The organism is Sphingobium fuliginis (assembly GCF_004152845.1).
Lineage (GTDB): Bacteria > Pseudomonadota > Alphaproteobacteria > Sphingomonadales > Sphingomonadaceae > Sphingobium > Sphingobium fuliginis.
Genome location: NZ_SEON01000005.1, coordinates 1 through 56,290, shown reverse-complemented (window position 1 = coordinate 56,290; position 56,290 = coordinate 1). Strand labels below are relative to the sequence as shown.

General features: G+C 64.5%; 54 protein-coding genes and 1 pseudogene (1 of these 55 cut by a window edge). 22 read left to right on the top strand and 33 right to left on the bottom strand.

Annotated features, from left to right (window positions below; all coding sequences use genetic code 11):
• Positions 1–585, top strand: the 3' portion of a protein-coding gene (locus EWH10_RS13300; RefSeq protein ID WP_044662002.1) for a putative bifunctional diguanylate cyclase/phosphodiesterase. It extends 1,452 nt beyond the left edge of the window; only the last 585 of its 2,037 coding nucleotides appear in the window; its start codon lies beyond the left edge, outside the window; the stop codon is at positions 583–585.
• On the opposite strand, the gene EWH10_RS13295 is transcribed toward EWH10_RS13300, so the two are convergent.
• The 4 genes from EWH10_RS13295 to EWH10_RS13280 all read right to left on the bottom strand — a co-directional run bounded on the left by EWH10_RS13295 (position 574) and on the right by EWH10_RS13280 (position 5,669).
• Positions 574–1,320: a TorF family putative porin gene (locus tag EWH10_RS13295; RefSeq protein ID WP_044662003.1), complete on the bottom strand. Its 747-nt coding sequence runs from the start codon at positions 1,318–1,320 to the stop codon at positions 574–576. The two genes, EWH10_RS13300 and EWH10_RS13295, sit on opposite strands and share 12 nt — an antisense overlap.
• Positions 1,307–1,717 carry a hypothetical protein gene (locus EWH10_RS13290; RefSeq protein WP_044662004.1) on the bottom strand — a complete coding sequence of 137 codons (411 nt, stop codon included), beginning with the start codon at positions 1,715–1,717 and terminating at the stop codon, positions 1,307–1,309. The genes EWH10_RS13295 and EWH10_RS13290 overlap by 14 nt, the downstream gene beginning before the upstream one ends.
• Positions 1,718–1,825: 108 nt before the next feature.
• A complete protein-coding gene (mfd, locus tag EWH10_RS13285) occupies positions 1,826–5,290 on the bottom strand; it encodes a transcription-repair coupling factor (protein WP_044662005.1) in 3,465 nt (1,154 codons plus the stop codon).
• A gap of 109 nt (positions 5,291–5,399) precedes the next feature.
• Positions 5,400–5,669 (bottom strand): FAD assembly factor SdhE, encoded by a 270-nt coding sequence (locus EWH10_RS13280; RefSeq protein ID WP_044662006.1) that lies wholly within the window; start codon positions 5,667–5,669, stop codon positions 5,400–5,402.
• A gap of 85 nt (positions 5,670–5,754) precedes the next feature.
• On the opposite strand from EWH10_RS13280, the gene recG reads away from it, so the two are divergent.
• Positions 5,755–7,818 (top strand): ATP-dependent DNA helicase RecG, encoded by a 2,064-nt coding sequence (gene recG / locus EWH10_RS13275; protein WP_048577009.1) that lies wholly within the window; start codon positions 5,755–5,757, stop codon positions 7,816–7,818.
• 147 nt (positions 7,819–7,965) lie between these two features.
• Entirely contained in the window at positions 7,966–9,057 is a 1,092-nt protein-coding gene (locus tag EWH10_RS13270; protein ID WP_025549036.1) for a mechanosensitive ion channel family protein, read from the top strand.
• Here the strand turns inward: EWH10_RS13270 and EWH10_RS13265 are convergent.
• Entirely contained in the window at positions 9,029–9,382 is a 354-nt protein-coding gene (locus tag EWH10_RS13265) for a PilZ domain-containing protein (protein WP_044662008.1), read from the bottom strand. The genes EWH10_RS13270 and EWH10_RS13265 overlap by 29 nt on opposite strands.
• A gap of 76 nt (positions 9,383–9,458) precedes the next feature.
• Positions 9,459–10,676: a tyrosine--tRNA ligase gene (gene tyrS, locus EWH10_RS13260; protein WP_025549038.1), complete on the bottom strand. Its 1,218-nt coding sequence runs from the start codon at positions 10,674–10,676 to the stop codon at positions 9,459–9,461.
• A 53-nt stretch (positions 10,677–10,729) separates the two neighbouring features.
• Between tyrS and EWH10_RS13255 the strand changes: the two genes are divergently transcribed.
• Entirely contained in the window at positions 10,730–11,818 is a 1,089-nt protein-coding gene (locus EWH10_RS13255; RefSeq protein WP_044662009.1) for an anhydro-N-acetylmuramic acid kinase, read from the top strand.
• 58 nt (positions 11,819–11,876) lie between these two features.
• Here EWH10_RS13255 and EWH10_RS13250 read toward each other — a convergent pair whose 3' ends face one another.
• On the bottom strand, positions 11,877–13,052 hold the full coding sequence (locus tag EWH10_RS13250) for a vWA domain-containing protein (protein WP_044662010.1): 1,176 nt from the start codon (positions 13,050–13,052) through the stop codon (positions 11,877–11,879).
• Positions 13,053–13,190: 138 nt separating this feature from the next.
• Here EWH10_RS13250 and EWH10_RS13245 point away from each other — a divergent pair, with 138 nt between their 5' ends.
• Complete coding sequence (locus EWH10_RS13245; RefSeq protein ID WP_172668327.1) at positions 13,191–14,555, top strand: methyl-accepting chemotaxis protein; 1,365 nt, start codon at positions 13,191–13,193, stop codon at positions 14,553–14,555.
• Between the two features lie 9 nt (positions 14,556–14,564).
• Here the strand turns inward: EWH10_RS13245 and EWH10_RS13240 are convergent, their stop codons facing one another.
• The 8 genes from EWH10_RS13240 to EWH10_RS13205 all read right to left on the bottom strand — a co-directional run bounded on the left by EWH10_RS13240 (position 14,565) and on the right by EWH10_RS13205 (position 22,771).
• Complete coding sequence (locus EWH10_RS13240) at positions 14,565–15,587, bottom strand: hypothetical protein (protein ID WP_044662012.1); 1,023 nt, start codon at positions 15,585–15,587, stop codon at positions 14,565–14,567.
• A gap of 94 nt (positions 15,588–15,681) precedes the next feature.
• Positions 15,682–16,095, bottom strand: a complete 414-nt coding sequence (locus tag EWH10_RS13235; protein ID WP_025549045.1) for a GFA family protein — start codon at positions 16,093–16,095, stop codon at positions 15,682–15,684.
• Positions 16,096–16,133: 38 nt separating this feature from the next.
• Entirely contained in the window at positions 16,134–16,979 is an 846-nt protein-coding gene (locus EWH10_RS13230; RefSeq protein ID WP_044662013.1) for an AAA family ATPase, read from the bottom strand.
• Between the two features lie 66 nt (positions 16,980–17,045).
• Entirely contained in the window at positions 17,046–17,744 is a 699-nt protein-coding gene (locus EWH10_RS13225; protein WP_044662014.1) for a DUF6975 family protein, read from the bottom strand.
• A 156-nt stretch (positions 17,745–17,900) separates the two neighbouring features.
• Entirely contained in the window at positions 17,901–19,946 is a 2,046-nt protein-coding gene (gene rpoD / locus EWH10_RS13220; RefSeq protein ID WP_025549049.1) for an RNA polymerase sigma factor RpoD, read from the bottom strand.
• Positions 19,947–19,991: 45 nt separating this feature from the next.
• Complete coding sequence (dnaG, locus tag EWH10_RS13215; RefSeq protein WP_044662015.1) at positions 19,992–21,893, bottom strand: DNA primase; 1,902 nt, start codon at positions 21,891–21,893, stop codon at positions 19,992–19,994.
• Positions 21,890–22,228: a GIY-YIG nuclease family protein gene (locus EWH10_RS13210; RefSeq protein WP_229742638.1), complete on the bottom strand. Its 339-nt coding sequence runs from the start codon at positions 22,226–22,228 to the stop codon at positions 21,890–21,892. The genes dnaG and EWH10_RS13210 overlap by 4 nt, the downstream gene beginning before the upstream one ends.
• A 90-nt stretch (positions 22,229–22,318) precedes the next feature.
• Positions 22,319–22,771: a GatB/YqeY domain-containing protein gene (locus EWH10_RS13205; protein ID WP_044662016.1), complete on the bottom strand. Its 453-nt coding sequence runs from the start codon at positions 22,769–22,771 to the stop codon at positions 22,319–22,321.
• Positions 22,772–22,924: 153 nt separating this feature from the next.
• Between EWH10_RS13205 and carA the strand changes: the two genes are divergently transcribed.
• The 6 genes from carA (at position 22,925) to EWH10_RS13175 (ending at position 29,399) form a co-directional block, all read left to right on the top strand.
• A complete protein-coding gene (gene carA, locus EWH10_RS13200) occupies positions 22,925–24,088 on the top strand; it encodes a glutamine-hydrolyzing carbamoyl-phosphate synthase small subunit (RefSeq protein ID WP_044662017.1) in 1,164 nt (387 codons plus the stop codon).
• Positions 24,085–24,453, top strand: a complete 369-nt coding sequence (locus tag EWH10_RS13195) for a ribonuclease E inhibitor RraB (protein WP_044662018.1) — start codon at positions 24,085–24,087, stop codon at positions 24,451–24,453. Before carA ends, EWH10_RS13195 begins: the two co-directional genes overlap by 4 nt.
• A complete protein-coding gene (locus tag EWH10_RS22245) occupies positions 24,423–24,839 on the top strand; it encodes a GIY-YIG nuclease family protein (RefSeq protein ID WP_380834173.1) in 417 nt (138 codons plus the stop codon). The genes EWH10_RS13195 and EWH10_RS22245 overlap by 31 nt, the downstream gene beginning before the upstream one ends.
• Positions 24,839–28,174, top strand: a complete 3,336-nt coding sequence (gene carB / locus EWH10_RS13185; RefSeq protein WP_044662019.1) for a carbamoyl-phosphate synthase large subunit — start codon at positions 24,839–24,841, stop codon at positions 28,172–28,174. The genes EWH10_RS22245 and carB overlap by 1 nt, the downstream gene beginning before the upstream one ends.
• A gap of 81 nt (positions 28,175–28,255) precedes the next feature.
• Complete coding sequence (gene greA, locus EWH10_RS13180; protein WP_025549056.1) at positions 28,256–28,732, top strand: transcription elongation factor GreA; 477 nt, start codon at positions 28,256–28,258, stop codon at positions 28,730–28,732.
• A gap of 28 nt (positions 28,733–28,760) precedes the next feature.
• Positions 28,761–29,399, top strand: coding sequence for a rhomboid family intramembrane serine protease (locus EWH10_RS13175; protein ID WP_037482410.1), 639 nt, complete (start codon positions 28,761–28,763; stop codon positions 29,397–29,399).
• A 19-nt stretch (positions 29,400–29,418) separates the two neighbouring features.
• Here EWH10_RS13175 and EWH10_RS13170 read toward each other — a convergent pair whose 3' ends face one another.
• The 5 genes from EWH10_RS13170 to EWH10_RS13150 all read right to left on the bottom strand — a co-directional run bounded on the left by EWH10_RS13170 (position 29,419) and on the right by EWH10_RS13150 (position 31,679).
• Complete coding sequence (locus EWH10_RS13170) at positions 29,419–29,640, bottom strand: DUF4170 domain-containing protein (RefSeq protein WP_025549059.1); 222 nt, start codon at positions 29,638–29,640, stop codon at positions 29,419–29,421.
• 105 nt (positions 29,641–29,745) lie between these two features.
• Positions 29,746–30,333 carry a DUF883 family protein gene (locus tag EWH10_RS13165; RefSeq protein ID WP_065846218.1) on the bottom strand — a complete coding sequence of 196 codons (588 nt, stop codon included), beginning with the start codon at positions 30,331–30,333 and terminating at the stop codon, positions 29,746–29,748.
• On the bottom strand, positions 30,326–30,649 hold the full coding sequence (locus EWH10_RS13160) for a hypothetical protein (protein WP_025549060.1): 324 nt from the start codon (positions 30,647–30,649) through the stop codon (positions 30,326–30,328). The genes EWH10_RS13165 and EWH10_RS13160 overlap by 8 nt, the downstream gene beginning before the upstream one ends.
• Positions 30,646–30,960 carry a phage holin family protein gene (locus EWH10_RS13155; protein WP_083198974.1) on the bottom strand — a complete coding sequence of 105 codons (315 nt, stop codon included), beginning with the start codon at positions 30,958–30,960 and terminating at the stop codon, positions 30,646–30,648. Before EWH10_RS13155 ends, EWH10_RS13160 begins: the two co-directional genes overlap by 4 nt.
• A gap of 98 nt (positions 30,961–31,058) precedes the next feature.
• The gene (locus EWH10_RS13150) at positions 31,059–31,679 is read right to left on the bottom strand and encodes a hypothetical protein (protein ID WP_044662022.1); all 621 of its coding nucleotides are present in this window, start codon (positions 31,677–31,679) and stop codon (positions 31,059–31,061) included.
• Between the two features lie 223 nt (positions 31,680–31,902).
• Between EWH10_RS13150 and eno the strand changes: the two genes are divergently transcribed.
• From eno to EWH10_RS13130, 4 genes are all read left to right on the top strand, one after another.
• The gene (eno, locus tag EWH10_RS13145) at positions 31,903–33,177 is read left to right on the top strand and encodes a phosphopyruvate hydratase (protein ID WP_044662023.1); all 1,275 of its coding nucleotides are present in this window, start codon (positions 31,903–31,905) and stop codon (positions 33,175–33,177) included.
• A 77-nt stretch (positions 33,178–33,254) separates the two neighbouring features.
• Positions 33,255–33,566 carry an FtsB family cell division protein gene (locus tag EWH10_RS13140; RefSeq protein WP_025549066.1) on the top strand — a complete coding sequence of 104 codons (312 nt, stop codon included), beginning with the start codon at positions 33,255–33,257 and terminating at the stop codon, positions 33,564–33,566.
• 126 nt (positions 33,567–33,692) lie between these two features.
• Positions 33,693–34,769 (top strand): pyruvate dehydrogenase (acetyl-transferring) E1 component subunit alpha, encoded by a 1,077-nt coding sequence (pdhA, locus tag EWH10_RS13135; protein ID WP_044662024.1) that lies wholly within the window; start codon positions 33,693–33,695, stop codon positions 34,767–34,769.
• A complete protein-coding gene (locus EWH10_RS13130; RefSeq protein WP_044662025.1) occupies positions 34,769–36,160 on the top strand; it encodes a pyruvate dehydrogenase complex E1 component subunit beta in 1,392 nt (463 codons plus the stop codon). Before pdhA ends, EWH10_RS13130 begins: the two co-directional genes overlap by 1 nt.
• Positions 36,161–36,194: 34 nt before the next feature.
• Here the strand turns inward: EWH10_RS13130 and EWH10_RS13125 are convergent, their stop codons facing one another.
• The 3 genes from EWH10_RS13125 to EWH10_RS13115 are packed head-to-tail and all read right to left on the bottom strand — an operon-like array spanning position 36,195 to position 39,525.
• Positions 36,195–36,878 (bottom strand): TadE/TadG family type IV pilus assembly protein, encoded by a 684-nt coding sequence (locus EWH10_RS13125; RefSeq protein ID WP_025549070.1) that lies wholly within the window; start codon positions 36,876–36,878, stop codon positions 36,195–36,197.
• On the bottom strand, positions 36,875–37,486 hold the full coding sequence (locus EWH10_RS13120; protein ID WP_044662026.1) for a TadE/TadG family type IV pilus assembly protein: 612 nt from the start codon (positions 37,484–37,486) through the stop codon (positions 36,875–36,877). The genes EWH10_RS13125 and EWH10_RS13120 overlap by 4 nt, the downstream gene beginning before the upstream one ends.
• Positions 37,486–39,525 carry a Tad domain-containing protein gene (locus EWH10_RS13115; RefSeq protein WP_044662027.1) on the bottom strand — a complete coding sequence of 680 codons (2,040 nt, stop codon included), beginning with the start codon at positions 39,523–39,525 and terminating at the stop codon, positions 37,486–37,488. Before EWH10_RS13115 ends, EWH10_RS13120 begins: the two co-directional genes overlap by 1 nt.
• 147 nt (positions 39,526–39,672) lie before the next feature.
• Between EWH10_RS13115 and EWH10_RS13110 the strand changes: the two genes are divergently transcribed.
• Entirely contained in the window at positions 39,673–40,314 is a 642-nt protein-coding gene (locus EWH10_RS13110; RefSeq protein ID WP_044662028.1) for a hypothetical protein, read from the top strand.
• 10 nt (positions 40,315–40,324) lie between these two features.
• Positions 40,325–40,789: an EF-hand domain-containing protein gene (locus EWH10_RS13105; RefSeq protein WP_025549075.1), complete on the top strand. Its 465-nt coding sequence runs from the start codon at positions 40,325–40,327 to the stop codon at positions 40,787–40,789.
• A gap of 4 nt (positions 40,790–40,793) precedes the next feature.
• Here EWH10_RS13105 and trmFO read toward each other — a convergent pair whose 3' ends face one another.
• Positions 40,794–42,146, bottom strand: coding sequence for a methylenetetrahydrofolate--tRNA-(uracil(54)-C(5))-methyltransferase (FADH(2)-oxidizing) TrmFO (trmFO, locus tag EWH10_RS13100; protein ID WP_170825589.1), 1,353 nt, complete (start codon positions 42,144–42,146; stop codon positions 40,794–40,796).
• Between the two features lie 62 nt (positions 42,147–42,208).
• Between trmFO and EWH10_RS13095 the strand changes: the two genes are divergently transcribed.
• Complete coding sequence (locus EWH10_RS13095) at positions 42,209–42,631, top strand: VOC family protein (RefSeq protein ID WP_044662029.1); 423 nt, start codon at positions 42,209–42,211, stop codon at positions 42,629–42,631.
• Here the strand turns inward: EWH10_RS13095 and EWH10_RS13090 are convergent.
• Positions 42,583–43,902 (bottom strand): dicarboxylate/amino acid:cation symporter, encoded by a 1,320-nt coding sequence (locus EWH10_RS13090; RefSeq protein WP_044662030.1) that lies wholly within the window; start codon positions 43,900–43,902, stop codon positions 42,583–42,585. The two genes, EWH10_RS13095 and EWH10_RS13090, sit on opposite strands and share 49 nt — an antisense overlap.
• Positions 43,903–44,088: 186 nt before the next feature.
• Between EWH10_RS13090 and EWH10_RS13085 the strand changes: the two genes are divergently transcribed.
• Positions 44,089–45,465: a M20/M25/M40 family metallo-hydrolase gene (locus tag EWH10_RS13085; protein WP_380834162.1), complete on the top strand. Its 1,377-nt coding sequence runs from the start codon at positions 44,089–44,091 to the stop codon at positions 45,463–45,465.
• 55 nt (positions 45,466–45,520) lie between these two features.
• Here the strand turns inward: EWH10_RS13085 and leuA are convergent, their stop codons facing one another.
• From leuA to miaA, 7 genes are all read right to left on the bottom strand, one after another.
• Complete coding sequence (gene leuA / locus EWH10_RS13080) at positions 45,521–47,194, bottom strand: 2-isopropylmalate synthase (RefSeq protein WP_044662031.1); 1,674 nt, start codon at positions 47,192–47,194, stop codon at positions 45,521–45,523.
• A gap of 382 nt (positions 47,195–47,576) precedes the next feature.
• On the bottom strand, positions 47,577–48,200 hold the full coding sequence (locus EWH10_RS13075) for a YceI family protein (protein ID WP_044662032.1): 624 nt from the start codon (positions 48,198–48,200) through the stop codon (positions 47,577–47,579).
• Positions 48,201–48,338: 138 nt separating this feature from the next.
• Positions 48,339–49,424, bottom strand: a complete 1,086-nt coding sequence (gene ilvC / locus EWH10_RS13070; RefSeq protein WP_268236517.1) for a ketol-acid reductoisomerase — start codon at positions 49,422–49,424, stop codon at positions 48,339–48,341.
• 107 nt (positions 49,425–49,531) lie between these two features.
• Positions 49,532–50,047 (bottom strand): acetolactate synthase small subunit, encoded by a 516-nt coding sequence (ilvN, locus tag EWH10_RS13065; protein ID WP_044662034.1) that lies wholly within the window; start codon positions 50,045–50,047, stop codon positions 49,532–49,534.
• Positions 50,047–50,391, bottom strand: coding sequence for a hypothetical protein (locus EWH10_RS13060; RefSeq protein WP_025552122.1), 345 nt, complete (start codon positions 50,389–50,391; stop codon positions 50,047–50,049). The genes ilvN and EWH10_RS13060 overlap by 1 nt, the downstream gene beginning before the upstream one ends.
• 10 nt (positions 50,392–50,401) lie before the next feature.
• On the bottom strand, positions 50,402–52,150 hold the full coding sequence (locus tag EWH10_RS13055; protein ID WP_025552120.1) for an acetolactate synthase 3 large subunit: 1,749 nt from the start codon (positions 52,148–52,150) through the stop codon (positions 50,402–50,404).
• Positions 52,151–52,250: 100 nt separating this feature from the next.
• Positions 52,251–53,195 carry a tRNA (adenosine(37)-N6)-dimethylallyltransferase MiaA gene (gene miaA / locus EWH10_RS13050; RefSeq protein WP_044662035.1) on the bottom strand — a complete coding sequence of 315 codons (945 nt, stop codon included), beginning with the start codon at positions 53,193–53,195 and terminating at the stop codon, positions 52,251–52,253.
• Between miaA and serB the strand changes: the two genes are divergently transcribed.
• The 3 genes from serB (at position 53,194) to EWH10_RS13035 (ending at position 56,167) form a co-directional block, all read left to right on the top strand.
• Entirely contained in the window at positions 53,194–54,072 is an 879-nt protein-coding gene (serB, locus tag EWH10_RS13045) for a phosphoserine phosphatase SerB (protein ID WP_044662036.1), read from the top strand. The two genes, miaA and serB, sit on opposite strands and share 2 nt — an antisense overlap.
• 281 nt (positions 54,073–54,353) lie before the next feature.
• Positions 54,354–54,614 (top strand): hypothetical protein, encoded by a 261-nt coding sequence (locus EWH10_RS13040; protein WP_025552117.1) that lies wholly within the window; start codon positions 54,354–54,356, stop codon positions 54,612–54,614.
• Between the two features lie 101 nt (positions 54,615–54,715).
• The gene (locus tag EWH10_RS13035) at positions 54,716–56,167 is read left to right on the top strand and encodes a L,D-transpeptidase family protein (protein WP_229742629.1); all 1,452 of its coding nucleotides are present in this window, start codon (positions 54,716–54,718) and stop codon (positions 56,165–56,167) included.
• Between the two features lie 18 nt (positions 56,168–56,185).
• On the opposite strand, the pseudogene EWH10_RS13030 reads toward EWH10_RS13035, so the two are convergent.
• A pseudogene (locus EWH10_RS13030) lies at positions 56,186–56,290 on the bottom strand (IS5/IS1182 family transposase); the annotation flags it as partial.

Below are 56,290 nucleotides of genomic sequence, written 5' to 3'. Positions count from 1 at the left end.
CGTTCCGACTACATGCTGCCGCTTTCGGCGCATATTCAGGCCGAAGCGCTGCGGCAGGCCGCCGCCTGGCCGCGCGCGCTGTCGCACCTGCGCCTGTCGATCAACGTCACGGCGGAGGACATCGCCCAGCCCGGCTTCATGCCGCAGTTCCTGAACCTGGTGGACATGAGCGGCTTTCCCCGGTCGCGCCTGACGGTGGAGATCACCGAGAGCGGCCTGATCGAGGATGTGGACAATGCCACCGCCTTGCTGACGGCGCTGCGGGCCGAAGGGCTGGCGGTGGCGGTGGACGATTTCGGCACCGGCTATTCCAGCCTTGCCTATCTCAAGAGCCTGCCGCTCGATTATCTGAAGATCGACAGCGGGCTGGCGCAGGACATTGCGGGGACCGCCCGCGACAGGATCATCGTGCGGGGCGTCATCCACATGGCGAAGTCGCTGGGCCTGCGCGTCATTGCCGAAGGGGTGGAGACCGAGCAGCAGCTCGATCTCCTCACCCGTGAAGGTTGCGACTATTATCAGGGTTTCCTGCGTTCGGCGGGCGTTTCCTCCGCCGATCTGGTGGCGCTGGCGCTAAAGGCCTAACCCCACCCGTCCGATCAGGCTTGCCCCCGCATGGCGGCCTCCGGGGCCTGCGATGCCGCTGTCGGCATAGCGCAGGCCGGCGAACCAGCGGCCCTTCATATAATCGACGCCGATCCCATGGTCCCAATAGGCGCCGTCCGGGCGCAGTCGCGCGGCGCGGGCCGTGTTGCGCGCATCGCCCGAAGACCGGCCGATCCGCGCGGAGACGGTGAGGGGCGTGCCCGGCAACCCCATCGCCGCCGACGCGGACAGATAGAGATTGTCCCCGCCGATGGACGGCTGCCTGGGGGCATAGCTGCCGTTGACGTCGATGCTGGCCGGCCCGATCAGGAAAGCCGCGCCAGCGCCGATTTCGCCATAGCCCTGTCCGGAACTTCCGGGGAAAAGGTGATAGCGGCCTTCGGCGGAAAGCCGCCATCCGCCGATCTGCCGTGCATAGGCCGCCCCCAGGTCGACGACGGCATCGGCTCCGCCATGCCGGGCGCTGCCCCATAGCGAGGCGGCGGCGCCGTCGAGGCTCAGCCCGTCAGCCACGGGCACGGACAGCGTACCACGCAGCACCGGGTCGCCCTCGCTCCAGCTCAGGCCCCGGCGCCGCTCGTCGCTTGCGACCTCGACCGTGGCCGACACGCCGTCGGCATATTGCGCGAAGGCGGGGCCAGCGCCGACGCCAGCCAGGAAGGCGCTGGCCAGAATGGCGCAGGCCAGCGCCGCCCCGTTTTCAGTTGGAGGCAAGATTGCGGACGGCATCAAGCTCGGCCAGTAGCGGCGCGTGGTCCACCTGTGCAACCGCGATCAGATGTTCGCGGATTGCGCCTTCATAACGGGCCAGATTGCGTTCGCCCGACTGGCGGCCGGGCGTGCAGGCGCCATGCTCGCTGCCGGAAAACTGTCTGTCGCTGGAAACCGTGCGGCTGAGCGCCGGTCCATGGCTGAGCGCCCGGTCGACCAATATGGTGGCGGTCCACTGGCACCGTTGCATGTCGGCTCGGTTCGGGGTCCGGGCGCCGATGGTTCTGGTGCGGAACTCGGCGCGGGCGCTGTAGGTCGCCTCGACAGGCTTTCCGCCATGGTCGATCTGCACGCTGTGCGTGGCCGCTGCCGCGGCCAGGGCAATAAGAGTCAAACTCATGTCATTCTCCTGCTTGGCGCCGGACTTTGCTGTCCGGTCGCCAGAGCGGGATTTAGGTTGCGACTGTTGCTGGCTGTTGTCCGAGGGATGACAAAGGGGTGCTGGCGTTCAGGCCGCCGCCTTCGCCAGCCCCTTGGAAAGCTGCAGCGCGCCGTTGAGCCGCGCCGCCGGATCGGCCCAGGCCCGGTTCACCACCACCTTGCTGTCGGGCCGCAGCCGCGCCACGCCGTTCAGCCGCTGGATATAGGCGACCAGCCCCTCGGGCCGGGGGAAGCGGTCCTCGAAGAAGCTGACCAGCGCGCCCTTCGGTCCGACATCGATTTTCGCGATATTGGCGGCGACGCAATTCTGCTTGATCTCGATGATCTTGAACAGGTTCTGCGTCGGCGCGGGCAGCTTGCCGAACCGGTCGATGAGTTCGGCGGCGAACGCCTCCAGCCCCTGCCGGTCCTCGACTTCGTTGAGGCGTCGATAGAGCCCCATGCGCAGGTCGAGGTCGGGCACATAATCCTCCGGAATGAGGATCGGCGCGTCCACGGTGATCTGCGGCGAGAAGCTCTCGCGCGCCTTCTCCAGCCCCGCGCCGCCGGCCTTCGCCTCCAGTATCGCGTCCTCCAGCATCGACTGGTAGAGTTCGAACCCGACCTCCTTGATATGGCCGGACTGCTCGTCGCCCACCAGATTGCCCGCGCCGCGTATGTCGAGGTCGTGGCTGGCAAGCTGGAACCCCGCGCCCAGCGTATCCAGGTCGGACAGCACCTTCAGCCGCTTTTCCGCCGTTTCGGTGATCACCCGGTTGGCGGGCGTGGTGAAATAGGCATAGGCGCGCGCCTTCGCCCGCCCGACCCGCCCGCGAAGCTGGTAGAGCTGCGCCAGGCCGAAGCGGTCCGCCCGATGGATGATGAGCGTGTTGGCGGACGGAATGTCGAGCCCGCTTTCGACGATGGTGGTCGAGAGCAGCACGTCGTAGCGCTTGTCGTAGAAGGCCGACATGCGTTCCTCCACCTCCGTCGCGCTCATCTGGCCATGGGCGACCACCGGCCGCACTTCGGGCACTTCGGTGCGGAGAAATTCCTCGATCTCCGTCAGGTCGGAAATGCGCGGCACGACGAAGAAGCTCTGGCCGCCCCGATAATGTTCGCGCAGCAGCGCCTCGCGGATCACGACCCCGTCCCACGGCATGATGTAGGTCCGCACCGCCAGGCGATCCACCGGCGGCGTCTGGATGACCGACAGTTCGCGCAGGCCCGACATCGCCATCTGCAAGGTGCGCGGGATGGGCGTCGCCGTCAGCGTCAGCACGTGGACGTCGGTCTTGAGCGACTTCAGCCGTTCCTTGTGGGTCACGCCGAACCGCTGTTCCTCGTCCACGATGACAAGGCCCAGCCGCTTGAACTCCAGCCCCTTGGCCAGCAGCGCATGGGTGCCCACCACGATGTCGACGGTCCCGTCGGCAAGGCCGGCCTTCACCGCCTTCGCCTCCTTGTCCGGCACCAGCCGGGACAGGCGGCCGATCTTCACCGGGAAACCCCGGAAACGCTCCTCGAAATTCATGTGATGCTGCCGGGCGAGCAGGGTGGTCGGGCAGATCACCACCACCTGCATCCCCGCCATCGCCGCGACGAAGGCGGCGCGCAGCGCGACCTCCGTCTTGCCGAAGCCGACATCGCCGCAGACCAGCCGGTCCATCGGCCTGCCAGCGCCCAGATCCTCGATCACGTCGCCGATCGCCCGGTCCTGATCGTCGGTTTCCTGATAGGGGAAGCGGTCGACGAAGGCGGGATAGCCCGCGCTGTCGGGTTCCGCCACGGTCGCGGGCCGCAGGGCACGCTCCGCCGCGGTCTTGAGCAGTTCGCCCGCAATCTCCCGGATGCGTTCCTTCATCCGCGCCTTGCGCCGCTGCCAGGCCTCCCCGCCCAGCCTGTCCAGGCTGACGCCCTCGCTTTCGGAGCCGTAGCGGGAGAGAACCTCCAGATTCTCGACCGGCACATAGAGCTTGTCGCCGCCCGCATATTCCAGCGCGACGCAATCATGCGCCGCCTTGGCGACGGGAATCTGGGTCAGCCCTTCATAGCGGCCGATGCCATGGTCCATGTGCACGACCAGATCGCCCGGCGAGAGCGTCGCCAGTTCGGCCAGGAAAGCGTCCGCGCTCTTCTTGCGCTTGGCCCGCCGCACGAGCCGGTCGCCCAGCATGTCCTGTTCGGTCAGCACCGCCACGTCGGGCGCGGTGAAGCCATGGTCGAGCGGCAGGACGGTCAGCACCGTGCTGCCCCCGGCCGCGATGCCCAGCGCCTCCTGCCAGCTGTCCGCCGCCGCGATCCGCTTCAGCCCATGGTCGGCCAGCAATCCGGACAGCCGTTCCCGCGCGCCGCCCGAATAGCTGGCGATGACCACCTTCTTCTTCGCCCGCTGGAGCGCAGCGATATGTTTGCTCACCGCCTCATAGACATTGGCGTTCTGCGCCCGCTCCGGCGCGAAGTCGCGTGGGCCATCCACGGCGAAGTCGAGGACGGAGGCGGTTTCCGGTTCATGGAAGGGGGTGGTGGCGTGCATCGGCCAGTCCCGCGCCAAAGCGGCCCATTCCTCCGCCTCCAGATAGAGGGCCCTGGGCTCCAGCGGCCGATAGGCGCCGGGATCGGAGGATTTCGCCGCGGCGCGGTTCGCATGATAGTCCCTGATCGCCTCGAACCGCGCCTCCGCCGCGCCCGCGACGCCATGGTCCAGCAGGATCAGGCTGTCGTCGCCCAGATGGTCGGTCAGGGGCACCAGCCGTTCCTCGAACAGCGGCAGCCAATGTTCCATGCCCTGCAGGCGGCGCCCGTCGCTCACCGCCTGATAGAGCGGGTCGCCGGTGGCCGTGGCGCCGAAAATTTCGCGATAGCGGCCGCGGAAGCGCTTGATCGTCTCCTCGTCCAGCAAGGCCTCCGACGCGGGGAGCAGGGTGAAGCCCTCGACGCTCCCGCTCGTCCGCTGGTCGGCGGGATCGAAGCGACGCACCGTCTCTATCTCGTCCCCGAAGAAATCGAGCCTGAGCGGCTGTTCCTCGCCGCCGGGGAACAGGTCGACAATGCCGCCGCGTATGGCGAACTCGCCCCGGTCATGCACGGTGTCGGTGCGCACATAGCCATTGGCCTGCAGCATGTCGGCCAGCCGCGAGATGGCGATCCGTTCCTTGGGCGCGAGTTTCGCCACCAGTTGCCGCACGCGGAACGGCGTCAGCGTGCGCTGGGTGAGGGCGTTGAGCGTGGTGAGGACGAGTTGCGGTCCCTGCGGCCTCCCTTGCAGGGCGTAGAGGCCCGCCAGCCGCGCCGCGGCGGTGCGCAGCGAAGGGCTGGCCCGATCATAGGGCAGGCAGTCCCAGGCCGGGATTTCGACGATCTCGATCTCCGGCGCGAAATAATGCGCCGTATCCGCCACGGCGCGCATCAGCTGCTCGTCGGGGGCGACGAACAGGGTGCGGGACGGGGCGGCGCGCGCGATGTCCGCCAGCAGCCAGGGCTGGAAACCGGCCGGCACGCCGGAAAGGGTCATCGGGGCGGAGGCTTTGAGGATTTTCTGGAGATCGGTCATTTCTTGCTTTGTCATTCCCGCGAAGGCGGGATGCGTTTCCCGGCCCGGCGTGTGGATGCTCCGTCAGGAGATGAATCCCCGCCTTCGCGGGGATGACGGCGTAGGGCGTCTATTTCTTCCCGATCTCCACGAAATCCATCTTCACGAACCTGTCCCACATCGGCCCGCGCCATTGTTCCGGCAGCGGCAGCGTGCCGAGGGCCCAGGCCATGATGTCGGCATCCTGTTCCTCGATAAAGCGTTCGAACCAATCCAGTTCCTCTTCGCCCCATTCGGCATGGTAGCGATCGAAAAATCCCCCCACCGCCAGGTCCGCTTCCTTGATGCCGCGATGCCAGGCCCGGAATTGCAGGCGGCGGATGCGGGGGTCTTCGTTCACAATTTGTTCCTTGCGCGAGCATGGCGAAATTACCGATCGGATGTTTGCGCATCGTCCCGGCTGGGCTAGACGCATGCAGATAGCCATGCGACCCGATATCCTCAACCCACTCTTCACCGAAATCGAAGCGCTGAAAGGCGTCGGCCCAACATTGGCAAAACCGCTGGAGCGGCTGGGCCTGGCGCGCGCCGTCGACGTTGCCTTCCATCTTCCGGTCAGCTTCATCGACCGCCGCATGGTGGACGAGCTGATCCTGGGCGATTCAGGCCGGGTCATCGGCATCACGCTGACGCCCACCGATTATCGCGCGTCCGGCAGCGCCCGCGCGCCGTTCCGCGTGATCGCGCAGGACCGGCACGGGAACAGCGTCGCGCTGGTCTATTTCGGCCGCAACAGCGCCTGGCCGCGCAAGCTGCTGCCGCTGGGCGAAGCGAAGTTCGTCTCCGGCAAGCTGGAGGCCTATGGCGACAATCTGCAGATCGTGCATCCCGACCATGTCCTTCCGCCGGAGGAAGCCGTCACCATTCCCGCGCGCGAGCCGGTCTATGGCCTGTCCGAAGGGTTGACCAACAATCGCCTGCGCGACCTGGTGGCGCAGGCGCTGGCCCGCGCCCCCGAACTGCCCGAATGGATCGAACCCAGCCTGCTCGCCCGCAAGGGCTGGCCCGGATGGCGGGAGGCCCTGCATCGCATCCATGCCGATCCCACGGACGCGCTGGCCCGCGAGCGGCTCGCCTATGACGAGATATTCGCCGGGCAGCTTGCGCTGATGCTGGTGCGCCAGTCGTCCCGCAGGCGCCGGGGCGTGCCCGTTGCCGGAGACGGCCGGTTGCGCGCCATGCTCAAGCTGCCCTTTGCGCCGACCGGCGCGCAGAGCCGCGCCTTCATGGAAATAGAGGGCGACATGGCCCAGCCCGTGCCCATGCTGCGCCTGTTGCAGGGCGATGTGGGGTCGGGCAAGACGCTGGTCGCGCTGATGGCGCTGCTCAACACGGTCGAGGCGGGGGCGCAGGGCGCGCTGCTGGCGCCGACCGAAATCCTTGCCCGCCAGCATTATGAAACGCTGCGCCGGATGGCGTCGGGCCTGCCGGTGAATATCGCCATCCTGACCGGGCGCGAAAAGGGCAAGGCGCGCGAATCCACCCTCATGGGACTGGCGGACGGGAGCATCGACATATTGGTCGGCACCCACGCCATCTTCCAGGATGCGGTGCGATACAAGAACCTCGCCCTGGCGGTGATCGACGAGCAGCATCGCTTCGGCGTCGCGCAGCGCATGATGCTGGCGGCCAAGGCGGAGCGTGCGCCGCACCTGCTGGTGATGACCGCCACGCCGATCCCGCGCACGCTGACGCTCACTTATTATGGCGAGATGGACGTGTCCCGCCTGGACGAGATGCCGCCGGGTCGGCAGCCGATCCAGACCGTCGTCATGTCCTCCGGGCGTCTGGACGAAGTGGTGGAGGCGCTGGCCCGCCATGTGGAGGGCGGGGGGCAGGCCTATTGGGTCTGCCCGCTGGTCGAGGAAAGCGAGAATAGCGACCTTGCCGCCGCCGAGGCGCGGGCGGAGACGCTGCGGATGCGCTTCGGCGAGCGCGTCGCCATCGTGCACGGCAGGATGAAGGGGCCGGAGAAGGACGCCGCGATGGAAGCCTTCGCCTCCGCCCGGGCGAAGATATTGGTGGCGACCACCGTGATCGAGGTCGGCGTCGACGTTCCCAACAGCAACCTCATCATCATCGAAGGGGCCGACCGCTTCGGCCTGGCGCAGCTTCACCAGTTGCGTGGCCGGGTGGGGCGGGGGCAGAACCAGTCGGTCTGCATCCTGCTGCGCGGCAATGCGCTGAGCGAGACCGCCAGGGCGCGGCTGGCCCTGATGCGGGAAACCAATGACGGTTTCCGCATAGCCGAGGAAGACCTGCGCCTGCGGGGCGCGGGTGAGATATTGGGCACGCGCCAGTCGGGCGAGCAGCAGTTGAAGCTGGCCACGCCGGAGCATCTCTCCGCCCTGCTCGATCCCGCGCGCGACGACGCGCATCTGCTGATCGACCGCGATGGGGGACTGAGCGAGGCGCGAGGGCAGGCGGCCAGAACCTGCCTCTATCTTTTCGAGCGCGACGCGGCGGTGGGTCTGCTGCGCAGCGGGTAGGATCGCTGCCTGTTCTGGCGAGGCGGGAACCCGGTGCCGGCGGTCGTGCGACCGGGCGGCGTTTCCCTCGCAGGGTCGGCACGCATCGTGGAAGCAACGGCCTGCCGCACCTGCGAAACCATCCCGCGGCCCTGTCGTTGCAGGACCATGCAATCCGACATCAGCCTGCACCATGTCACGTCGATGGCAGCGATCTCGATCGGCCTGTCGGTCGCCGTCGCCTTCCTGCTCCATTGGCTGGTCTATTGGCTGGCGACCCGCATCGTGCGGCGGATGCGGATAGAGCCGGTGATCCTTCCCGCCCTCTATCACCCCAGCCGCTGGCTGATCGTTCTCATGACGCTGGCCGCGGGCATCCAGCCGCTGACCTTCAGCCCGAATGTGGAGGCGATCTGGTCCATCGGGTCGAAAATGCTGTTCATCCTGCTGATGGGCTGGCTGATCTTTTCCCTGATGCGGGCGGGGCGCATCATCCTGGAGCGCCGCAGCGACATCAGCGTGGAGGATAATCTGAAGGCGCGGCGGCAGCATACCCGCATCCGCATCCTCTACCGCGTGACGCAGTTCATCGTCGGCTTCCTGATCGTCTCGCTGATGCTGATCGCCATTCCCGGCGTGCGGAGCGTCGGGGTTACGCTGATGGCGTCGGCGGGGCTGGCCGGGCTGGCGGTCGGCGCGGCGGCGCAGCCCGCGCTCAAGAACCTGATCGCCGGCATCCAGATGGCCTTTTCAGAACCGATCCGGCTGGACGATGTCGTGATCGTCGAGGGCGAGTGGGGCCGGATCGAGGACATCAAGCTGACCTATGTCGTCATCCGCATCTGGGACGACCGGCGGATGATCGTGCCGGTGTCCTATTTCCTGGAAAAGCCGTTCCAGAACTGGACGACGAAAACCTCCGACCTGCTCGGCACCGTATTCCTTTACGTCGATCCTGCCGCCGACATAGAGGCGATCCGGGCGAAATTCATCGAGGCGGTCAAGGCCAACAGCCGCTGGGATGGGCGGGTCGCGATATTGCAGGTCACCGACCAGCGCGCCGATGCGCTGGAGCTGCGCGGCCTGCTGAGCGCCCGCAACGCCGGCATAGCCTTCGACCTGCGCTGCGAGGTGCGGGAGGCGATGATGAATTTCCTGCGCACGCAAATGCCGCAGGCGCTGGTCCGTTCGCGCCAGCGGCTGGAGGCGGGGGATGATCTTGGGAAGGCGTTTACCAGGCCGTCTGCCGTGGCGGAATGAGGGACAGCATCGCGTCATAGACATGCGGTTCGATCCGCTTCAGGAACTCGACGCCGATCCGCCCATCTTCCGACCAGCGCACGTCCCCGGCATGGTCCTTCACCACCGGCAGCCATATCGTCACCCGTTCGCCCATGGCCAACGGCGCATCCGTCCGGCACATCAATCCCAGGGCGGAGATGTTGATGATCCGCGCGCCATGGGTTCGCCCCTGCGCGGTGATATGGCTGACCATATCGACCAGATCCCGCTGCACGCGTCGCTGGTTGGCGGCGGGGTCCCGCGACTGGTTCAGATGGGACAGGCTTGCGAACACCGAAGGCATGCCCGCAGGATAAGATAAGGAAGGTGGCCTATTCCTTACCTTCCATGGTTAAGGCGCGCTGCACGCTCTTTCGATTTCAGGCGGTTACCAGCCCGTGCTTCTTCGCGCCGAAGCTGACCTTGTCCCCCGCCTTCAGGGGCAGGGCGGGGTCGTTCACCACCTCTCCATTGACGCGGATGGCGCCTTCCGCCAGCTTCCGCCGCACTTCCTTGTTGGAGGCGGCAAAGCCCAGCGCGGCGGTGCCCTGCACGATGTTCAGCCCGTCCGCGCCAAGGCTGACGGTCGGCAGATTGGCATCGGAGGCGCCCTCCTCGAAAGTCCGGCGGGCCGTCTCCGCGGCGGCGGCGGCGGCATCGGCGCCGCGGCAGAGCGCCGTCGCCTCGTTCGCCAGGACCTTCTTCGCCTCGTTGATCTCCGCGCCCTGCAGGGCGGCCAGCCGCTCCACCTCGTCCATCGGCAGGTCGGTGAACAGCCGCAGCCGGCTGGCGACGTCGGCATCGGCCGTGTTGCGCCAGAACTGCCAGTAATCATAGCTGGAAAGCTGGTCCTCGTTGAGCCACACCGCGCCGCCCACGGTCTTGCCCATCTTGGTGCCGTCGGCATTGGTGAGCAGCGGTGTCGTCAGCCCGAACACCTGCGTGCCGTCCACCCGTCGCGCCAGTTCGACGCCGTTGACGATATTGCCCCACTGGTCCGATCCGCCCATCTGCAACCGGCAGGCCGAACGGCGCGACAGTTCCAGAAAGTCATAGGCCTGGAGGATCATATAGTTGAATTCCAGGAAGCTCAGCGACTGTTCCCGGTCCAGCCGCAGCTTCACCGAATCGAAGCTCAGCATCCGGTTGACCGAGAAATGCTGGCCGATGTCGCGCAGGAAAGGGATATATTCCAGTCGGTCCAGCCAATCCGCATTGTCGACCATGATCGCGTCGGTCGGTCCGTCGCCGAATGTCAGGAACCGTTCGAACACGCGCTTGATGCTGCCGACATTCTGCGCGATGGCGTCGGTGGTCAGCAGCTTGCGCGCTTCGTCCTTGAAGCTGGGATCGCCGATCTTGCCGGTGCCGCCGCCCATCAGGACGATGGGCTTGTGCCCGGCCTTCTGCAACTGCCGCAGCATCATGATCGACACCAGATGGCCCACATGCAGCGAGGGCGCCGTGGGATCGAAGCCGATATAGCCCGGCACGACCTGCCTGGCGGCCAGGGCGTCCAGACCCTCCGCATCGGTCAACTGGTGGATATAGCCGCGCGCTTCGAGCAGGCGGAGCAGATCGGACTGGTAGTTGCTCATGGCGCGGCCCTGTAGCATTGAGAGGAATAACGTAAAAGAGGCAGGATCATTCGATGCTCGCAATAGGCCTGATGTCGGGCACATCCCGCGACGGCATAGACGCCGCGCTGATTGAGACCGATGGCGAGGGCGCCAGCAAGGGCATCGCTTTTCATGCCATGCCCTATGGCGAGGGCTTCCGCCTTCGCCTGGCCGAAGCCTGCGGGCGCGCCATGGCGATGGACAGGCCGGGGTTCGAACCGCTCATCCACGCGGTCGAGGAAGAACTGACCGAGCTTCATGTCGAGGCGGTGTCGGACCTGCTGGCCCGCAGCGGCCATGTCACGCAGGACGTCGCCGTCATCGGCTTCCACGGCCATACCGTGGCGCATCGCCCCGAATGGCGCTGGACCTGGCAGATCGGGGACGGCGCCGCCCTGGCGGGGGCCTTCGGCATTCCCGTCGTCGCGGACCTGCGCAGCGCCGATGTCGCGGCGGGCGGACAGGGCGCTCCGCTGCTCCCCGTCTATCACCGCGCCCTGGCCCATGATCTGGCGAAACCCGTTGCGGTGCTGAACCTGGGCGGGGTCGCCAACATCACCGCCATCGCCGCCGACGGGGAAATCGTCGCCTTCGATACCGGCATGGCGAGCGGCCTCATCGATAATTGGATGCAGAGCCATGGCGACCGGAGCTTTGATGAAAACGGCGCGACGGCGGCCGGCGGCCGGGTGGATGAAGATCGGCTGGCGCACATGCTGGCCGATCCCTGGTTCGCCGTCCCTCCGCCCAAGAGCATAGACCGCGAGGCCTTCACCATCGATGCCGTGCGCGGGCTGCCGTTGGCGGATGGCGCCGCGACGCTGACGGCCTTTTCCGCCGCGGCGGTCTCGCGCGGGCTAGGGCATCTCGCGGAGCGGCCCAAGCGCATCTATGTCGCGGGTGGCGGGCGCCACAATGCAACGCTGATGCGCATGCTGGGCGATTATACCGGCGCGGAGGTCCGGCCGGTGGACGACCTCGGATGGGACGGGGACGCCCTGGAGGCGCAGGGTTTCGCCTATATGGCTGTCCGCCATATGAAGGGCCTGCCGATCAGTTTCCCCGGCACGACCGGCGCGCCGCGGCCGATGACGGGGGGCGTGCTCTTCGAACCGGCATGATATTTCCCTGACCCCCTCCCGCCTGCGGAGGGAGGAATATCGCTGAATCGGCCCGGGTTCACCGCTTGCGCGTCAGTTCCCGCATGGCGTCGTCAATCCCCTCGATCGTCAGGGGATACATGCGGCCATTCATGATTTCGCGGATCATCCTGGTCGACTGGCTATAGCCCCAATGCGCTTCCTGCGCGGGGTTCAGCCACACGGCGGCCGGATAGGTGTGCAGCACGCGGCTCAGCCAGGTTGCGCCCGGTTCCTCGTTCATATGTTCGACCGAACCGCCGGGATGGCTGATCTCATAGGGGCTCATCGCCGCGTCCCCGACGAAGATCACCTTATAGTCATGCCCATATTTGTGGAGGATGTCCCAGGTCGGCGTCCGCTCCGAAAAGCGGCGGCGGTTGTCCTTCCACACCCCTTCGTAGAGGCAGTTGTGGAAGTAGAAGAATTCCATATTCTTGAATTCGCTCGTCGCTGCCGAGAACAGCTCCTCGCAAAGCGTGATGAACGGGTCCATCGATCCGCCCACGTCCAGGAACAGGAGCAGCTTCACCGCATTGTGCCGCTCCGGCCGCATGCGGATGTCGAGCCAGCCCTGCCGCGCGGTTCCCCGGATCGTTTCGTCCAGGTCGAGCTCGTCCGCCGCCCCCTCCCGCGCGAAGCGCCGCAGCCGCCGCAGCGCGACCTTGATGTTGCGGGTGCCCAGTTCCTTCTGATTGTCCAGATTGGCGAATTCGCGCTTTTCCCACACCTTGATGGCGCGCTTGTGCCGGCTCTCGCCGCCGATCCGCACCCCCTCCGGATTATAGCCGCCATGGCCGAAGGGCGAGGTGCCGCCGGTGCCGATCCATTTATTGCCGCCCTGATGACGCCCCTTCTGCTCGTCCAGCCGCTTCTTCAGCGTCTCCATGATCTCGTCCCAGCTTCCCAGCGACCTGATCTTCTCCATCTCCTGCGGACTGAGGAATTTCTCCGCCACCAGCCGCAGCCATTCCTCGGGAATGTCCGCTTCGACCCCTTCGCTGCCCAGCACGCCCTTGAAGACGCGGGCGAACACCTGGTCGAAACGGTCGATCAGCCCCTCATCCTTCACATAGGTGGCGCGGGCGAGATAATAGAAATCCTCCGGCCGCTGCCCGATGACGTCCCGGTCCAGCGCCTCCAGCAGCAGCAGATGTTCCTTTATGCCGGCGGGAATGCCGGCAGCGCGCAGCGCGTCGAGAAAGTTGAGCATCATGACGGCCCCCTTGTCCGCCAGCTTGCCCGATCATGCAAGCGCGGGGCGTTGTCGGAATGTTAAGTGTTGCAATGCATCGTTAACAAGGCAGTATCCATATCGGGCGGAATAGGGCGGCGATCATTGGAAAACGGGGATTTGTTGACCGACCTGGGGGAAAGATCGGGCGACATCGCATTGCAATGCAGCGAAACGGCGGGTTTCCTGGGGGAACTGACCCGCCGCATCCAGGCGGATTCGGCGCATCTGGGGGAATTGCAGTCGACGATGGAGGCGCTGGCGGTCAGCCAGAATGAAAGCGTGCTCGCGGCGCAGGAACTCAGCCTTACGGCGCGTCGGGCGGGGCAGATCATCGCGCAGGGGCATGAGGCGATCGGACGTTCCCTGGGCCAGATCACGGAACTGATCGAGAATGTGACCGGACTGGAAGGGCATCTGCGTCAGTTCCTGGACGTCATCGAGACGGTCGGCGATATTTCGGGGCAACTGGGCGCGATCGCCCGCCAGACCCGCCTTCTGGGCGTGAACGCCGCGATCGAGGCGGCCCGCGGCGGCGAGGCGACGCAGGGCTTTGCCGTGGTGGCGGACGAGATCCGGCGGCTGGCCGGGCAGGCCGGCGAGTCCGCCGCGTCCGTGGGCGACAAGCTGGGCCAGCTGGACCGCGATGCCCGGCAACTGATTGGCGGGGTGGAGGCCAATATCCTGCGCGGCCGCGAAGTCGGTTCGCATATCGATACGCTGCGGGTCAGCATGGCCGAGATCGCTTCGCTGGTGACGCAGTTCGGGGACCGGTCTGAAACGATCGTCACCTGCACGGACGAGGCCGATGGCGACGTCGCGGCCCTGCGTCAGGGACTTGCCCGCTTCAGCCAGTCGGCGACGGAAAGCGCGACCCGCGTCGAAACCGCGCGCGGCCACCTGGAAGGGCTGGAGGGGATGGCGAACGCCATGCTCAACCGGGCGGCGCATAGCGGCCATGTCACGCGCAACAGCCGCTATATCGCCCTGGCCGAAGAAGGCGCGGAGGAGATTCAGGCGCTGATCGAGCGGGCGCTGGCGGAGGGGGAACTGGACATGGGCAGCCTGTTCGATACCGCCTACCGGCCGCTGCCCGGTTCCGACCCGATGCAATATGAAAATGGCTTCACCGCCTTTGCCGACCGCTGCGTGCAGCCCTTGCTCGACCGGCGGACCGCGCAGGACAGCGCCATCGTCGGCTGCTGCCTGATCGACATGAACGGCTATCTGCCGACGCATATCAGCGCGCGCAGCCAGCCGCAGCGGCCCGGCCAGACGCGCTGGAACATGGAACATGCCCGCAACCGGCAGATATTCATGGACAGCCAGACCCGCCGCGCGCTGGACGGCGATGGGGATTTCTTCCTGTTCACCTACCGCCAGGATCTGGGCGAGGGGCGTTATCGGGCGTTGCGCAGCGTGTTCGTGCCGCTGATGTTCAGCGGACGGCGCTGGGGGCTTTATGAGGTCGGCTATCTGATCTGATCGCCCCTCTCAGCGCAGCTTCACGCCAGCCGTCCGTACCGTCACCTCGCCATTGGCGGCATAGTCGGCGGTCGCGCCGGCCTGGGCCGTCTGAGGGTCCTTTCCGTCCAGGATCTGGGCGATCTGGCGGGCGCTCGGCACCTTGTCATAGACGCCGTAGAGGTCAGTCTGACCCACGGAATGGATGGAGAGCCGATAGCCGTCCTTCGCGGGATCGAACGCGACCATGGTGCCTGCGTCGTCCACCGGCACGATGATCGCGCCATCTGCGGCGCCGGCCTGCTGGAGAATGTCGTAGCTGCCCTCGGCGGTGTCGACCTTGCCCCTTATGCAGAGCGGTTCCTGCCCTTCGCGCGGCAGGGAAATATCGGCGGGCGCGGACGTAGTTTGCGCAGTGAGGCGGGCGTCGCCGCCTTCATTGGCGGGGCAGGCGGCCAGTCGAGCGGGCCTGGTCGCATGGATCGAGGATGCATCATCGAACTGAAGACCCGCCAGCATGCCGTCCAGCCCGGCCAGCACTTCCTTCCGTCGTTCCGTCGGCCCGGTGACGCGGAGCTTCACCAGCCATCGCCCGGCGTGCAGGAAAGCCGCAGCCGTGGTGAGCGCGCCGTCGGCGGCATCGTCATAGACGGCGCGGATGGCGCCATTGGCATGTCCGCCCACCGCGACGCTGGAATAAGCGGTGCGGCGCGTCCTTGCTCCGAAACGCTCCGTCACGGCCTTGTCCGTCATATAGGCGGCGAGCGAGGCGTCGGCATAGCTGGGCAGATAGACATAGAGCGTCGCCTGGACCGCGCCGTCTTCGGACAGATATTGCGCGTAATTGTCGATGCCCTTGCCGCCGTTGGAAACCTCCCCGCTCTTGGCGAGCGACAGGCCGGCCACGCTTTGCGGCATGCCGATCCCCGCGGCGTCGGCGCGCAGGGCGGTGGCGGTCGGTGTCCAGGCTTCCCGTTCCTCGGCCGCGCGCGCGAACGCAGGCGCTGACAAGGCCAGCACCGCCGATAAAAGGGACAACGCACGCTTGGGCATTGGCATCCTTCCCTAAATTCATGGCCGTCTTTTCGCGGCTTTGAATGTCAGGAGGAAAGTTGAGCCGAAATGCACCGGCTGCGCAAGCGGCCTTTTAGCTTACAGGGGGCATTTGTGCCGGATAATGGGGCAGATCAGGGTCCAGATGCGCCCAGGCGGGCGCCGCGTCGGTCCAGATGACGGCCTGAGGGGCCAGAAGATCGGGATCGTCAAGCGCTCCGGCGCGGACGAATGTCAGGTGCGGACGCGATTCGGCCAGGCTGAACAGCGGCGTGCCGCATTCGGGGCAGAAGCCGCGCCGCATCGCATTGCCGCTGTCGGCTACGCTGTGGTGCCAGCGCAGGTCGCCGGTGACCGTCAGCTTGTCGGAAGGGAAGCAGACATTCACCGTGCCCGATCCGCCGCCCAGATATTGGCAGAGCCGGCACCAGCACATGCGCGCCGCCAGGGGTTCCGCATCGATGCTGATCCGCACCTGTCCGCACAGGCATCCGGCTTGATGAGTCATGGTTCGCGGCCTTTCGTTGAGCGGGGGTGGAGTGGTCCCTATCGCCCCTGCCGCCGGGCCATGAAGGCGAGCCGTTCGAACATCATGATGTCCTGCTCATTCTTGAGCAGCGCGCCGTGCAGCGGCGGGATCGCCTTGGTGGGATCGCGGTCCTGCAATATGTCGAGCGGCATGTCCTCCGCCAGGATCAGCTTCAGCCAGTCGAGCAGTTCGCTGGTGGACGGCTTCTTCTTGAGGCCGGGCACCTCCCGGATTTCGTAGAATATTTCGAGAGCGCGGTTGACCAATATCTTCTGGATGCCGGGGAAATGCACGTCGATGATGGCCTGCATCGTCTCCCGGTCGGGAAATTTGATATAGTGGAAGAAGCAGCGGCGCAGGAAGGCGTCGGGCAGTTCCTTCTCGTTATTGGAGGTGATGACGACCACGGGCCGTTCCTTCGCCGCCACGGTCTCCCCCGTTTCATAGACATGGAAGGCCATGCGATCGAGTTCCTGCAACAGGTCGTTGGGGAATTCTATGTCGGCCTTGTCGATCTCATCGATCAGCAGGACCGGCAGGGTGGGGGAGGTGAATGCCTCCCACAGCTTGCCCTTGCGGATGTAATTGCCGATGTCGTGAACGCGCGGATCGCCCAGCTGGCCGTCGCGCAGGCGGGCGACGGCGTCATATTCATAAAGTCCCTGATGCGCCTTGGTCGTCGACTTGACGTTCCATTCGATCAGCGGAGCGTCCAGCGCCTTGGCGATTTCCTGCGCCAGCACGGTCTTGCCGGTGCCCGGCTCCCCCTTCACCAGCAGCGGACGGCGAAGCAGCACCGCGGCGTTGACGGCGACCTTCAGATCATCGGTGGCGACATAATCCCGCGTGCCTTCAAACCGCATGTTCCTGCTTCTCATCCTGCCTGTGTCGGGCCAACTATGGCAAAGCAGGGGAGGAGCGCAAAGCCTTTATGCGCGGTTTGCGGCCTGGTCCTTGCCGGCGCGGATCTTCGCGCGGGCCTGAAGGACGTCCCACAGCCCGCGATGCTGGTTCAGCAACTGGCGCGTTCCGAACAGGATGGCGCGGTCGATGGCATCGTCGCCGCCGATTTCCCTGGCGACCTCCAGCGTCGCCGCGCGGTCCGGAAGGTCGCAGACATGGGGTTCCAGCCCGACGCGAATCGCGGCGATGTCCAGCACATGCCGCACGGCACGCCAGTCGAGCACCAGCGCGATGGCCGCCCCCATGGCGCAGCCGCGCCGGTCCGACTGGGCCAGCATGTCGAGGGCGTGGCGCTGCTGGCTGACGACGGTTTCGCAATCGCTCTGCCCCGCCGTGCTGGGGGCGGGGCCGACCGCGACCGTCACCTGGGTCAGATAGGCCCGTTCCCGCGCGAAGGCGTCGGCCGCCTGGATCAGCCAGGCGCGCGCCGCATTGTCCGCCGACCGCGTGGCGGCATGGTCGATCACGCCGGGGTGGCGGCCATGCAGAAGGCAAAGATAATAGGCGGCATCGGCCAGATCGGGCAGCGACAGCGTGGCATTGGGGCCGAAGCTGGCCCGCGCGCCACTGGCATAGCCATGCCCGGCCGTGCCGTCGGCGGCGACCACGGCGTCCAGGATCTGCGATATATCGCCAAATTGATAGCGCGGTGCTGCTTCGCTCATCGTCTTCCCCTAAAGCCCTGCTGCTGGCGCGGCCTCGTGCAGGCGACCCTAGAGAGTCGAGGTAAAAGAGGAGTTTACGCCAGTAAAAAAGGGCGGCCCGAAGCCGCCCTTTTGGATCATTCCGCCGCGTTGCCGCCTCGGTCTGCCGAGGCGCCGCTATTGGTCGAGGAAGCTGCGCATCTTGCGGCTGCGGCTGGGGTGCTTGAGCTTGCGCAGCGCCTTCGCCTCGATCTGGCGGATTCGTTCGCGGGTCACACTGAACTGCTGGCCGACCTCCTCCAGCGTATGGTCGGTGTTCATGCCGATGCCGAAGCGCATGCGCAGCACGCGCTCCTCGCGCGGGGTCAGCGAGGCAAGCACGCGGGTGACGGTTTCCTTGAGGTTCGCCTGGATCGCGGCGTCCACCGGGATGATCGCATTCTTGTCCTCGATGAAATCGCCCAGATGCGAATCCTCCTCGTCGCCGATCGGCGTTTCGAGGGAGATCGGCTCCTTGGCGATCTTCATCACCTTGCGCACCTTCTCCAGCGGCATGGACAGCCGCTCGGCCATCTCCTCCGGAGTCGGTTCGCGGCCCTGTTCGTGCAGGAACTGGCGGCTGGTGCGGACCAGCTTGTTGATCGTCTCGATCATGTGGACCGGGATGCGGATGGTCCGCGCCTGATCCGCGATCGAACGGGTGATCGCCTGCCTGATCCACCAGGTCGCGTAGGTGCTGAACTTGTAGCCGCGCCGATATTCGAACTTGTCGACCGCCTTCATCAGGCCGATATTGCCTTCCTGAATAAGATCAAGGAATTGCAGGCCGCGGTTCGTATATTTTTTAGCGATGGAGATGACGAGGCGCAGGTTCGCCTCGACCATTTCCTTCTTCGCGATGCGCGCCTCGCGCTCGCCCTTCTGCACCATGTTGACGATGCGGCGGAATTCGGACAGCGACATGCCGGTCGCCTGCGCGATCTCGCTCACCTCAAGGCGGATGCGCTCGACCGCGCGCCCCTCGGCTGCGGCGAAGGCGGCCCATTTCTTGTCCAGACCGGACACCTTGTCGAGCCAGCCATCGTCCAGCTCATGATTGACATAGCGGTCGAGGAAATCCTTGCGGCTCACCTTGTGCCGTTCGGCCAGTCGCAGCATCTGCCCGCCCAGCGCGGTCAGGCGCCGGTTATAGGCATAAAGCTGGTCGACCAGATATTCGATCTTCTGCTGGTGGAACTGGACGCTTTCGACCTCGGCGGTGAGCTGCTCGCGCAGTTCCTGATAGTCGTCCTCCGCCTTCTGGCTCAGCGTCTCGCCATTGGCCATGGCGGCCATGCGCGATTCCTGCGCCTTGGAGAAGGTGCGGAAAATCTCCGTGATGGTCGCGAATTTCTCCAGCGCCATCGGCTTCAGCGTCTCTTCCATCTGGGCGAGGGAGAGAGTGTTGTCCTCCTCTTCCTCCTCCTCCATCCGGCGGGCGCGCCGCTCCGTCAGGCCGTCCTCATCCTCGTCGGAATCGGCTGATTCCTCTTCCGGTTCCTCCTCTTCCTTGAAGCTGGGTCCGGCGGTCTTCTCGCTGATCTCGCCATCGTCGTCCTCGGCGCCTTCCTCCAGATTTTCCGGAGCGGGATCCTTGGACAGCATCGCGTCGAGATCCAGGATCTCGCGCAGCTGCATCTCGCCATTGTTGAGCGCGGTCGACCATTCGATGATCGCGTTGAAGGTGGTCGGGCTTTCGCACAGCCCCAGGATCATCGTGTCGCGGCCCGCCTCGATCCGCTTGGCGATGGCGATCTCGCCCTCGCGGCTGAGCAGTTCCACGGCCCCCATCTCGCGCAGGTACATGCGCACGGGGTCGTCGGTGCGGTCGACCGTTTCCTTCTTCTTCTCGGTAACGGGACGCGGCGAGCCGTCGTCGTCGGCGCTGTCGTCGGCGCTGTCATCGTCGCCGTCGTCGCGCTGATCCTCGCCGTCCTCGCTGGCTTCCTCATTCTCGACGATGTTCACGCCCATTTCGTTGAGCGCGGACATGATGTCCTCGATCTGCTCGGAGGACATCTGGTCCTGCGGCAGCGCGTCGTTCAGCTCGTCATAGGTGATGTAGCCGCGCTTCTTGGCGCGGGCGATCAGCTTCTTGACCGACGCCTCGTTCAGATCCAGCAGCGGTGCATCGCCGGTATCCGTATCCTCGCCCGCACCCTTGCTGTTCGCCTTGCTCGCCATTTATTCGCCTTAATTCCGCCGCCCCCGTGAAAGGGACGATCCATATCATATAATATCTTCGGACTGCGCCAGTTCCGCCAGGCGGCGATCATGATCCAGCTTCAACTTGCGGACCCTTTGCTGTTCGGCAAAGCTGTCCTCGTTGAGGTCGTCTCTCGCCCGCCGGGTGGCTTCAGCCAACGCCGCCTCCAGCTCCGGTCCCTGCGCCATCACCCGAATGGCCTCGTCCAGATCGCGCCGCACGCGATCCGAGTCGGCCTTGCTTCCATGGGGGGTGAATGTGAACGTGTCGGCCCGAAGCATTCCCTTCGCCATATTATACACTTCACCTTGCCCCAATATGGTAAGGAGGCCACCGGTTTCAACTGTTTCTTTGCTGAACGAGGCCGCGATCATCGCGTTCAGCAGTTCCGCCAGCACGGTGTCGGCGATGCGAAGCCCGATAAGCATCTCGCGATGCAGCGCAATCTGATCGGGATGCCGAAGCAGGCTGGCGAGGACGGCGCGCAAAAGCCGCTGCTCCATGCCGCTTGCGCCGATCGCCCTTGCCTCGCTTCCCGCGGGGGGCAGTGGGGGCTTCCAATTGCCGCGCCGGTCGCGCTGCCAGCCGGAGCGGGCGCTGCCCCCGCCGCGCTGATGACGGGGCTGGAAGGCCGCCCGCGCGAAGAACAGCGCGTCATAGCGTTCCCGAAAGGCGTGGACATAATGCGCCCGCACGTCGGGATGGGCGATGGCGTCGGTGATCGCGGACAGGCGCTGCTTGAGCGCGGCGCGCTGCTCCGGCGTATCCAGCGGCGCGGCAGCCTGTTCATATTTCCAAAGGCGCTCGACCAGCGGTTCGGCGGCGCCCAGCACCGCTTCCATCGCCGCAGGCCCCTCCGCGCGGATGAGGTCGTCCGGGTCCTGCCCGGCCGGCAGAGTCGCAAAGGCCAGGCTCATACCCGGTCGGAGCAGGGGCAGGGCCCGGGTCGCTGCCCGGATCGCGGCCTTCTGCCCCGCCGAATCGCCGTCGAAACAGAGGATCGGCACATCGGCCATCTTCCACAGGCGCTCGATCTGATGTTCCGTAAGCGCCGTGCCCAGTGGCGCCACCGATTCTTCAAAGCCGGCCTGGGCGAGGGCGATCACGTCCATATAGCCCTCCACGACGATGATCCGGCCCGTCTGCCGGCTGGCGGGGGAGGCCCGGTCGATATTGTAGAGCGTCCGCCCCTTGTCGAAGAGCGGCGTGTCGGGGGAGTTCAGATATTTGGGCTCGCCCGCGCCCAATATGCGCCCGCCAAAAGCGATCACCCGGCCTCTTATGTCCCGGATCGGCAACATCAGCCGGCCCCGGAAGCGATCATAGCTGTCGCGCTTTCTGGCATTTCCGCCATCCGGCTCGGCGCCATCCGGGTCGATGAGCAATCCCGCCTCGATCAGCAGCGGTTCGCCAAATTCCTTGAGCGCCGTCTTGAGCCGCCCCCGCCCGTCAGGCGAGAAGCCGAAGCCGAAGGTCCTGGCCGTTCCCGCGGCGATGCCGCGCTGCTGGAGATAGGCTCTCGCCTCCGCGCCCTCAATTCCGCCAAGCTGCTCCTCGAAAAAGCCCTGCGCGGCGGCCATGACGTCATGCAGGCCCCTGGCCTGTTCCGCCCGTTTCGCCGCGCGCGGATCGGGCGCGGGGACGTCCATGCCCGCCGCCTGCGCCAGTTCCTTCACCGCTTCCATGAAGGGAAGGCCACGATGATCGGTCATCCACCGGATTGCGTCGCCATGCGCGCCGCAGCCGAAGCAGTGATAGAAGCCCTTTTCGTCGTTTATCGTGAAGCTGGGCGTCTTCTCATTATGGAAGGGGCAGCAGGCCTTATATTCGCGGCCTGCCTTCTGCACCTTCACCGTCCGCCCGATCAGGGTGGAAAGGGAGGTGCGCGCGCGCAATTCGTCGAGGAAGGCGGGGGACAGGCTCATGCCCAGCTCAAATCCGCACGCTTGAACGCATCGGCCAGAACTCCGTTCGTTTCGAGCGAAGTCGGGAAACGCTCACGCGGCGGCCGGGCGAGCAGGGAAACCAAGGACCAATTGCCCGCGATCATTGCCTCCTTCTTGGCACGCGACCAGCCGCCGACGATCCGTTCCGCTTCCAAGGCTTCAATTCGGGAAGAAAAGGCTTCGCTCCAGACCAGCGTGAGCGGCAAGCGCCTGCGTGGGAATTGGCTGCCCTGTCCCGCCCGCTGCCGTCCAATCCTATGGTGGAGGTCATCGGTGCGACCCGTATGATAGCGCCCATCCGAGCATCGCAGCATATAGGTCCAGAACGCCATCATGCGATTATGCCGGAACGTCCATCAATGTCGAGGGCGCGCCGGATGCAGGAAGATTGCGAAGATATTGCCTCAGGAAAGCGCCACCTTCACCAGCCCGCTGGCCTTGCTCATGTCGATCACCGATCCGTGCCGTTCCTTCAGCACGGCCATGACCTTGCCCATGTCCTTGACGCTCGCCGCGCCCACTTCCGCCTTGATCGCCTCTATGGCGGCCTTCGTCTCGTCCTCGCTAAGCTGTTGCGGCAGGAAGCTGTCGATCACGTCCAGTTCGGCCTGTTCCTTCGCGGCCAGTTCGTCGCGGCCGCCGCTCCTGAACATGTCGATGGATTCGCGGCGCTGCTTCGCCATCTTCTGGAGCACCTCGACCACGACCGTGTCGTCATCCGGCACGCTGGACGCGGTGCGCAGTTCTATGTCGCGATCCTTCAGCTTCGCCAGGATCAGGCGCACGGCGGCCAGCCGATCCTTCTCTCCCGCCTTCATGGCGGCGATTTGGGCGCTTTTGATCTCGTCGCGAATCATGCGAATGAATCCTGTCTCTTCCGGAAAGGTCCAGATATAACGCCAAAAGAGATTTTTAACAGGAGTTGACCCCGCGGCCTCTCGCGCATAGGTGACCGGCCGTTTAACCCGCTTCAGACGGGTTCCCGCAAAAGCATAAAGGACGATACGACCATGGCTGACGCCAAAACCCTCATTGTGCCCAAAGGAGCGACAGGGGTGTTGGTTTTCGCCGATGGCTCCGCCGTCTTCGGGCGCGGCTTCGGCGCTGTCGGCGATGCGGTGGGCGAACTCTGCTTCAACACGGCGATGACCGGCTATCAGGAAGTGATGACCGACCCCAGCTATGCGGGCCAGATCGTCACCTTCACCTTCCCGCATATCGGCAATGTCGGCACGAACCTGGACGATGTGGAGGCGGACCTGCCCCACGCGCTGGGCTGCGTCGTGCGGCAGGACGTGACGGAACCCAGCAACTTCCGCAATGTCGAGCCCTTCGACCAGTGGATGAAGGAAAATGGCCGCATTGGCCTTGCCGGCGTCGACACCCGCGCGCTGACCAGGCTGATCCGGGTCAAGGGCGCGCCCAATGTCGTGATCGCGCACGATCCGGAGGGGCGGTTCGACATCGAGGCGCTGGCCGCCAGGGCTGCGGCCTGGCCGGGCCTGGAGGGCATGGACCTTGCCATCGAAGTCTCCGCCAAGGAAAGCCGCCTCTGGAAGGACGGCGTGTGGAAGCTGGGTTTCGGCTACGGCCTGGATGAAGCGGGTGAAGAGCGGCCCCATGTCGTCGCGATCGATTATGGTGCGAAGAACAATATCTTCCGCAATCTGGTGAAGGCCGGCGCCCGCGTCACCGTGCTGCCCGCCACCGCCAGCTATGAGCAGGTGATGGAGCATAATCCCGACGGCGTGTTCCTTTCCAACGGCCCGGGCGACCCCGCCGCGACCGGCGAATATGCCGTGCCGGTGATCCGGAAGCTGCTGGACGCGGACAAGCCGGTCTTCGGCATCTGCCTTGGCCACCAGATGCTGGCGCTGGCGGCGGGCGCGAAGACCGTCAAGATGCATCAGGGCCATCGCGGCGCCAACCATCCGGTCAAGCGTCTGTCCGACGGTCTGGTCGAGATCACCTCGATGAACCACGGCTTCGCGGTCGACGCCGATACGCTGCCCGCCAATGTGAAGCCGACCCATGTGTCGCTCTTCGACGGCAGCAATTGCGGCATCGAACTAACGGATAAGAAGGCCTTTTCGGTCCAGTACCACCCAGAAGCTTCGCCCGGCCCGCAGGACAGCTTCTATCTGTTCCAGCGGTTCGTTGAGGAGCTTAAGTGAGCCTCAACTTGCCCCCGGTTGACGAAGCCCGCCTCGCAGCAGAGTGGGAGGCGGACAAGGCCGTCCTCGCCAATCTCGCGCGGAATGGCGACGTGGCGCGCATCGCGCGGCCCGTGGACGTCAGCTTCAAGGGCGGCGAGAAGGATTTCGAACGCGTCCTGACCATTGCGAGCCAATTCGGCTTCGTGGAACTGGACCGCGAAGAGGATGAGGATGGCGACCTGTTCCTCTTCCTCGAATGCGAGCAGCCCGTCGATGAACAGTCGATCCGCGCCCTGACGAAGAAGTGCCTTCAGATCGAAATCCTCTGCGGCGTCGAATATGATGGCTGGGGTTGCGAAGCCCGGACAGGGGGCGTGCATTGAACTGCGATCGCCACACGAATTGCGCTGGATATGTTTATGTCATCTGGCATCCGCAGGCGCGCGACAGAGGTTTCTATACTAAAGTAGGATTCTCTAGATCGCATCCCGCTCCCGAAGTTTCGCATAGGAAACTCGGTAGTTACGTCAAACGCGATTCTAGGCACTATCCCTTCATTTTTACTTGCGACGCCCTTGGCTTGGATCGCCCCCAGATCGAAGTGGGTGATTTTTTGGAACGAGGGAAGTGCATTGAATCAAGTTTGCATAAGCTTCTGGCCGACAAAAAACGGCTGGACTGTGGGGTATCCAAAGAAGTGTTCGATGTAAGCCCAGATGCCGCGCTTTCATTGCGTGCTCAGCTAATAAAAGAATGGTCTGATAGCTAATGCCCAAACGCACCGACATCTCCTCCATCCTCATCATCGGCGCTGGTCCGATCATCATCGGCCAGGCTTGCGAGTTCGACTATTCGGGCACGCAGGCGGTGAAGGCGCTCAAGGAAGAGGGCTATCGCATCATCCTGGTGAATTCCAACCCGGCTACCATCATGACCGATCCGGAATTCGCCGACGCGACCTATGTCGAGCCGATCACGCCCGAAATCGTGGCGAAGATTATCGAGAAGGAACGCCCCGACGCGGTGTTGCCGACCATGGGCGGGCAGACGGCGCTCAACACGGCGCTCGCTCTCTTCAACGACGGCACGCTAGAGAAGTTCGGCGTCAAGATGATCGGCGCGGATGCGGCAGCCATCGACAAGGCGGAGGACCGCCTGAAATTCCGCGACGCGATGGACAAGATCGGGCTGGAATCCGCCCGCTCGCGCATCGCACATACTATGGAAGAAGCGCTGGAAGCCCTTGAATTCACCGGGCTTCCTTCGATTATCCGTCCCAGCTTCACGCTCGGCGGCACTGGCGGCGGCGTTGCCTATAACAAGGACGAGTTCAAGCAGATCGTGGCCGCAGGCCTCGACGCTTCGCCCACCACCGAGGTGCTGATCGAGGAATCGCTGCTCGGCTGGAAGGAATATGAGATGGAGGTCGTCCGGGACCGGAACGACAATGCCATCATCATCTGCTCGATCGAGAATGTCGATCCGATGGGGGTCCATACCGGCGATTCCATCACCGTCGCGCCCGCGCTGACGCTGACCGACAAGGAATATCAGATCATGCGCAACGCGAGCATCGCGGTGCTGCGTGAAATCGGCGTGGAAACAGGCGGTTCGAACGTGCAGTTCGCAGTCAATCCGAAGGATGGCCGCCTGATCGTCATCGAAATGAACCCGCGCGTTTCCCGCTCGTCCGCGCTGGCTTCTAAGGCGACGGGCTTCCCCATCGCGAAGGTCGCGGCGAAGCTCGCCGTCGGCTACACGCTGGATGAGATCGAGAACGACATCACCGGCGCCACCCCGGCGTCGTTCGAGCCGACCATCGACTATGTCGTGACCAAGATTCCGCGCTTCGCCTTCGAGAAGTTCAAGGGGTCCGAACCGCTGCTCGGCACCGCGATGAAGTCGGTGGGCGAGGTGATGGCGATCGGCCGCAACATCCATGAATCGATGCAGAAGGCGCTGCGGGGCCTGGAAACCGGGCTTTGCGGCTTCAATGAGGTCGACCATCTCGTCGGCGCGCCCAAGGACGACATCATCGCCGCGCTGGCCCAGCCGACGCCGGATCGCCTGCTGGTCGCCGCGCAGGCCCTGCGCGAGGGCCTCACCGTCGCTGAAATCCACAATATCGCGAAGTTCGACCCCTGGTTCCTGGAGCGGATCAAGGAGATCATCGACGCCGAAGCGGAAATTCTGAACAACGGCCTGCCGCAGGATGCGGACGGCATGCGCCGGCTGAAGTCGATGGGCTTTTCCGACAAGCGCCTTGCCTATCTTGCGCTCAAATCGGCCAATCTGCGCGGCATGGAACGGGGCATCGCGCGGGGTTCCGGCCTGATCCACGAAGCGGTCAAGGCCATGACCGGCGGCGTCACCGAGGATGAGGTCCGCGCGCTGCGCCACAGGCTGGGCGTGCGCCCCGTGTTCAAGCGCATCGACACCTGCGCCGCCGAGTTCGAGGCGAAGACGCCCTATATGTACTCGACCTACGAAGCGCCGATCTTTGGCGATGCGGAGAATGAGGCGCAGCCCAGCGACAGGAAGAAGGTCGTGATCCTGGGCGGCGGTCCCAACCGCATCGGGCAGGGCATCGAGTTCGACTATTGCTGCGTCCATGCTTGCTTCGCGCTGGCGGAGGCGGGTTATGAGACGATCATGGTCAACTGCAACCCGGAAACGGTGTCGACAGACTATGACACGTCGGACCGTCTCTATTTCGAGCCGCTGACGGCGGAGGACGTGCTGGAAATCCTGAGCGTCGAGATGTCGAACGGAACGCTGGCCGGCGTGATCGTCCAGTTCGGCGGGCAGACGCCGCTCAAGCTGGCGCAGGCGCTGGAAAATGCGGGCGTGCCGATCCTGGGCACGTCGCCCGACGCCATCGACCTGGCGGAGGACCGCGAGCGGTTCGCCGCGCTGATCGACAGGCTGAAACTGAAGCAGCCCGCCAACGGCATCGCGCGCAGCCGCGAGGAGGCGATCGCCGTCGCCAACCGCATCGGCTATCCGGTGCTGATGCGCCCCTCCTATGTCCTTGGCGGCCGCGCCATGGAGATCGTCGATGGTCAGGCCCAGCTGGAGGAATATATCGCCACCGCCGTTCAGGTGTCGGGCGACTCCCCGGTGCTGATCGACCAGTATCTGCGCGACGCGGTCGAGGTGGATGTGGACGCGCTCTGCGACGGCGACGATGTGGTGGTCGCCGGCGTGCTCCAGCATATCGAGGAGGCGGGCGTCCATTCCGGCGACTCCGCCTGCTCGCTGCCGCCCTACAGCCTGTCGGACGACATCATCGCGGAGATCGAGCGTCAGGCCGATGTCCTCGCCCGCGCGCTGTCGGTCCGCGGCCTGATGAACATCCAGTTCGCGGTCAAGGACGGCGTCGTCTATCTGATCGAGGTCAATCCCCGCGCCAGCCGGACCGTGCCCTTCGTCGCCAAGGCCATCGGCACGCCGATCGCCAAGATCGCCAGCCGCGTCATGGCGGGCGAGAAGCTCAAGGACCTGCCGAAGATCGACCGGAACGCCATCGACCATATCGCGGTCAAGGAAGCCGTCTTCCCCTTCGCCCGCTTCCCCGGCGTCGATCCGGTGCTCTCGCCGGAAATGAAGAGCACCGGCGAAGTCATGGGCATCGACAGCGATTTCGCCACGGCCTTCGCCAAGGCGCAGCTGGGCGCGGGGACCATCCTGCCCAAGGGCGGCACGGTGTTCGTGTCGGTCAAGGACAGCGACAAGCCGGTGATCCTGCCCGCCGTGCAGAAGATGGCGGCGCTGGGCTTCGCCATCATCGCCACGGGCGGCACGGCCCGCTATCTGGAGGAGCAGGGCATCGCCGTCCAGCCGGTCAACAAGGTGGCCGAAGGGCGTCCGCATATCGTCGACAGGATCACCGACGGGGACGTCGACCTAATCTTCAACACGACGGAGGGCTGGCAGTCGCTCAAGGACAGCAAGGCGATCCGCACCAGCGCGCTGCGCGCCAAGGTCGCCAGCTTCACCACGGCGGCGGCCAGCGTCGCGGCGGCGAATGCGATCGAGGCTCTTCGGGGGCATGCCCTTGAAGTGCGTTCGCTCCAGTCCTATTATCCTGTGTCGCAAGCCTGATCCCCTGCACAAGGAAGCACGCTGCGGGTGGCCCCAAGGTCGGGGCCGCCAAAGGGAAGTTTTGACGAAGGATTTGCAAGAATGGCGACCGTCGAGAAGATGCCGATGCTGCAGATGGGCTATGACAAGCTCAACGAGCAGCTCCGCGAGTTGAAGGCCGAGCGGCCGTTGATCGTGGACGCCATCGAAGAAGCCCGCGCGCACGGCGATCTGTCGGAAAATGCCGAATATCACGCCGCCAAGGAGCGTCAGGGCCAGGTTGAAGCCACCATTGCCGATCTGGAAGACAAGCTGTCCCGTGCCCAGATCATCGATCCCAGGACGCTTTCGGGCGACAAGGTCGTGTTCGGCGCGACCGTCACCCTGCTTGATGAGGACGACAAGCCGGTCAAGTACCAGATCGTGGGCCAGGCCGAGGCTGACGCCAAGCTTGGCATGATCAGCTATAACAGCCCCCTGGGCCGCGCGCTGATCGGGCGCCAGATCGGCGAGGAGGTCGAGGTGTCGGTGCCATCGGGCGATAAATTCTACCTGGTCGACAAGATCGATTTCATCTGATCCATCCGTGAAACTGCCTGCCGGTCGCATGACGAACGGGATTGCGGCGATCACCTTCGTCGCCTTCCTGCTGCTTTACCTGACGGGGCAGGTCGATAATGCCGCGATCATGGCCGGCTTCATCCCCGCACGGGTGGAGGATGGCGCCCTGCTGGCCGGCATGGCGGCCGTTCCGGTGTGGCTGACGCCGATCAGTTGCACGCTGGTCCATGCCAACTGGCTGCATGTCGGCTTCAACCTGTTCATGTTCGTCTTCTGCGGGCGACAGGTGGAGCATGTGCTGGACAAGGGCGCGACGCTGCTGCTCTACATTGCCGGAGCCTATGGCGCGACGGCGCTGCAATGGGCGATCGATCCGCATTCCACCAATCCCATGGTCGGCGCCAGCGGGGCCATATCGGCGGTCATCGCGACCTATGCGCTGCTCTACAGCCAGCAGAAGGTCCGGCGGGTTGGACCGGTGTCGGCCAATCTGGTTCGTCTGCTCTGGCTGGCGGCAAGCTGGATTGTGCTTCAGCTCATGATCGGTTTCGCCACGGCGCAGGGACTGGGCGACCTGGGGCAGATTGCTGTTGCCGCGCATATCGGCGGCTTTCTGGTGGGGCTGGTGCTGACGCGCCCTTTGCTGCGCTGGCGTTTCCGCAAGCGTCCCCAGCCCCTTTCCTGACGCCCGGCTTTCCTGCTCTTCAGCCGCTGGGCAGATCGGGTTCCAGCAGCCGGTGCAGGTGCACGATCACATAGCGCATCTCCGCATCGTCGACCGTCCGCTGAGCAGCGCCGCGCCAGGCATTTTCTGCACTGCTGTAATCGGGATAGACGCCGACCAGCTCGATCGAACTCAGATCTTCGAATTCCAGCGTTTGAGGATTTTTGACGCGACCGCCCATTACAAGGTGCAGCTTGCTCATGGTATCTTATGTTCTCCTGCTCGGTGAACCCATAGCGTAGCAGGCCGCCCGCACCCGTCCAAGGGGGCAGGCGGCCGGATCAGCATGCTTTTGGCGGCAGCGCGATTACGTTTTTGGCAATCGGGCCTTCACCGCTTCGCTCAGTGCGTCGACCTTCGCGGCGACCAGCGCAGCCACATCGTCGGCAAGGCGGGACGCCTCCGCACCGAGGTCGGCGGACGCCACGCTGTCGCGTGCCGATGCCGCCGCTTCCCTCGTACCCTCGGCCGCATTGTGCAGCGCCTCGCCAGCGTTCGACCGCAGGCTTTCCGCATTTTCCGCCGCCACGGCCCTGGCGGCGAGCGCCGCTTCCAGCACCTTGGCGCCCGCACTGCTGGCAAGGCCGGGAAGGGCCTTCATGGCCGCGCGGCTCTTGGGGAACATCCATGCGATGACGGCTCCGGCCGCGACGGCGCCCGCGACGGCGGCGATGGGGTGTTCCTGAACGATTTCATTGGCGCGGGCCGCGATCCGTTGCGACCGGTCGCGCGCGTCCGCATAGGCATCGCCCGCCTTTTCACGGCTCGTCTGGATCAGGTCGCCGGCGCTTTCCCTCGCGCGATCCGCCGTATCGCGGAACTTGCCGGACGCGATCCCGGCAATGTCGTTCGCGGCTTCACGGGCGCGGGTGAGTTGCGTGCGGATGTCAGCCATCGTCAGTCTCCGAAATCTCTTCTGTGCGGTTGCTTATCCGAACGTATATCTGCCGGAAAAGTGCCCCGAGCGGGCGGCGCAGCAAATAGAGCGCGAGCGCGCCCGTCGCCGCGGCCGTGGCCGCCGGCCGTTGCTGGACCTTGGCAGCCGCATAGGCGGCGCCGTCCATCAGCGTTTCCGTTGCCTTGTCCTTCGCGTCCTGCTTGAGCCGGGCGGGGGTGAGGCGCGCCCTGGCGGCGAGGGCGCTGGAGATGAGCGCGGCCTTGCGCGCATCCGCCCGCGCCACCGCATCGCGATAGGCTTCTTCGCGCTTCATGGCTTCACCGCCTTCTTCATCCGGTCGATGCGGCCCTTCGCGACCAGCAGCAGCAGCAGCGCGATGACCAGCGCGCCGCCGAATACCGCGCCTGTCGCCCAGCCGGGCCCGACAAGCGGCGACAACGCCAATATGATGCCCACCAACCCGGCGACGATCGCCGCGAAGACAAGCATGATGCCCGCCGTCGCGAAGATCAGCGCATCGCGGACCCCCGCGCCGACGATGCCGGCGCGCAGCTTCTGCCGTTCGACTTCCGCTTCCGCATAGGCCCGCCCGTCGCTGTACAGGCGTGTGAAGACGTCCCGCACGGACTCTTCCTGTGCCTCGGTCTGCAGGGGCTCTTGAGTCAAAATATCCTCCGCCCCGGCGCCGGGGCCCTGTCGTCCGTCAATGGGCAAGGACGCGATCAGGCGTCTTCGTCCGACCCCTTGGCAAGACGCATCAGCACGAAGCCGACCACCGCCGCGGCGCCGATGGCCACGGCCGGGCTCTTGCGCACGAAATCCCGCGCTTCGGTCATCAACTGGTCGACATCCTTGCTGTCCAGCGTCTTCGCGGCGCCGGCCACCGATTCGGCCGCCTGGCGCGCATAGTCGCCATATTGCGGGCCAAGCTTCGCATCGACGGTGCCCGCCGTGTCGGAAATCAGCTTCGCCAGGCTCTGCATGGCCGATCCGGTCTTGTCCTTGGCGACGCCCGCGGCGGATTTTGCGGTCTTGGACGCCTGGTCCTTGAGCGGGTCGATATGCGCTTTCCAATCCACGGCGTTCAGCTTGTCGGCGGCGGCCTTCGCAGCCTTTTCCGCTTGCGCCTTGATCGGCGCGATCTGCGCGGTCCAGCCATGGGCGGCGGCGCCGTTGCCCGGCGTCTTGGGCGCGGCAGCCTTGCGCGTGGTGGCGGTCTTGACGGGCGCGGCCTTCACCAGCGTGCCGGACAGGGCGGCCTTGGCCGGCTTGGCCTTGGGCGCCTTGGCGGGGCTGGCCTTTCTGGCGCGCTTGGCGGGCGGGGTTTCCGGGGTGTCGGCCATCGTCCTAAGTCTCCCTTTGAAATACGGTGGAATCGCTGTGCGGGCGGGCGGCTCTGCCTCTAATGCTTCGCCACCGCCCACAGTTCCGTTGCCGTTACTATTTTGAGCATCGGCATTTTTCGAGTCCTTGCAAGCCCCTGCATTGCCAAGCGGGGAGGCGGTGGCTAAGCGGGGCGCGAAAAGCGACCAGAGCCAGTCCCCAGAGCCACTCCAAGGAGCGACCATGACAGCCATTCTCGATATTCATGCCCGCCAGATTCTGGACAGCCGCGGCAATCCGACCGTCGAAGTCGACGTGATGCTGGAGGATGGCAGCTTCGGCCGCGCCGCCGTGCCTTCGGGCGCTTCGACCGGCGCCTATGAAGCGGTGGAAAAGCGGGATGGGGACGCCGCCAAATATCTGGGCAAGGGCGTGCTCGCCGCCGTCGCCGCCGTCAATGACCAGATTGCCGAGCAGATCATCGGCCTGGATGCCGAGGATCAGGCGGAGGTCGATGCTGCGATGATCGCGCTCGACGGGACGGAGAACAAGTCGAACCTGGGCGCCAACGCGATCCTGGGGGTCAGCCTGGCGGTGGCGAAGGCGGCCGCCGATGCGCGCGGCCTGCCGCTCTATCGCTATGTCGGCGGCGTCAATGCGCATGTGCTGCCGGTGCCGATGATGAACATCATCAACGGCGGCGAACATGCCGACAATCCGATCGACTTCCAGGAATTCATGATCATGCCGGTCGGCGCGGAGAGCATTGCCGACGCCGTGCGGATCGGTTCGGAAATCTTCCATACGCTGAAGAAGGGCCTGCACGAGAAGGGACTGGCCACCTCCGTTGGCGATGAAGGCGGTTTCGCGCCCAACATCGCCTCTACCCGCGATGCGCTCGACTTCATCATGCTGTCGGTGGAGAAAGCGGGCTACAAGCCGGGCGATGACGTCGTGCTGGCGCTGGACTGCGCGGCGACCGAATTCTTCAGGAACGGCAAGTATGAGATTTCGGGCGAAGGCCTGTCGCTCAGCCCGGTCGAAATGGCCGATTATCTCGCGGCCCTTTGCGCCGACTATCCGATCAAGTCGATCGAGGACGGCATGAGCGAGGATGATTTCGAGGGCTGGAAGGCGCTGACCGACAAGATCGGGGGCAAGGTCCAGCTGGTGGGCGACGACCTTTTCGTGACCAATCCCAGGCGTCTGGAAATGGGCATCGGCAAGGGCCTCGCCAATTCGCTGTTGGTCAAGGTGAACCAGATCGGTTCGCTCACCGAAACGCTGGCGGCCGTCGACATGGCCCATCGGGCGCGCTACACCGCCGTCATGTCGCACCGTTCCGGCGAGACCGAGGACGCGACGATCGCCGATCTGGCCGTCGCCACCAATTGCGGCCAGATCAAGACCGGTTCGCTCGCCCGTTCGGACCGGCTCGCCAAGTATAACCAGCTCATCCGGATCGAAGAAGAACTGGGCGACGTCGCGCTTTACGCCGGGCGTTCGATTTTCCGCTAAATCAAATTTTCGACATCCGGTCGCAAGCGCAGTAAATTTTGCTTGCGGCCGGCCCGTCCCTGTGATTCAACTGGTCCATGGCGCATATCGCGAAACTCCGCATGTTGCTTTTTTCGGCCTTCGGTCCGGCGATTGCGGTGCTTCTTCTTCTCTTCTTCGCAGGCTATGTGGTGCTGGGCTCCAACGGGGTTCTGGCATGGGGCGATTACAAGCGGCAGCTCCATCATGCCCAGTCTGAACTGAAGCAGGTTCAGGCCAGCCGGCAGGAGTTGAAGAACCGGGTGGACCTGCTCGATCCCCGGCGCGTCGATCCCGATCTTTCCGATGAACTGATCCGGCGGGAGCTGGGCGTCGTCCATCATGATGAAGTGATCGTCCCGCTGAACTGACCTTTCCCGATGGCTGGCCGATCGCTTTTGCCGCGTTCCTGTGCCCCATGCCGCGTTGCATTTGGGGGCGGACTGCCGCTATACCGGCCTTCCTTCCATCCTCACCCACGCAAAAGGATAAGAGCCTTGGCGAAACCAACGACGCCGCGTCCTTCACGCGCAAAGGCAAAGGCGGCTGCACCCGCCGCCGGCGCGGACCATAACCGGCCTCGCCCCGACACTCCCAAAGATTATAAGGCCACCAAGGAAGAGCTGCTGGAATTCTACCGGCAGATGGTCCTGATCCGCCGTTTCGAGGAAAAGGCCGGCCAGCTTTACGGCCTGGGCCTGATCGGCGGCTTCTGCCACCTCTATATCGGGCAGGAAGCGGTCGCCGTCGGCATCCAGTCGGCGCTCCAGCCCGGCAAGGACAGCGTCATCACCGGCTATCGCGACCATGGCCACATGCTGGCCTATGGCATCGATCCCAACGTCATCATGGCTGAACTGACCGGCCGCGAAGCGGGCATTTCGCGCGGCAAGGGCGGTTCGATGCACATGTTCAGCGTCGAGCATAAATTCTACGGCGGCCACGGCATCGTCGGCGCCCAGGTGTCGCTTGGCGCCGGTCTCGGCTTCGCGCACAAGTATAATAATGACGGCGGCGTCTGCGTCGCCTATTTCGGAGACGGCGCCGCCAATCAGGGCCAGGTCTACGAAAGCTTCAACATGGCCGAGCTGTGGAAGCTGCCGATCATCTTCGTGATCGAGAACAACCAATATGCCATGGGCACCAGCGTCAACCGCTCCTCCGCGGAAGACCAGCTTTACCGGCGCGGTGAAAGCTTCCGCATTCCCGGCATCCAGGTGAACGGCATGGACGTGCTGGCGGTGCGCGGCGCGACGGAAGAGGCGCTGAAATGGGTGCAGGCGGGCAACGGTCCGATCCTGCTGGAAATGAAGACCTATCGCTATCGCGGCCATTCCATGTCCGATCCGGCCAAATACCGGTCGCGCGAGGAAGTGCAGTCGATGCGCGAAAAGTCCGACCCGATCGAAGGCGTCAAGAAATATCTGGCCGACCTGGGCGTCTTGGAGGACGAACTCAAGAAGATCGACCAGGACATCCGCAAGATCGTCAGCGACGCGGCGGATTTCGCTGAAACCTCTCCCGAACCGGAACTGCACGACCTTTATACCGACGTGCTGGTGGAGCAATATTAATGGGTATCGAAATCAAGATGCCGGCGCTTTCCCCGACGATGGAGGAAGGCACGTTGGCGAAGTGGCTGGTGAAGGAAGGGGACGAGGTCCGCTCGGGCGACATATTGGCCGAGATCGAGACCGACAAGGCGACGATGGAATTCGAAGCCGTCGATGAAGGCAAGATCGGCCAGATCATGGTGGCCGAGGGGACTGAAGGCGTGAAGGTCGGCACCGTCATCGCAACGATGGCGGCAGATGGGGCAGGCGAGGGTGGCGAGACCGCACAGGCCCCGAAGGCCGCCGAAAGTGCGCCTCCCGCCGCGCCCGAAGCCGCTCCGGCACCCAGGAAGGCCGAAAGCGGCACGTCGAAGCTTGCGACCGAGGCGAAGGCGACCGTCAAGGACCCGGCGCTGCCCGAGGGTACCGAATATATCAAGACCACCGTTCGCGAAGCGCTGCGCGACGCCATGGCCGAGGAAATGCGGCGGGACGAGCGCGTCTTCGTCATGGGTGAAGAGGTGGCCGAATATCAGGGCGCCTATAAGGTCACACAGGGCCTGCTGGAGGAATTCGGCGACAGGCGCGTCATCGATACGCCGATCACCGAATATGGCTTTGCCGGCATCGGCGCGGGCGCGGCGATGGGCGGATTGAAGCCGATCGTCGAGTTCATGACCTTCAACTTCGCGATGCAGGCGATCGACCATATCATCAATTCGGCCGCCAAGACCAATTACATGTCCGGCGGCCAGATGCGCTGTCCGATCGTGTTCCGCGGTCCCAATGGCGCGGCCAGCCGCGTCGCCGCGCAGCATAGCCAGAATTACGGTCCCTGGTATGCGTCGGTTCCCGGGCTCATCGTCATCGCGCCCTATGACTCGGCCGACGCCAAGGGCCTGCTCAAGGCGGCGATCCGTTCGGACGATCCGGTCGTGTTCCTTGAGAACGAACTGGTCTATGGCCGCAGCTTCGACGTGCCCAAGGTGGACGATTATGTCCTCCCCATCGGCAAGGCGCGCATCGTCCGCGAAGGCAAGGATGTGACGCTGGTCAGCTACTCCATCGGCGTTGGCGTGGCGCTGGAAGCGGCGGAGGCTTTGGCCGGCGAAGGCATCGATGCGGAGGTCATCGACCTGCGCACGCTACGCCCGCTCGATACCGCGACTGTGCTGGAGAGTCTGAAGAAGACCAATCGCCTGGTGGTGGTGGAAGAGGGCTGGCCGGTCTGCTCGATCGCGTCTGAGATCGCGGCGGTGGTGATGGAACAGGGTTTCGACGACCTCGACGCCCCTGTGCTGCGCGTGACCAATGAGGATGTGCCGCTGCCCTATGCGGCGAATCTGGAAAAGGCGGCGCTTATCGATGCGGCGCGGGTTGTCGCTGCGGCGAAGAAGGTTTGTTATCGGTGAACTGCGGATGGGGAGCGGCACGTGCGGCTCCCCATCAACTACAGGTCGATGCCGTCACATTTTCCGGGTTGTAGATGCCTACGCCGCCTGTTGGTCCTGCATATTCGCGATTGTCCCGGACATACATCCCTGCGGTCTCAACCATGCTCGACAAGTTGAGCCAGCGCGATCCGATCAGCGGCTGATATCTATACGCCACCTCGGCAAGGATGACAGCGCCCCCCTCTGGAGCCTTGAGGGTTTGGCCATTGACCGAAATGCCTGTCAGGTTGGTGTCACCCTGCTTGCCGAAGCCGGAAGAGTAGGTCAGGCCGCCTCGGCATCGCTGCCAACGGATGCGGTAGCGATCGGTTGTGTTGGGATTGGCCACTGGTTCAAGGCTGGTGAGGACGACCTTGCCGTTGGAAAACAGGCCCAGGGCGGAACCCTGAAGGTCGGCACCCGTCATCAGATCATTTATTTGTGCTTCCGTTATCTGTTTGGTTGATAACAGGTCGCCTGTCCCAATACGCGACCCGTCATCGGCAAGCCGCAATGCCAACTGGCTGACGCGCATTTTGGTGACTGTATAGTTGGCCAGCTCGGCAGCCGTAAGAGTAGCCACCAGGACGAATGGCAGACATAGGGCGAATTCGACCACCGCGATGCCGTTCTGCGCGCGGCTTAGACCACAAATCCAGTTCGAACAGCGTGCAAAAATATTGCTGTTCCTCCTCATGGGCAATTCCTCACGACGGAAACAGGTTCGCCGGGTTTCTGGCCATAGGGCTGGTTGGTCAGCACGGTCTTTGCCGAGAGATGGACCTTGCCGGGTAGGCCGATCATCTTGTCCAGAGGGAAGAAGCGGGGATATTGGACGTCCACGATCATGACCACGGCTGCCTGGGTGCCGCCCTGACCTTCGCTGCCCCCGTCCGCATCCCGAACGCCATTGGCATTATTGTCCTGAAACGGTTCGCCATCATCGCATTTGCCGTTGCCGTTATTGTCATTATAAGGCTCTGCGACTGCCTGGGCCGCCTTCGTATAGGAATAGAAGTTGCGACGGCTGATTCTCACTTCGGCATTGGCCGCCAGCCGCTTCACCTGATCTTCGATCTTCTGGTTGATGGCCAACTGCGTCGCCTCTTCCTGACCGCTTTCCAGCGTTGAATCCCGCGCCGCCTTCTGCACCACGCCCTGAAGCACGCCCTGCATGTACAGCGTATGCGCCAGGTCCAGCGCGCCAAGCATCAGCAGCAGGAACACGGGCGCGATCAGCCCGAATTCCGTGATGGCGGTACCCCGCTGGTCGCTGGATCGACGGATAAGCGCTGCCACTGACATCAGCTTGTCAGCCTGAGTTGGGAAATCTGATTGGCGATATTGCGGAAAGTCTGTTGCAGGGCGGCCGAACTTTGGGCTGAGAAGAAGCGATCCTTACTGGCGCAATTCGTCAATATATTTTCTATGGTGGTATTCTTCGTGCCGAACCATACCACCCACAGCGTTGTGTTGGGCATGTTTTTGATTGCAGCGCATGTTGCCGCCGTCCGGGCGTAAACCTGCTCTGTCAATGTCGCGCTGGTGGAGGTGCCATCCGTCGGGACCGTATTTGGATCTGTCTGACGGCGATCATACCAAGCCATGCCGTAGGCCTGATAATTATCTACATCGGTATCGGCTTGACCATCGGTCATGAAAATGACGTGCCGTTGAATTTCTCCGCCACGCGCTGTCGTTGCATTTTCCGATGCGAACAGGCCTGTGGGAGAAATTAGGCGCGCGCCCCAGATCAGGCCAATATCGTGATAGGTGCTGCCGCTCGGCGTCAAAGTGTCGACATAGGCATCGAAATCCGATGCAGAGGCCCACTGACGCAGTTTCGTGGCTGCCACCGGGCATTCAGTGCTGTTATTGGGAGAAAAAGCGCTGAATGTGGTGATGTCGTTGGTGCTTCTGGTGTTGTCAGAATAGGTCGTGCCGCGGCGGTATATAGTTTGACCCAGAGCAGGCGCCCATTGCGTTTCTGGGGCCGTCGTGGGTGGCGCATTCACGTCTAAGTCGAATGCGCCCTCGGGAAGGGGAGTATAGCTTGTCGCGCGCACCGTTTGCCGTTCTTCGATGCAACCGTTCCACGTAATTGTCCTGTCGTTATAATAGGATGAATTCGTTTGATTGGTCGTCCCGCCGCCGATGGGCAAGGTGACTGTTCCGGCGGCGGTCCATCCATTACCACTTTTCAGTCCGCGCAAATCGAAAGATACTAAGCCGTAATGCCAGGCATTGAACGCGACTGTGTCTGAAGCGGCGGTGTCGGACCACTGATAGGTATAGGTGCGCGTGTAGGATCGCGATCTTATCTGGTAGGTACATCTCTTGTTGTTGGACGTCCAACTGACAAACTGGCGCTGAGTGTCCTGCCACGCCTGCGTGGCCTGCCAGTTGCCATGTCCCTGCACGCCGCCATTACTCTCGTTGATGCCGTTGCTGAGCGCGCCGGTGGCGCCCGAGGATTCCGTTGGATCGACATAAGTTGATTTGCAGAGCGCATCGCTAGCGGTGGTCGCGGTCTTCTGGGTCCAGCCGATCAACGGCCAGTCTGTTTTACTACTGTCGACGTAGGATACAGGCCGACCATATACGACGACCCGTTCACGTGACTGATAAGACGAAAAATCTCTGAACCATTCGGACGGAAGTAGCCTGCCGACATTCACGTTGGTCGCATAAGGGACGAAGCCGAAACGGATCTGTGTCTCCGAACTGGTGCCGCCAGAGGGAGCGCCGCCATCACATGTTGCGACGCTATCCAGCCTAGCCACGATTTCGAAGAAGCATCTGACAGCACGTCGCAGCCCCACGATCTTCGTTTCAGTATCTCCAGAAATCGCACTCCCCATTGAACCTGTGGTGTCCAACACGAACATCACATCGGTATTCGGCAGGCGCATTTCAGCGTCGCAAGCGACCTCGATTGTTTTGGAATTAATGCCGAAAATCCGCATGATCGCCATCGGCAGCGGCACAGACGCCGTGCCGGTAACCTTTCCCGCGGACTCGCTGAACGATCGCATCACCGTTCCGCTGCCATAGGAGCCTGGCCGGAAATTGGCGTCGAACATCCCGTTTGCGGCATTCAGCGCCTGGTTATTGTTGGCGGCCCATGCTCCGCCGCCCATGGTTTTGCGGCCGGCAAGTGCGCCGGCGTCGCAGGCTTGCTGCAGCCTCGACTTCGTCAGATAGATGCGGCTCATGTCGACACCGCCGCCAATCAATCCCATAAGCGGAAGGACAGCAGCCGCTACCATGGCCAGGGTATTCCCCGCCTGATTGTGATAAAGCCGCATCAGAATGAACAGCGCGCGCTTGATCCGGTCGCTCATAATCCGCTCTGCCTTTACTTGCCCCGCACCCCCAATTCAGGCAGGGCAGCCCCATGCCCATCCAGGGGCAGTTGCCAGGATCACTATGCCGGTTGGGGTTAAAAAGCTGATAATTTCGGCCAAATCCATTTCCATCGATATAGGCGGATGGATATTGTGAGCGAGGATCTCGCCCCATTGCCGTCGCTGCTCAGCGCCTATGCTGGCCCTGATGCGCCGCGTCATCGGTTGATCTGGGCGCTCGATGCCCGATTCTCGCGGCTCGTGGCGACGACGAGCGAGCCGATCATCGGGCAGATGCGAATGGCCTGGTGGAACGACGCCCTGACCGATGAAAGCGGCGTAAAGGGGCGCGGCGAGCCGTTGATCGATGCGATGCGGAAGCTGGACGCGCTGCCGCCGTGCGGCCTGTCGCAATGGCTTGACGGCTGGGAGGCGCTGATCGGGGAGGTCGATCTTTCCGGCTATGCGGAGGGACGAGGCGGTGGCCTGTTTCGGGCGCTGGCGGGGCGGGAGGATATTCCATCCTGGCTCGACCGCGCGGGGGCGGCCTGGGCGTTGTGGGATTTGTCCGGACATGGTGCGGACCGGGAAGTCGCGGGCAGGGCAATAGAGCTGGCGCGAGGATATATAACCGGCGGCAGGCTGGCTTGGCCAAAGCAATGGCGCCCGTTGCGGATCGCCTATCAGCTCGCGCGCCGCGACATAGAGGAAGGCCGATGTGCGCCGGCGGGATTGACCGCTGCGCTATATTGGCGATTGGTGCGCATCGCATTGTTGGGGCGATAAGGGGGATAGTGTGGAACGAGTTCTGGGGGGCGCGATGGCCGCATTGCTGCTGGCGGCGGGCGGGCTGTTCTGGTGGCAGGGGCGGGCGAACAATGAACCCGTGCCCCAGCCCCTGATCGGATCGCCCCCGCCGCCTGCCGTCGACGCCTTGCCGGAAGGCGATCCGGACGCTTCGGGCGATGCGCCGCCCATGCCTGGCGAAGCGTCGCCGCAAAGCCGCGAGCAGAAGCGCTTTGGCCGCTACGACCGCAATCGCGACGGCTTCATCACGCGGGTCGAGATGATGGGCAGCCGCGTCAAGGCGTTCAAGGCGCTCGACCGCGACAATGACAATCTCCTCTCCTTCGAGGAGTGGGCGGTGACGACGTCGGATCGCTTTGCCAAGGCGGACGGCAATGGCGACGGCAGGCTGACCCCAGCGGAATTCGCGACGACCGCGCCGAAACGCGCGGCCGCCGCCAAATGCAGATGCTGAAACGTCAGGCTGGCTGAAGTTCGCCCAGCCAGGCGCCCAGCGCGGCGCGGGCGCGGGATGTCATGGCTTCCTTGCGCTGCTTCTTCTTCACGTCGTCGAGCGGGGGGAAGAGGCCGAAATTGACGTTCATCGGCTGGTAATCCGCCGTCTCGACATTGCCGGTCACATGGCCCAGCAGCGCGCCGAGCGCGGTTTCCGGCGGCAGCGGCGCGAGCGGCCGGCCCAATATCTCCGCTGCGGCAAAGCGCCCGGCGAGCAGGCCTATGGCCGCGCTCTCGACATAGCCCTCGCAGCCCGTGACCTGTCCGGCAAAGCGGATATGCGGGGCGCTTTTCAGGCGCAAGGTGCCGTCCAGCAGCTTGGGGCTCTGGATGAAGGTGTTGCGGTGAAGCCCGCCCAGCCGGGCGAATTCCGCCTTTTCCAGACCGGGGATGGTGCGGAACAGTTCGACCTGCGCGCCATGCTTCAGCTTGGTCTGGAAGCCGACCATGTTCCACAGCGTGCCCGACGCATTGTCCTGCCGCAGTTGCACCACCGCATAGGGCCAGCGGCCGGTGCGCGGATCGTCCAGTCCCATCGGCTTCATCGGTCCGTGGCGCAATGTTTCCGGGCCACGCGACGCCATGACTTCGATGGGCATGCAGCCCTCGAAATAGGGGGTGTCCTTTTCCCATTCCTTGAAGTCGCTCTTCTCGCCGTCAAGCAGGCCCTGGACGAAGGCCTGATACTGCTCCCTGTTCATGGGGCAGTTGATATAGTCCTTCCCCTCGCCGCCGCCGGGGCCGATCTTGTCCCAGCGATTGGCCATCCAGCATTTGTCCATGTCGATGCTGTCGAAATGCACGACCGGCGCGATGGCGTCGAAAAAGGCGAGATGGTCGATGCCCGCCGCTTGCCCGATGCTGGCGGCCAGAGCGGGGGCGGTCAGCGGGCCGGTGGCGACGATGGTCATGCCCTCTGTCGGCAGGGCGTCGATGCGTTCGCGCACGATCTCCACATTGGGATGCCCGGCCAGTGCCCGGGTGACGCCTTCGGAAAAGATGTGGCGGTCGACCGCGAGCGCTGACCCGGCGGGAACCTTGGCCGGTTCCGCCTGCGCCATGATGAGGGAGCCCAGCCGCCGCATCTCCTGATGCAGCAGCCCCACGGCATTCTTGTCCGCATCGTCGGAGCGGAAGCTGTTGGAGCAGACCAGTTCGGCAAGGCCATCGGTCTGATGCGCGGGCGTCATGTCGCCGCTCCCGCGCATTTCCGACAGGCGGACCTTCACGCCGGCCTGCGCCAATTGCCATGCCGCTTCCGTGCCTGCCATACCGCCGCCGATGATGTGAACCTGATGCTTCGCCACTTTGCCCATTCTTCAATTCATGCGTTGTGGTGGGGCGTTTAGGTCAAAAGCGAGAAAAAGGAGAGCGCAAAATGATCGACCATATCGGCTTTGCGGTCAGTGACGCCGGACGATCGCGCGATTTCTACGATGAACTGCTGGGCGCGATCGGCCTCAGGCGGTTGCGGACGGTCGCTGCGGCGGAAAATGGCAGCGGCGGGGATGCCCATGGCTATGGCCGGGATGAGGACGCCTTCTTCTGGTTCGGTGACAATGAAGCGGTGGGTGAGGGGACGCATGTCGCCTTCCGGGTCGAGAACCGGGCGATGGTCCACGCCTTTCACGCGGCGGGGCTGCGCGCCGGGGGCAAGGATAATGGCGCGCCCGGCCTGCGGCCCCGCTATGGCGCGAGCTATTACGCCGCCTTCATCCTCGACCCCGACGGCATCAATGTGGAGGCGGTATGCTATGCGATGGAGGAGCCGAGCGCTTCGGTGGACGGGGACGCGCCATAATAGGCGCTCTCGTCCAAAATCCCCTCCCGCTTGGCGACGATGGTGGCGACCAGCACCTGCCCCGCGACATTGACGGCGGTGCGGCCCATGTCGAGGATCGGATCGATGGCGAGCAGCAGCCCGGCGCCCTCCAGCGGCAGTCCGAGCGTGGAAAGCGTCAGCGTCAGCATCACGATCGCGCCGGTCAGGCCCGCCGTCGCCGCCGATCCGACGACGGAAACGAAGACGATCAGCGCATAATCCGCCGCATGAAGGGGAATGCCGTAGAAGCCGGCGACGAAGATCGCCGCCAGCGCCGGATAGATGGAGGCGCAGCCGTCCATCTTGGTGGTCGACGCCAGCGGAATGGCGAAGGCGGCATAGCCCCTTTCCACGCCCATGCGCTCCGTCACGGCTTCGGTGACGGGCAGCGTGCCGACCGAGGATCGCGAAACGAAACCGAGCTGGATCGCCGGCCACGCCTTGGCGAAGAAGGGCAGCGGCCTGAGCCCGTTTGCCGCCAGCAGCAGCGGATAGACGACCAGCAGCACCAGCGCGAGGCCCAGATAGACGGCTCCGGCAAACCCGCCGAGCTGGGCGAGCGCGCTCCAGCCATAGGTGGCGATGGCGCTGCCGATCAGGGCGGCGGAACCGATGGGCGTCAGCCGGATGATCCAGCCCAGGATGGCGCGGACCACCGCCAGTAGGGAGCGGACGAAGGCCAGGAAAGGCTCTGCCTTCTCTCCGACCTTCAAGGTGGCGAGGCCGACGGCGATGGAGATCACCAGCAATTGCAGGATGTTGAAGGAAAGCGTGGTGGTCGCGCCGCCATCGTTCAGCTTGGTGCTGGCGGACAGGGCGAAGCTGTTGCCGGGAACCAGCCCCTTCAGGAAATCGAGCCAGCCACCGACGGAGTCCGTCTTGCCGATCGCCAGCGCCTGCCCGTGCAGGCCAGAGCCCGGCTGGACGACCAGGCCGATGGCAAGGCCGATGACGACCGCGATCAGCGCCGTGATCGCGAACCAGAGCAGGGTCTGCCCCGCCAGTCGCGCCGCATTGTCGAGCGCGCGCAGATTGGCGATGGAGGCGACGATGGCCGCGAACACCAGCGGCGGCACCACGGCCTTCAGCAGGGAAACGAAGATCGACCCCGTCGTCTTGAGCGCGGTCGCCAGCCAGTTGAGGTCGCCGCCCGGCGCGGTCCCCATGGCTCGCGCCGCCAGACCGAGCAACAGGCCGACCGCCATGCCGACCAGAACCTGAAATCCGAAACTGCGATAGTTGATGGCCATGGGTGCATTCCTTCGGGCGACCGGCGCGCGATATGGTGAGCGATGCCGTCAAATGCGCGCAAGCAATTCTTTATGGGGGTGAACGCGGATAAGGACGCCCTCTTTCCGCGACTGGGACAGCAAACGGATTGGCTGTCGCAATCCACTATGCCACAGAATGGTCCTTGGTCCAGCAGGAGATGCGATTTGAGGAAATGGCGGGCGGTTCTTGCGGTCCTGACCGCTCCGGTGCTGTTCCTGCCGCACCCCGCGCAGGCCGCCGGCGACCCGGCATTGGCCAAGGACATTCTCGTCAGATCCATTGCGTTCCGCACGGTGGAGGGAGAGGGGCAGGTGCCCCGCCTCGCCGCCTATTATGCCTCGCTGCTGCAGCAGGCGGGATTTGCGGCGGGGGATGTGGAGATCACGCCGATGGGTGAGACGGCGAGCCTGGCCGCGACCATTCGCGGCAGCGATCCGCAGCTCAGGCCGCTGCTCCTGATCGGCCATATGGATGTGGTGGCCGCCAATCCGGCGGACTGGGCGCGCGATCCATTCCTGCCGGTCGAGGAGGATGGCTATATTTTCGGGCGGGGCGCGGAGGACAATAAATATGATGTCGCCATGATGGTGGCGACGTTGATGGGCCTGAAGAAGGAAGGCTGGCGACCGCGGCGGACCGTCACCCTGCTGCTGTCGGGCGACGAGGAAACCCATATGCGGACGAGCAGGGCGCTGGCGGAGAAATATAAGGACGCCGAACTGCTGCTGAACGGAGATGGCGGCGGCGGGCTGCTGGACGAGGGCGGACGGGCGGTGCTCTATCAATTGCAGGCTGGCGAGAAAAGCTATGCGGATTTCGAGATCGCCTTCACCGATGCGGGCGGCCACAGCAGCGCGCCGACGCCTGGCAACCCGATCTATCGGCTGGCGCGGGCGATCGACCGCATCGCGGCCTATCGCTTCGCGCCGATGCGCAATGAACTGACCAGGGCATCGCTGGCCCTTTCGGCGGAGCGGATCGGCGGGGCCGTGGGTGAGGCGATGCGGCGCTATGCCGAGACGGGGGACCGGAAGGCGGCTGACCTGCTGTCGGACTATCCCGAATTTGTGGGGCAGGTGCGGACGACCTGCGTCGCCACCATGGCGCAGGCGGGCCACGCGCTCAACGCGCTGCCGCAAAGCGCGAAGGTCGACGTCAACTGCCGCATCTTTCCCGGCATTGCGGTGGATGCCGTGAAGGCGGAACTGGCGCAGGCCATTGACGATCCGGACGCCAGGATCACCACGCTGGACGACCCGCAGGCGAGCGATGCGTCACCGCTCCGCGAGGATGTGGTGAAAGCGGTCAAGGCAGCGGTTTCGGCTCGCTATCCGGATATTCCCGTCATACCTTCCATGTCGGCGGGGGCGACGGACAGCCTCTATTTCCGGGCGCTGGGGGTACCGAGCTATGGCGTTTCCAGCCTGTTCCAGCGCGGCGAGGACGGCTTTGCCCATGGGCTGAACGAACGCGTGCCGGTGGCGGGGATACCGCAAGCGCTCGACCAGTGGGAGCGGATGGTGAAGGCCCTGGCGGGGTAGATCGCCTTCCCCATGGGCTCCCGCCTTTGCAGGAGCCCATTGCAGGTCGGTCGTTTCAGCGCTGCGTGGCGACGCTGTTGGCCGCAGACAGCACCGCCTGAACCGAGGCCGTGGCGACATCCGTATCCGTGCCGATCCCGAAGATGGTCCGGCCATCGGGTGTGCGGCATTCGACATAGGCGGCCGCCGCGACATCCGTACCCGCGCCGATCGCATGCTCGCTATAGTCGGCGACCTCCAGATCGACCCCCAGTTCATCGCGCAGCGCCGCGAGAACCGAGGAGATCAGGCCGTTGCCGCGTCCGGAAATGCTCCGTTCGCCACCCTTGTGCGTGATCTTGCCGGTGAAGATGCGGTCGCCCGCCGCGCCGCTCTCATGATAGTCGATCAGGCTGTAGGGCTGTTCGCCCGTCAGGCGATAATGGGTTTCGAAGGCGGTCCAGATGTCGGCGGCGTTCAGTTCGCGGCTGCTTTCGTCGGCCAGCGCCTGCACGACCTTCGAAAAATCGGCCTGCATGCGCTTGGGCAGCTTCAGCCCCTTGTCCTGTTGCAGCACCCAGGCGACGCCGCCCTTGCCGGACTGGCTGTTCACCCGGATCACCGCTTCGTAATCGCGGCCCAGATCCTTGGGGTCGATCGGCAGATAGGGCACGTCCCAGATCTGGTCGTTGCGCGCTTCCTGCGCGGCGAAGCCCTTCTTGATGGCGTCCTGATGGCTGCCGGAAAAGGCGGTGAACACCAGTTCGCCGGCATAGGGATGGCGCGGGTGGACGGGCAACTGGTTGCAATATTCGACGGTCTGGATGACTTCATCGATGTCGCTGAAATCCAGGCCGGGGTTGATGCCCTGCGTGTACATGTTGAGCGCCACGGTCACCAGATCGCAATTGCCGGTGCGCTCGCCATTGCCGAACAGGCAGCCTTCGACGCGATCCGCGCCCGCCATCAGGCCCAGTTCCGCCGCCGCCACGCCGGTGCCGCGATCATTATGGGTGTGCAGCGAGATGACGACGCTGTCGCGCTTGCTGATGTTGCGGCAGATCCATTCGATCTGGTCGGCATAGATATTGGGCGTCGCCGCCTCTACCGTGGCGGGCAGGTTCAGGATCAGCGGACGCTCCGGCGTGGGCTGGAGGATTTCCATCACCGCTTCGCAGCATTCCAGGCTGAAATCCAGCTCGGCAGTGGAAAAGGTTTCCGGCGAATATTCGAAATGCCAGTCGGTGTCGGGCTGCTTCGCCGCATTGTCGCGCAGCAGCCTCGCGGCGGTGATCGCGATGTCCCTGATCTGCGGCTGGTCCATCTGGAACACGATGTTGCGCCAGGCGGGGGATACGGCGTTATAGACGTGGACGATGGCCTTCTTCGCGCCGCGCAGGGATTCGAAGGTGGTGGCGATCAGGTCTTCGCGCGCTTGCGTGAGCACCTGAGGGAACACATCGTCGGGGATCGCGCCGTCGCGCACCAGGCCGGAGATGAAGTCGAACTCGGTCGCGCCAGCACTTGGGAACCCGACCTCGATCTCCTTGACGCCGACCTTCACCAGCAGGTCGAAGAAGCGGCGCTTCTTTTCCGCATTCATCGGGTCGATCAGCGACTGGTTGCCGTCGCGCATGTCGGTCGACAGCCAGCGCGGCGGGGCGGTGATGACGTTCGACGGCCACTGGCGGTTCGGCAGGTCGACCTGAGGGAAGGGGCGGTATTTCAGCGAGGGATCGGTCAGCATCATGACGAAAATGGCTTCTCTGCATACGGGCGAGCCTGTCCAAAGGATTGCGGCCTGCCCGGTGGTACGACTATCTGCTTGATTATGCCCTTAGGCGGATTGCCGCGTCATTCAAGCGAAGAGCAGCACAAAAACCACGCCTAAGGGCGTGTAAGTCGTAGCAGGGGAAGAAGCGCGCGCTGCATGATGGGAGCGCCATAGCCCGAATCGACCGGCAAGCGCAAGGGGGAGGACACAGGCCCTCGCTCCTCCCGATTGCGGAAGGAGTGGGGAGGGGCGCGGCGTCACCGGCGCGCCGACCGGTTAGCGAAGAAGCTCGCTTCGCTCGCGCCCTTCCCAACCCCCTCCCGCGGGCGGGAGGGGGATTGTCGTTCGTGCCCGTGGCTTATTTCTGGAAAGCGACGACGATCTTCAGTTCCACGGCGTCACCGACCATCGGCACGCCATAGCCCATGCCGAAATCGCTGCGCTTGATCGTGGTCGTGGCGACGAAGCCGGCATTTTCCTTGCCGCCCATCATCGCCGGCGCCTTGCCCGCGCCGTAGAATTCGGTGTCGAGCGTCACCGGCTTGGTAATGCCCTTGATGGTCAGGTTGCCGGTGATTTCCGCCTCGTTGCCCTGCGCTTTCACGCCCGTCGACACGAAGGTCGCCTTGGGGAATTTGGCGGAGTCGAAGAATTCCGGCTTCATCAGATGTTCGTCGAGCTTGGCGATGCCGGTCTTGAGGTTCGTCACCGGAACCTCGACCGAAACCTTGGCGGCCGAGGGGTTTTTCGGATCGAGCGTCAGCGTGCCGGTCGATTCGGAAATGACGCCCAGATTGTTGGTGAAGCCCATATGGTCGTAGGCGAAGAGGATCTGGGTGTGGCCGGGATCGATCGTATAGGTGCCGCCGGTCACGCGCGTGGCGTCCTTCGCGCCGGGGGCGGGCGGCATCTGCTGGGCGATGACGGCGCTGCCGCCAGCAAGGGCGACAAGGGCGGCGGCAGGGATCAGATATTTGCGCATGAAGGATAATCTCCGAAAGCGATCAAGGGACGCCGCTACGATAAGCGACGTCCCTTGATTGTTCCAGAGCCGTAACCGGAAACAAAGGGTTACCGGATCGGCTACCTACCACCCCGTTGCCGGATGGCGGGCAGGCGCTCAGTTCTTGTCCTTGTCGACCAGCTTGTTGGCGCCGATCCAGGGCATCATGGCGCGCAGCTTCGCGCCGGTTTCCTCGATCGGGTGACGCTGCGAAGCGATGCGGCTTGCCTTGAGTTCCGGCTGGCCGGCGCGGTTGTCGAGCACGAAATCCTTGACGAAGCGGCCCGACTGGATGTCGGCCAGGACGCGCTTCATTTCCTTCTTCGTCTCTTCGGTGATGATGCGCGGGCCGGTCTTGATGTCGCCATATTCGGCGGTGTTCGAGATCGAATAGCGCATGGTGGCGATGCCGCCTTCATACATCAGGTCGACGATCAGCTTCAGTTCGTGGAGGCATTCGAAATAGGCCATTTCCGGGGAATAGCCCGCCTCGACCAGCGTTTCGAAACCGGCCTGGACCAGCGCGGTGGTGCCGCCGCACAGCACGGCCTGCTCACCGAACAGATCGGTTTCGCATTCCTCGCGGAAGTTGGTTTCGATGATGCCGGAGCGGCCGCCGCCGACGCCCGAAGCGTAGGAGAGGGCGATGTCATGGGCATTGCCGGTCGCGTCCTGATGAACGGCGATCAGGCAAGGCACGCCGCCGCCGCGCAGATATTCGCCGCGGACGGTGTGGCCCGGGCCCTTGGGCGCGATCATGATGACGTCGACGTCCTTGCGCGGCTCGATCAGCCCGAAATGCACGTTGAGGCCGTGCGCGAAGGCCAGTGCCGCGCCGGGGCGCAGATTGGCGTGGATGTCGGCGGCATAGACGGCGGCCTGATGCTCGTCGGGCGCCAGGATCATGAGCACGTCGGCCCAGGCGGCCGCTTCGGCGTTGGGCAGCACCTTGAAACCCGCGCCTTCGGCCTTCTTGGCGCTGGGCGAACCGGGGCGCAGCGCGATGGCGATTTCGGCAACGCCGGAATCGCGCAGATTCTGCGCATGGGCGTGGCCCTGGCTGCCATAGCCCAGAATGGCGACCTTCTTGCCCTTGATCAGGCCGATGTCAGCGTCGCGATCGTAATAAACCTTCATTTGACGTTCCTTCTTTCCGTTCGGGTGGCGCCTTGCGGAGCCGAGATTTGCGGTGAGGGGGACCACCTGCGCGGCGAGGGGACCGCCCTCACCCTCCCATCGCTTTGCGGCGTCGAAAAGAGGCACATGACTCTTTTCGACCTCCCTCTCCCGGCGGGAGAGGGGTGATTTCTTCAGTTCGGCTCCTTGCCGCGGATCAGGCCGACGACGCCGGTGCGGCCGACCTCCACCAGGCCGATCTGCCGCATGAGGCCGACGAAATTGTCGATCTTGTCGGTGGTGCCCGTGATCTCGAAGATGAAGCTCTCGATCGTCGTGTCGACCACCTTCGCGCGGAAGACGTCGGCCAGGCGAAGCGCCTCGATCCGGTCCTCTCCCACGCCCGCGACCTTGACCAGCGCCAGTTCGCGTTCGACGAAGGGGCCGTTGTCGGTAAGGTCGGTCACCTTGTGCACCGGCACCAGTCGTTCGAGCTGGGCGATGATCTGGTCGATCACCTTGGGCGGGCCGCTGGTGACGATGGTGATGCGGCTGATCGCATGATCGGGGGTGATGTCGGCCACGGTCAGGCTGTCGATATTATAGCCGCGCGCGGTGAACAGGCCCGCGATGCGCGCCAATATGCCCGCCTCGTTCGAAACCGTCAGCGACAGGACATGCCGCTCGCTAATCTCTTCCTGAATATGCATCAGATGCTTCCGTTGTCCGGTTCTTCGCGCTCATGGCGCTCTGAAATCATGCCCGTGAAGGCGTAGTGCCATGCGCCGTCGTCGCGATGGGCGATCCGCACCGGGAAGCCCGCGATCGCATCGAACATCCGCGCCAGATGCTCGCCCACATAGCGCGGGCTGACCAACAGGCGGCCGATGTGGCGTTCGTGAAAATCGAAGCCCGCGTCCAGATGGACTTCCCAATCCCCATTCTCCGGATCGGCATGGTCCACCGTCCAGCCGGTCAGTTCGGACCTGCCGGCCAACCGTTCGAAATCGAAAGGTTCGCTCACATGGATGCGGAGCTTCAGATGTTGCGTCACGCCGCCATCCTCACACCAGCGCCTTCGCCTCGTCCGACATGACGCCTTCCACCTGGCTGGGGTCGAGCAGCATGTCGGTATGCGCCGCGCCCGACGGGATCATCGGGAAGCAGTTGGAAAGCTTCGCCACGCGGCAGTCCACGATCACCGGACCGGGCGTGTCGATCATCTGGCGGATGCCCGCCTCCAGTTCCTGCGGCCCCTCGATGCGGATGCCGGTCCAGCCATAGGCCTCCGCCAGCTTCACGAAATCGGGCAGGCTGTCGGAATAGCTGTTGGAATAGCGGCTTTCATAGGTCAGTTCCTGCCATTGGCGGACCATGCCCATATATTCATTGTTGAGGATGAAGATCTTGACCGGCAGGCGATACTGGCTGGCCGTCCCCATTTCCTGGATGTTCATCTGGATCGATGCGTCGCCCGCGACGCAGACCACCAGACTGTCCGGATTGCCCAGTTGCGCGCCGATGGCGGCCGGGAAACCGTAGCCCATGGTGCCGAGGCCGCCGGAGGTCAGCCATTTATTGGGCGCGTCGAAGCCGAAATGCTGGGCGGCCCACATCTGGTGCTGGCCGACCTCGGTCGTGATGATGACGTCACTGGCCGATCGCGAAGCCTTGTAGAGCTGGGCGATCGCCTCCTGCGGCATGATCTCTTCGCGGCTTTCCGGATAGGCGAGGCTGTTGCGCGCGCGCCAGCCGTCTATCCGCGCCCACCATTCGCCAAGGTCCGCCGCCTTGTGCCCGCGATCCTTCCAGAGTGCGATCATGTCCGCCAGGGCGTTGCCGACGTCCGCGATGATCGGCAGGTCGACCTCGACCGTCTTGTTGATCGAGCTGCGGTCGATGTCGATGTGGATCTTCTTCGCATGCGGGGCGAAGGCGTCCAGACGGCCCGTCACGCGGTCGTCGAAACGGGCGCCGACGCAGACGATCAGGTCCGCCTTGTTCATCGCCCAATTGGCTTCATAGGTGCCGTGCATGCCCAGCATTCCAAGCCACTGGCCGGACGAAGCGGGAAAGGCGCCCAGACCCATCAGCGTCGAGGTGACGGGCGCGCCGGTCAGCGCCGCGATCTCCCGCAGCAGGGTCGAGGCTTCGGGACCGGAGTTGATGACCCCGCCGCCGGTGTAGAAGATCGGACGCTCCGCAGCCGCCAGCATCTCGACCGCGCTGGCGATGGCGGCCGGGTCCGCCTCGGTCTGCGGGCGGTAGCTGGCATGTTCGAAGCTTTCCGGCTTCCTGTAGGGCGCGGTGGCGATCTGGACATTCTTCGGAATGTCGATGACGACCGGGCCGGGGCGGCCGGTAGTGGCGATGTGGAACGCCTCATGGACGACGCTCGCCAGCTTGCCGGGCGACTTCACCAGATAGTTGTGCTTGGTGCAGTGGCGTGTGATGCCGACCGTGTCCGCTTCCTGGAAAGCGTCCGTGCCGATGAGCTGCGTCGGAACCTGTCCGGTGATGACGACCATCGGGATCGAATCCATCAGCGCGTCGGTGATGCCGGTGACGGCATTGGTCGCGCCGGGGCCGGACGTGACGAGCACGACGCCGGGCTTGCCGGTGGAACGGGCATAGCCTTCCGCCATATGGGTCGCGCCCTGTTCGTGGCGAACGAGCACATGGCGGATCTTCGGATGATTGAAGAGTGCGTCATAAATGGGCAGCACCGCGCCGCCCGGATAGCCGAACACGACCTCGACCCCCAGGTCGATCAGGCACTCAACCAATATGTCCGCGCCGCTCTTTTCGGCCACGATGGCTCCTTCCATTCGATAATTGCTGCGCCCTCTGCTCCAGAAGCGGAAGGATGGCAAGGCGGCTGCGTCTATTGGACATAAAATGGCAAGTCAATAGTTATTGTTGTAATTTTATTGCCAATTCATCGACAATTTCCATATTAATCTGTCGCGCCTCTCGGGGCCATTCCGGCGGAGGCTGGCGCGAAAACCAGGTATATTGCCGTTTCGCATATTGGCGAGTGGCGATCCGGCCGCGTTCCATCATGGTCTCCCGGTCGATTTCCCCTGCCATCCAGGCGGCGATTTCCGGTACGCCGATGGCGCGCATCACCGGCAGGTCGGGGGAGAGGTCGCGGGCGAGCAGCGCCTCGACTTCCGCTACGGCGCCGCCGTCCACCATCTGCCCGAAGCGCAGGTCGCAGCGCGCGATCAGCCAGTCGCGCGGAGGCAGCAGGATCATGGGCGAAAGGGCGATGTGCGGGCCTATGCCCCCGCTTTTGCGCCGCTGCCATTCGGACAGGGGCTGGCCGGTCGAGCGGACCACCTCCAGAGCGCGGGCGACGCGGCTGGTGTCGGCGGGGGCGAGGCGGGCGGCGGCGGCGGGGTCTTCCCTCGCCAGCGCGGCATGGGCCTCCGCCACTGGCATGGCGCGGACGGCAGCGCGGACGGCGGGGTCGATGTCCGGGACCGGGGCGATGCCGTCCAGCAGGGTGCGCAGGTAGAGCCCGGTGCCGCCGACCAATATGGGGAGCCGTCCGGCCTCATGCGCCTTGCCGATTTCATCGCGGGCTTCGGCGGCCCAGCGGGCGGCGGTGCAGGCTTCCGCGCCGTCGATATGACCGAACAGGCGGTGCGGGATACCGGCCATTTCCTCCTCGCTGGGGCGGGCCGAGAGGATATGGAGGTCGGCATAGACCTGGCTCGCATCGGCGTTGATGACGATGCCGTTCGCCGCGCGGGCCAGGCGAACCGCAAGCGCGCTCTTGCCGCTGGCGGTGGGCCCGGCAATAAGCGCCACGCGCGGGCGGGATTCGCCCTGTGAAGTGTCAGGAGTTTCCATGTTCGTTGCGACCTTAGTGGCAAGTGGCGCCTTGAGTCAGGACAATATTGCCGAGGCTGCCGGCCGGCTCGCCACGGCGGGTTGCACGCCGGTGGATAGCAAGTGGCTGGACGAGGGCAAGGCGGCGGATATTTTCTTTGGGCTTGATCGGATTGCCGCGCGCGCCGCGCTGACCGGCATTGGCGACCGCGTGGATGTGATCGTCCAACCGGTCGGGGGGCGGGAGAAGAAGCTGCTGATCGCCGACATGGACTCCACCATGATCACGGTCGAATGCATCGATGAACTGGCCGACTATGCCGGGATCAAGGCCCAGATCGCGGAAATCACCGAGCGGGCGATGCGGGGCGAACTCGACTTCGCCGGCGCGCTGCACGAACGGGTGGCCTTGCTCAAGGGGCTGGCGGACGCGGCCATCGACCAGTGCAGGGCCGAGCGGGTGAAGATCATGCCCGGCGCCCGTGCCCTGGTGCGCACGATGAAGGCGAGGGGAGCGAGGACGCTGCTCGTGTCGGGCGGCTTCACGCGCTTCACCGGACCGGTGGCGGAGGAGATCGGCTTCGATGCCGCCGTCGCCAATGTGCTGGAGATCGCGGACGGGGCCTTGCTGGGTACGGTGACGGTGCCGATCGTCGATGCGGCGCGCAAGCGGGCGGAACTGGAGGCGGCGATAGAGGGCGGGATCGACCGCGCGCTGACCCTGGCCGTGGGCGATGGGGCGAACGACATTCCGATGATCCAGGGGGCCGGGCTGGGGGTCGCCTATCACGCCAAGCCCAAGACGCGCGAAGCGGCGGCGGCGGAGATCGTGCATGGCGATCTGTCCGTGCTGCTCTATGCGCAGGGTATTGCTTCGGCGGAGTGGGTCGGGATTTGATCCCGGCGCGACCTGCTCTTGTTGAGGGGAACCGGTGAGGCGAGTGGTTCGAGCCCGTCCTGCCGCCTGAGCCGGGTTCCTGCCTGCGCAGGAGCATGGCGGGCTCGGGACGGCGGGAGCATCGCAGCCCGGCTCGGTTAACCGTTGCCTGGGCACGGCTCGTCGTCATTGCGCAGCGGTAATGGAATCGAATCCGACCGCCGGTCGTTACACTCGCGCTGCAACCCGCAGCGTCCACATTCTAACCGGCGCACGGTCCTCGCAGCGCCAAGGGAGAGGGTATGAAAATCAGGCTATTGGCACTTCTCGGCGGCACGGCGCTCGCATTGAGCGCATGCGCGTCGACGAGGGACGAACCCATCGCCCCCGCGCCGCCGGTCGGCCCGGGCGCGATCAGCGGCACTGTCGCGGCAGACCGCAATGGCGACGGCATCGTCGATGGCTATTATTCGCCCGACGGCATGTATCATGAGATTCAGGGACCGCCCTGTCCGCCGCCCCCGCCGCCTCCGCCGCCCTCCCGTCGCGGAGAACGCGGCTGATAAACGCAGTTGTCCGGGCGCGGCGCCTTTGCCGCGCCCCTTTCCTCCGTGCCGCCCTGCTTCCCGCGCTTCTGCTGACGGCCTGGCCCGGACACGCCATTGTGCAGCCCGGCGCGGTTGCGGACTCCCAGCGCACCAGCGTGGCGGCGGAAATCCGCTCGTCCGTGGGCGGCAAGCTGAGGGATTTCTACGCCCCGCGCGGCTATTGGCCGCTCTGGATCGAAAAGGGCAGGGTCGGGCCGCAAGCCGATGCCCTGATCGCATTGATCGAGGGGGCCGATGCGGATGGGTTGAAACCCAGGGATTATGAACCGCGCGAACTCAAGTCCCTGATGAAGGAGGCCGATGCGAACGGCGATCCCCGGCTGCTGGCGCGGGCGGACATCGCCTTGTCCAAGGCCTTCGCCGCGCTGGTGAGCGACATGCGCAAACCCTCGCGCAAGGTGAAGGTGCGCTATCTCGATCCGGAGGTGGAGCCGAAGGATGAGGAACCGAAGGAGATTCTGCGCGCCGCCGCAGTCGCGCCGTCCTTTGTCGACTATGTGCGTTCGTCCGGCTGGATGAGCCCCTTTTACGTGAAGCTGCGCGACGCCCGGGCGACTTTCGCAAGGCGTTGGGGCGGACTGCCGCAAGTGTCGGTGCCGACCGATGGGAAGCTGCGCCCCGGCATGAAGGCTGGCGCCGTGGCGCTTCGCCGCCGCCTGGGGTTGGAGGGCGGAACCGCCTATGACAAGGCGCTTGTCGCAAGGGTGAAGGCGTATCAGGGCGATCATGGCCTGAAGCCGGACGGTGTCGCGGGCGCTGCGACCATCGCCGCGCTGAACCGGGGCGATGATTATTATGACCGGCTGATCGCGCTCAATCTGGAACGAACGCGGCTGCTGCCCGGTCCGCAGGTGCGGCATGTGGTGGTCGATGCGGCCTCCGCCCGCCTCTGGTATTTCAGCAAGGGCGTGCAGGACGGCACGATGAAGGTGGTCGTCGGCGCGAAGGAAAGCCAGACGCCGATGATGGCGGGCATGGTGCGCTATGCGACGCTCAATCCCTATTGGAACGTGCCGTCCGATCTGGTCGAGCGGAAACTCGCGCCGCGAATGCTGAACGGCGCCTCGCTGACGAAGCTGCGCTATGAAGCGCTTTCCGACTGGAGCGCCAATGCGCAAAAGCTGGAGCCGGCCGCGATCGACTGGCGCGCGGTGGCCGACGGGCGCACCGAATTGCGCGTGCGCCAGCTTCCCGGCGGCGACAATGCCATGGGGAAGGTCAAGTTCATGTTTCCCAACGATCTTGGCATCTACCTGCACGACACGCCATCGCGCGACCTTCTGGCAAAGCCGGCGCGGCAGTTCAGCAATGGCTGCGTGCGGCTGGAGGATGCGCAAAGGCTGGGCCGCTGGTTCTTCGGCAAGCCGCTGAAGCCCGACAGCGACAAGCCGGAACAGCATGTGCCTCTGCCCCAGCCCGTGCCGGTCTATCTGACCTATCTGACCGCCGTGCCCACCGCGGGCGGGGTGCAGTTCATGCCCGACGTCTATGGACGCGACGGCATCTAGGCCGTAGTGACGATTTAATCATTTGAGCCATAGCATGATGCTGGCGAGTTTGACGAAGCCGAGGAAGTTTGCGGCGAGTTTGTCATAGCGTGTTGCGATGCGGCGCCACTGCTTGAGCTTGGC

What these genes read in the sequence shown, in the direction of transcription:
- EWH10_RS13290 (WP_044662004.1), bottom strand. Translation starts at nt 1,717, where the DNA reads ATGAGTTTGACTCTTATTGCCCTGGCCGCGGCAGCGGCCACGCACAGC.
- mfd (WP_044662005.1), bottom strand. Translation starts at nt 5,290, where the DNA reads ATGACCGATCTCCAGAAAATCCTCAAAGCCTCCGCCCCGATGACCCTT.
- recG (WP_048577009.1), top strand. Translation starts at nt 5,755, where the DNA reads ATGCGACCCGATATCCTCAACCCACTCTTCACCGAAATCGAAGCGCTG.
- EWH10_RS13270 (WP_025549036.1), top strand. Translation starts at nt 7,966, where the DNA reads ATGCAATCCGACATCAGCCTGCACCATGTCACGTCGATGGCAGCGATC.
- EWH10_RS13265 (WP_044662008.1), bottom strand. Translation starts at nt 9,382, where the DNA reads ATGCCTTCGGTGTTCGCAAGCCTGTCCCATCTGAACCAGTCGCGGGAC.
- tyrS (WP_025549038.1), bottom strand. Translation starts at nt 10,676, where the DNA reads ATGAGCAACTACCAGTCCGATCTGCTCCGCCTGCTCGAAGCGCGCGGC.
- EWH10_RS13255 (WP_044662009.1), top strand. Translation starts at nt 10,730, where the DNA reads ATGCTCGCAATAGGCCTGATGTCGGGCACATCCCGCGACGGCATAGAC.
- EWH10_RS13250 (WP_044662010.1), bottom strand. Translation starts at nt 13,052, where the DNA reads ATGATGCTCAACTTTCTCGACGCGCTGCGCGCTGCCGGCATTCCCGCC.
- EWH10_RS13240 (WP_044662012.1), bottom strand. Translation starts at nt 15,587, where the DNA reads ATGCCCAAGCGTGCGTTGTCCCTTTTATCGGCGGTGCTGGCCTTGTCA.
- EWH10_RS13235 (WP_025549045.1), bottom strand. Translation starts at nt 16,095, where the DNA reads ATGACTCATCAAGCCGGATGCCTGTGCGGACAGGTGCGGATCAGCATC.
- EWH10_RS13230 (WP_044662013.1), bottom strand. Translation starts at nt 16,979, where the DNA reads ATGCGGTTTGAAGGCACGCGGGATTATGTCGCCACCGATGATCTGAAG.
- EWH10_RS13225 (WP_044662014.1), bottom strand. Translation starts at nt 17,744, where the DNA reads ATGAGCGAAGCAGCACCGCGCTATCAATTTGGCGATATATCGCAGATC.
- rpoD (WP_025549049.1), bottom strand. Translation starts at nt 19,946, where the DNA reads ATGGCGAGCAAGGCGAACAGCAAGGGTGCGGGCGAGGATACGGATACC.
- dnaG (WP_044662015.1), bottom strand. Translation starts at nt 21,893, where the DNA reads ATGAGCCTGTCCCCCGCCTTCCTCGACGAATTGCGCGCGCGCACCTCC.
- EWH10_RS13210 (WP_229742638.1), bottom strand. Translation starts at nt 22,228, where the DNA reads ATGCTGCGATGCTCGGATGGGCGCTATCATACGGGTCGCACCGATGAC.
- EWH10_RS13205 (WP_044662016.1), bottom strand. Translation starts at nt 22,771, where the DNA reads ATGATTCGCGACGAGATCAAAAGCGCCCAAATCGCCGCCATGAAGGCG.
- carA (WP_044662017.1), top strand. Translation starts at nt 22,925, where the DNA reads ATGGCTGACGCCAAAACCCTCATTGTGCCCAAAGGAGCGACAGGGGTG.
- carB (WP_044662019.1), top strand. Translation starts at nt 24,839, where the DNA reads ATGCCCAAACGCACCGACATCTCCTCCATCCTCATCATCGGCGCTGGT.
- greA (WP_025549056.1), top strand. Translation starts at nt 28,256, where the DNA reads ATGGCGACCGTCGAGAAGATGCCGATGCTGCAGATGGGCTATGACAAG.
- EWH10_RS13175 (WP_037482410.1), top strand. Translation starts at nt 28,761, where the DNA reads ATGACGAACGGGATTGCGGCGATCACCTTCGTCGCCTTCCTGCTGCTT.
- EWH10_RS13170 (WP_025549059.1), bottom strand. Translation starts at nt 29,640, where the DNA reads ATGAGCAAGCTGCACCTTGTAATGGGCGGTCGCGTCAAAAATCCTCAA.
- EWH10_RS13165 (WP_065846218.1), bottom strand. Translation starts at nt 30,333, where the DNA reads ATGGCTGACATCCGCACGCAACTCACCCGCGCCCGTGAAGCCGCGAAC.
- EWH10_RS13160 (WP_025549060.1), bottom strand. Translation starts at nt 30,649, where the DNA reads ATGAAGCGCGAAGAAGCCTATCGCGATGCGGTGGCGCGGGCGGATGCG.
- EWH10_RS13150 (WP_044662022.1), bottom strand. Translation starts at nt 31,679, where the DNA reads ATGGCCGACACCCCGGAAACCCCGCCCGCCAAGCGCGCCAGAAAGGCC.
- eno (WP_044662023.1), top strand. Translation starts at nt 31,903, where the DNA reads ATGACAGCCATTCTCGATATTCATGCCCGCCAGATTCTGGACAGCCGC.
- EWH10_RS13140 (WP_025549066.1), top strand. Translation starts at nt 33,255, where the DNA reads ATGGCGCATATCGCGAAACTCCGCATGTTGCTTTTTTCGGCCTTCGGT.
- EWH10_RS13130 (WP_044662025.1), top strand. Translation starts at nt 34,769, where the DNA reads ATGGGTATCGAAATCAAGATGCCGGCGCTTTCCCCGACGATGGAGGAA.
- EWH10_RS13125 (WP_025549070.1), bottom strand. Translation starts at nt 36,878, where the DNA reads ATGAGGAGGAACAGCAATATTTTTGCACGCTGTTCGAACTGGATTTGT.
- EWH10_RS13120 (WP_044662026.1), bottom strand. Translation starts at nt 37,486, where the DNA reads ATGTCAGTGGCAGCGCTTATCCGTCGATCCAGCGACCAGCGGGGTACC.
- EWH10_RS13115 (WP_044662027.1), bottom strand. Translation starts at nt 39,525, where the DNA reads ATGAGCGACCGGATCAAGCGCGCGCTGTTCATTCTGATGCGGCTTTAT.
- EWH10_RS13110 (WP_044662028.1), top strand. Translation starts at nt 39,673, where the DNA reads ATGGATATTGTGAGCGAGGATCTCGCCCCATTGCCGTCGCTGCTCAGC.
- trmFO (WP_170825589.1), bottom strand. Translation starts at nt 42,146, where the DNA reads ATGGGCAAAGTGGCGAAGCATCAGGTTCACATCATCGGCGGCGGTATG.
- EWH10_RS13095 (WP_044662029.1), top strand. Translation starts at nt 42,209, where the DNA reads ATGATCGACCATATCGGCTTTGCGGTCAGTGACGCCGGACGATCGCGC.
- EWH10_RS13090 (WP_044662030.1), bottom strand. Translation starts at nt 43,902, where the DNA reads ATGGCCATCAACTATCGCAGTTTCGGATTTCAGGTTCTGGTCGGCATG.
- leuA (WP_044662031.1), bottom strand. Translation starts at nt 47,194, where the DNA reads ATGATGCTGACCGATCCCTCGCTGAAATACCGCCCCTTCCCTCAGGTC.
- EWH10_RS13075 (WP_044662032.1), bottom strand. Translation starts at nt 48,200, where the DNA reads ATGCGCAAATATCTGATCCCTGCCGCCGCCCTTGTCGCCCTTGCTGGC.
- ilvN (WP_044662034.1), bottom strand. Translation starts at nt 50,047, where the DNA reads ATGCATATTCAGGAAGAGATTAGCGAGCGGCATGTCCTGTCGCTGACG.
- serB (WP_044662036.1), top strand. Translation starts at nt 53,194, where the DNA reads ATGTTCGTTGCGACCTTAGTGGCAAGTGGCGCCTTGAGTCAGGACAAT.
- miaA (WP_044662035.1), bottom strand. Translation starts at nt 53,195, where the DNA reads ATGGAAACTCCTGACACTTCACAGGGCGAATCCCGCCCGCGCGTGGCG.
- EWH10_RS13040 (WP_025552117.1), top strand. Translation starts at nt 54,354, where the DNA reads ATGAAAATCAGGCTATTGGCACTTCTCGGCGGCACGGCGCTCGCATTG.